At 38.1% G+C, this 43,613-nt stretch carries 37 protein-coding genes, 11 tRNA genes and 3 riboswitches; of the genes, 9 read left to right on the top strand and 39 right to left on the bottom strand.

What is annotated here, in order from left to right:
- The 6 genes from AEA09_RS16510 to AEA09_RS16485 form a co-directional block, all read right to left on the bottom strand.
- A partial coding sequence (locus AEA09_RS16510) for an MFS transporter (RefSeq protein WP_053585054.1) occupies nt 1-1,062 on the bottom strand: 1,062 nt, incomplete at its 3' end.
- 341 nt (nt 1,063-1,403) lie between these two features.
- Nucleotides 1,404-2,159, bottom strand: coding sequence for an SDR family NAD(P)-dependent oxidoreductase (locus tag AEA09_RS16505; RefSeq protein WP_053585053.1), 756 nt, complete (start codon nt 2,157-2,159; stop codon nt 1,404-1,406).
- A gap of 433 nt (nt 2,160-2,592) precedes the next feature.
- Nucleotides 2,593-2,811 carry a transposase gene (locus AEA09_RS16500; RefSeq protein ID WP_281176751.1) on the bottom strand — a complete coding sequence of 73 codons (219 nt, stop codon included), beginning with the start codon at nt 2,809-2,811 and terminating at the stop codon, nt 2,593-2,595.
- A 149-nt stretch (nt 2,812-2,960) separates the two neighbouring features.
- Nucleotides 2,961-4,145, bottom strand: coding sequence for an NAD(P)/FAD-dependent oxidoreductase (locus AEA09_RS16495; protein WP_053585051.1), 1,185 nt, complete (start codon nt 4,143-4,145; stop codon nt 2,961-2,963).
- 45 nt (nt 4,146-4,190) lie between these two features.
- A complete protein-coding gene (locus AEA09_RS16490; RefSeq protein WP_053585050.1) occupies nt 4,191-4,619 on the bottom strand; it encodes a DUF1641 domain-containing protein in 429 nt (142 codons plus the stop codon).
- A gap of 455 nt (nt 4,620-5,074) precedes the next feature.
- Complete coding sequence (locus AEA09_RS16485) at nt 5,075-5,692, bottom strand: TetR/AcrR family transcriptional regulator (RefSeq protein WP_053585049.1); 618 nt, start codon at nt 5,690-5,692, stop codon at nt 5,075-5,077.
- A gap of 126 nt (nt 5,693-5,818) precedes the next feature.
- Here AEA09_RS16485 and AEA09_RS16480 point away from each other — a divergent pair, with 126 nt between their 5' ends.
- The gene (locus AEA09_RS16480) at nt 5,819-8,005 is read left to right on the top strand and encodes an MMPL family transporter (RefSeq protein WP_053585048.1); all 2,187 of its coding nucleotides are present in this window, start codon (nt 5,819-5,821) and stop codon (nt 8,003-8,005) included.
- A gap of 55 nt (nt 8,006-8,060) precedes the next feature.
- Here AEA09_RS16480 and AEA09_RS16475 read toward each other — a convergent pair whose 3' ends face one another.
- Nucleotides 8,061-9,575 carry a DHA2 family efflux MFS transporter permease subunit gene (locus AEA09_RS16475; protein WP_053585047.1) on the bottom strand — a complete coding sequence of 505 codons (1,515 nt, stop codon included), beginning with the start codon at nt 9,573-9,575 and terminating at the stop codon, nt 8,061-8,063.
- Nucleotides 9,576-9,731: 156 nt separating this feature from the next.
- On the opposite strand from AEA09_RS16475, the gene AEA09_RS16470 reads away from it, so the two are divergent.
- The 3 genes from AEA09_RS16470 to AEA09_RS16460 all read left to right on the top strand — a co-directional run bounded on the left by AEA09_RS16470 (nt 9,732) and on the right by AEA09_RS16460 (nt 11,837).
- On the top strand, nt 9,732-10,640 hold the full coding sequence (locus AEA09_RS16470) for a TetR/AcrR family transcriptional regulator (RefSeq protein ID WP_053585046.1): 909 nt from the start codon (nt 9,732-9,734) through the stop codon (nt 10,638-10,640).
- 242 nt (nt 10,641-10,882) lie between these two features.
- Nucleotides 10,883-11,437, top strand: a complete 555-nt coding sequence (locus tag AEA09_RS16465; RefSeq protein WP_053585045.1) for an SLOG family protein — start codon at nt 10,883-10,885, stop codon at nt 11,435-11,437.
- A gap of 85 nt (nt 11,438-11,522) precedes the next feature.
- Nucleotides 11,523-11,837, top strand: coding sequence for a hypothetical protein (locus AEA09_RS16460; RefSeq protein ID WP_082332710.1), 315 nt, complete (start codon nt 11,523-11,525; stop codon nt 11,835-11,837).
- Between the two features lie 120 nt (nt 11,838-11,957).
- Here AEA09_RS16460 and AEA09_RS16455 read toward each other — a convergent pair whose 3' ends face one another.
- From AEA09_RS16455 to AEA09_RS16415, 9 genes are all read right to left on the bottom strand, one after another.
- Nucleotides 11,958-13,301: an LLM class flavin-dependent oxidoreductase gene (locus AEA09_RS16455; RefSeq protein WP_053585043.1), complete on the bottom strand. Its 1,344-nt coding sequence runs from the start codon at nt 13,299-13,301 to the stop codon at nt 11,958-11,960.
- A gap of 12 nt (nt 13,302-13,313) precedes the next feature.
- The gene (locus AEA09_RS16450; protein WP_053585042.1) at nt 13,314-14,123 is read right to left on the bottom strand and encodes an ABC transporter permease; all 810 of its coding nucleotides are present in this window, start codon (nt 14,121-14,123) and stop codon (nt 13,314-13,316) included.
- A gap of 4 nt (nt 14,124-14,127) precedes the next feature.
- On the bottom strand, nt 14,128-14,958 hold the full coding sequence (locus AEA09_RS16445; RefSeq protein ID WP_053585041.1) for an ABC transporter permease: 831 nt from the start codon (nt 14,956-14,958) through the stop codon (nt 14,128-14,130).
- Between the two features lie 18 nt (nt 14,959-14,976).
- Nucleotides 14,977-15,969, bottom strand: coding sequence for an aliphatic sulfonate ABC transporter substrate-binding protein (locus AEA09_RS16440; protein WP_053585040.1), 993 nt, complete (start codon nt 15,967-15,969; stop codon nt 14,977-14,979).
- Nucleotides 15,970-15,985: 16 nt separating this feature from the next.
- A complete protein-coding gene (locus tag AEA09_RS16435) occupies nt 15,986-16,762 on the bottom strand; it encodes an ABC transporter ATP-binding protein (RefSeq protein WP_053585039.1) in 777 nt (258 codons plus the stop codon).
- Between the two features lie 293 nt (nt 16,763-17,055).
- Nucleotides 17,056-18,450: an L-cystine transporter gene (locus AEA09_RS16430; protein WP_053585038.1), complete on the bottom strand. Its 1,395-nt coding sequence runs from the start codon at nt 18,448-18,450 to the stop codon at nt 17,056-17,058.
- Between the two features lie 209 nt (nt 18,451-18,659).
- Nucleotides 18,660-19,592: a GGDEF domain-containing protein gene (locus tag AEA09_RS16425; RefSeq protein ID WP_053585449.1), complete on the bottom strand. Its 933-nt coding sequence runs from the start codon at nt 19,590-19,592 to the stop codon at nt 18,660-18,662.
- The gene (locus AEA09_RS16420; protein WP_053585037.1) at nt 19,570-20,451 is read right to left on the bottom strand and encodes an EAL domain-containing protein; all 882 of its coding nucleotides are present in this window, start codon (nt 20,449-20,451) and stop codon (nt 19,570-19,572) included. Before AEA09_RS16420 ends, AEA09_RS16425 begins: the two co-directional genes overlap by 23 nt.
- Before the next feature lie 189 nt (nt 20,452-20,640).
- Nucleotides 20,641-21,219 (bottom strand): YitT family protein, encoded by a 579-nt coding sequence (locus tag AEA09_RS16415; protein ID WP_053585036.1) that lies wholly within the window; start codon nt 21,217-21,219, stop codon nt 20,641-20,643.
- A 195-nt stretch (nt 21,220-21,414) separates the two neighbouring features.
- Here AEA09_RS16415 and AEA09_RS16410 point away from each other — a divergent pair, with 195 nt between their 5' ends.
- Nucleotides 21,415-22,704, top strand: a complete 1,290-nt coding sequence (locus AEA09_RS16410; protein ID WP_053585035.1) for a DUF2252 domain-containing protein — start codon at nt 21,415-21,417, stop codon at nt 22,702-22,704.
- A 98-nt stretch (nt 22,705-22,802) separates the two neighbouring features.
- Here the strand turns inward: AEA09_RS16410 and AEA09_RS16405 are convergent, their stop codons facing one another.
- The 10 genes from AEA09_RS16405 to AEA09_RS16355 form a co-directional block, all read right to left on the bottom strand.
- Nucleotides 22,803-24,803: an acyltransferase family protein gene (locus AEA09_RS16405; protein WP_053585034.1), complete on the bottom strand. Its 2,001-nt coding sequence runs from the start codon at nt 24,801-24,803 to the stop codon at nt 22,803-22,805.
- A gap of 382 nt (nt 24,804-25,185) precedes the next feature.
- A complete protein-coding gene (locus AEA09_RS16400) occupies nt 25,186-26,478 on the bottom strand; it encodes a nucleobase:cation symporter-2 family protein (protein WP_053585033.1) in 1,293 nt (430 codons plus the stop codon).
- Entirely contained in the window at nt 26,478-27,062 is a 585-nt protein-coding gene (locus AEA09_RS16395; RefSeq protein WP_053585032.1) for a xanthine phosphoribosyltransferase, read from the bottom strand. The genes AEA09_RS16400 and AEA09_RS16395 overlap by 1 nt, the downstream gene beginning before the upstream one ends.
- A 136-nt stretch (nt 27,063-27,198) precedes the next feature.
- Nucleotides 27,199-27,300: riboswitch (purine riboswitch) on the bottom strand.
- Nucleotides 27,301-27,765: 465 nt separating this feature from the next.
- Nucleotides 27,766-27,951 carry a DUF7660 family protein gene (locus AEA09_RS16390; RefSeq protein WP_053585031.1) on the bottom strand — a complete coding sequence of 62 codons (186 nt, stop codon included), beginning with the start codon at nt 27,949-27,951 and terminating at the stop codon, nt 27,766-27,768.
- A 512-nt stretch (nt 27,952-28,463) separates the two neighbouring features.
- On the bottom strand, nt 28,464-28,859 hold the full coding sequence (locus AEA09_RS16380) for a hypothetical protein (protein WP_053585029.1): 396 nt from the start codon (nt 28,857-28,859) through the stop codon (nt 28,464-28,466).
- A gap of 86 nt (nt 28,860-28,945) precedes the next feature.
- A complete protein-coding gene (locus tag AEA09_RS16375) occupies nt 28,946-29,731 on the bottom strand; it encodes a PhzF family phenazine biosynthesis protein (RefSeq protein WP_053585028.1) in 786 nt (261 codons plus the stop codon).
- 189 nt (nt 29,732-29,920) lie between these two features.
- Nucleotides 29,921-30,436: a PepSY domain-containing protein gene (locus tag AEA09_RS16370; protein WP_053585027.1), complete on the bottom strand. Its 516-nt coding sequence runs from the start codon at nt 30,434-30,436 to the stop codon at nt 29,921-29,923.
- A 212-nt stretch (nt 30,437-30,648) separates the two neighbouring features.
- The gene (locus AEA09_RS16365; RefSeq protein ID WP_053585026.1) at nt 30,649-31,320 is read right to left on the bottom strand and encodes a PepSY domain-containing protein; all 672 of its coding nucleotides are present in this window, start codon (nt 31,318-31,320) and stop codon (nt 30,649-30,651) included.
- Entirely contained in the window at nt 31,317-32,618 is a 1,302-nt protein-coding gene (locus AEA09_RS16360) for a sensor histidine kinase (RefSeq protein WP_053585025.1), read from the bottom strand. The genes AEA09_RS16365 and AEA09_RS16360 overlap by 4 nt, the downstream gene beginning before the upstream one ends.
- Nucleotides 32,608-33,303, bottom strand: a complete 696-nt coding sequence (locus AEA09_RS16355) for a response regulator transcription factor (protein WP_053585024.1) — start codon at nt 33,301-33,303, stop codon at nt 32,608-32,610. The genes AEA09_RS16360 and AEA09_RS16355 overlap by 11 nt, the downstream gene beginning before the upstream one ends.
- A gap of 232 nt (nt 33,304-33,535) precedes the next feature.
- A riboswitch (cyclic di-AMP (ydaO/yuaA leader) is annotated at nt 33,536-33,675 on the top strand.
- Between the two features lie 179 nt (nt 33,676-33,854).
- Here AEA09_RS16355 and AEA09_RS16350 point away from each other — a divergent pair.
- The 3 genes from AEA09_RS16350 to AEA09_RS16340 all read left to right on the top strand — a co-directional run bounded on the left by AEA09_RS16350 (nt 33,855) and on the right by AEA09_RS16340 (nt 37,621).
- A complete protein-coding gene (locus tag AEA09_RS16350; RefSeq protein WP_053585023.1) occupies nt 33,855-35,192 on the top strand; it encodes a TrkH family potassium uptake protein in 1,338 nt (445 codons plus the stop codon).
- A 22-nt stretch (nt 35,193-35,214) separates the two neighbouring features.
- On the top strand, nt 35,215-35,868 hold the full coding sequence (locus AEA09_RS16345; RefSeq protein WP_053585022.1) for a potassium channel family protein: 654 nt from the start codon (nt 35,215-35,217) through the stop codon (nt 35,866-35,868).
- Between the two features lie 487 nt (nt 35,869-36,355).
- Nucleotides 36,356-37,621 carry an Nramp family divalent metal transporter gene (locus tag AEA09_RS16340; protein ID WP_053585021.1) on the top strand — a complete coding sequence of 422 codons (1,266 nt, stop codon included), beginning with the start codon at nt 36,356-36,358 and terminating at the stop codon, nt 37,619-37,621.
- A gap of 36 nt (nt 37,622-37,657) precedes the next feature.
- Here AEA09_RS16340 and AEA09_RS16335 read toward each other — a convergent pair whose 3' ends face one another.
- Nucleotides 37,658-39,121 carry an amino acid permease gene (locus AEA09_RS16335; protein WP_053585020.1) on the bottom strand — a complete coding sequence of 488 codons (1,464 nt, stop codon included), beginning with the start codon at nt 39,119-39,121 and terminating at the stop codon, nt 37,658-37,660.
- An 86-nt stretch (nt 39,122-39,207) separates the two neighbouring features.
- Nucleotides 39,208-39,384, bottom strand: a riboswitch (Lysine riboswitch).
- A gap of 177 nt (nt 39,385-39,561) precedes the next feature.
- Here AEA09_RS16335 and AEA09_RS16330 point away from each other — a divergent pair.
- Nucleotides 39,562-40,767 (top strand): CynX/NimT family MFS transporter, encoded by a 1,206-nt coding sequence (locus AEA09_RS16330; protein WP_053585019.1) that lies wholly within the window; start codon nt 39,562-39,564, stop codon nt 40,765-40,767.
- A 50-nt stretch (nt 40,768-40,817) separates the two neighbouring features.
- On the opposite strand, the gene AEA09_RS16325 is transcribed toward AEA09_RS16330, so the two are convergent.
- The 12 genes from AEA09_RS16325 to AEA09_RS16270 form a co-directional block, all read right to left on the bottom strand.
- Complete coding sequence (locus AEA09_RS16325; protein WP_053585018.1) at nt 40,818-41,864, bottom strand: nitric oxide synthase oxygenase; 1,047 nt, start codon at nt 41,862-41,864, stop codon at nt 40,818-40,820.
- 548 nt (nt 41,865-42,412) lie between these two features.
- A tRNA-Glu gene (locus AEA09_RS16320) sits at nt 42,413-42,484 on the bottom strand.
- Nucleotide 42,485: 1 nt separating this feature from the next.
- Nucleotides 42,486-42,562, bottom strand: a tRNA-Asn gene (locus AEA09_RS16315).
- Nucleotides 42,563-42,569: 7 nt separating this feature from the next.
- Nucleotides 42,570-42,643 (bottom strand) — tRNA-Ile (locus tag AEA09_RS16310).
- Nucleotides 42,644-42,648: 5 nt separating this feature from the next.
- Nucleotides 42,649-42,722 (bottom strand) — tRNA-Gly (locus AEA09_RS16305).
- A 5-nt stretch (nt 42,723-42,727) separates the two neighbouring features.
- A tRNA-Phe gene (locus tag AEA09_RS16300) sits at nt 42,728-42,803 on the bottom strand.
- A 37-nt stretch (nt 42,804-42,840) separates the two neighbouring features.
- Nucleotides 42,841-42,916: transfer RNA gene (locus tag AEA09_RS16295), tRNA-Asp, on the bottom strand.
- Nucleotides 42,917-42,920: 4 nt separating this feature from the next.
- Nucleotides 42,921-42,995 (bottom strand) — tRNA-Met (locus AEA09_RS16290).
- 35 nt (nt 42,996-43,030) lie between these two features.
- A tRNA-Met gene (locus tag AEA09_RS16285) sits at nt 43,031-43,105 on the bottom strand.
- A 35-nt stretch (nt 43,106-43,140) separates the two neighbouring features.
- A tRNA-Met gene (locus AEA09_RS16280) sits at nt 43,141-43,215 on the bottom strand.
- Between the two features lie 35 nt (nt 43,216-43,250).
- Nucleotides 43,251-43,325, bottom strand: a tRNA-Thr gene (locus tag AEA09_RS16275).
- Nucleotides 43,326-43,372: 47 nt separating this feature from the next.
- Nucleotides 43,373-43,465, bottom strand: a tRNA-Ser gene (locus AEA09_RS16270).
- Nucleotides 43,466-43,613 lie beyond the last annotated feature (148 nt).

The following is a 43,613-nucleotide window of genomic DNA, read 5'->3' as shown; positions in this document are numbered from 1 at the left end:
GTAATCTTTGCTACCAAATAGCGCTGTTGTTAAAAGTGGACCCAATGTTCCAAGAGATGAAACAACAAAACCAAAAATAACGATAGCCACCGTAAATAGTGTTGGGTTTTCAGGAACAGTTAGTAAGATACCAACAGGAATTAATCCTAATAACATAGCGAAAATCGCTGTGCTTTTTGCACCAATTTTATCGCTTAATACACCAAATGATAAGGCACCAACTAATACGCCGATTTGCATTGCACCTAGTACACTACCAGCAAATTTGATGTCATAGCCAATACCCATTGCGAATGGGGCAATATGTTGACTAAAACTAGCAATTGATGTGATGATGAAGAAGAACGCCAATAATGCGAAAAATGCGCTAGATTTTTTGGCTACTGCAGCTGTAACACCTACTGCTGTAACTTGTTGAGCAGTAGAACCTTCATTTGTTTCTACTTCATCCATACCTAATGGTTGTAAACCTTTTTGTTGAGGAGACATTCGAATCACTAATAATACGATTGGAATGATAATGGCCGTTACAGCTATACCTAAAGCGATATACGTAAATCTCCAGCCTTGGGTAGCAATTAAATTACCTACTGTTGGTTGAATGACTGCACCCAATACACCACCGATTGCAACCATGATTCCGATTGCTAAACCATTATGTTTCTTAAACCAGTTATTGATTAAAACAGGACCTGCTATTTGTGTTATAAAAACTGAACCAATGGCCATTGGGATACTGAATAAGTACCAGCCCCACACTGAACTCATTAATCCGAACATTGCGAATGAACCAGCCATTAATATAATCGCAACTATTAAAATTAATTTAATATCATATTTAGCCATTAATTTACCTGCAATAGGTAAGAAAATCATTGTGACAATGGAGGCAATACTGAAGTATAATGTTAAGCTACCCATTCCAATGCCTAAGTCTTGAGTAACTGGTGCTAAGAATAATCCACCTGCAGTAGAAATACCGTTTTTACCCACACCTACCATGATAGATAAGCCGATTAATAACCACCAAGCATAGTGGATTTTTTTCTTTTGTTGATTCATGATGTAATCCTCATTCTATAATTTATTTAATTACCGTCCCGTTCACACGAAACAGAATTATTACTGTGATTAAAAAGGGAAAAATAATATTGATTAGCGTAATTTAATTGATCCANCCTAAGTCTTGAGTAACTGGTGCTAAGAATAATCCACCTGCAGTAGAAATACCGTTTTTACCCACACCTACCATGATAGATAAGCCGATTAATAACCACCAAGCATAGTGGATTTTTTTCTTTTGTTGATTCATGATGAAGTCCTCATTCTATAATTTATTTGGTTGCTGTTTCGTTCTCACGAAACGGCATTATTTTTGTGATGTAAAAGCAAACTAATATTGATTAGCGTAATTTAATTGATCCGCCATCTACCATAATTGTTTGACCCGTAATATAAGCAGAATCTTCGCTTGCTAAGAATACTGCAACGCGACCGATATCGTCTTCAATTTCACCTAGTCTTCTTAGAGGGATTTTAGAAAGCATTCCTTGGTAATATTCTGGATTTTCTTCTGCCCATTGAAGCATACCTGGTGATTTAGCAATTGGTGCAATAATGTTTACATTGATACCAAATGGACCGAATTCATTTGCTGCTACACGCGTAATTCCACGAATCGCTTCTTTTGCAACTGCATAAGAGGCTTGGTTAACATCTCCGTTAATGCCAGCTCCAGACGCAAAGTTGATGATATTCCCTTTTGTTTCTTTTAAATATGGTAGTGCTGCTTGCATCAAGTAGAATGTTGGATAGAATCCAGTGTTAAATGATAAATCGAAATCTGCTTGAGTTGTATCAGCAATCGAGTTCATTCTTGATGCATGTGCATTGTTTACTAGAATATCTAGCTTGCCGTATCTCTCAACAACTTGCGTCACAATGTTTCCTAGTTTATCGTGCTCTGCAAGGTTTGCTTGAATGAACATAGATTCTGATTGATATTCTTGTAATGTTTTAACAGTTTCATTTCCTACTTCTGCATTTAAGTCCACAATTACAACTGTTGCTCCCTCTTTTACAAAGGCAGTTGCCATTCCCATACCGATACCGCCTGCGCCACCTGTAATGATTGCTACTTTTCCATTAAGTTTTTTCATACCAATTTCTCCTTATTAAAAACATAGTTGTTATGTGCCCAATAACGATATTGAGTTTTATAAATACTTCCTATCAATCTAGTATTCTCTTTTAACCTAAGAGCTTTCTTCGAGGTCAAATTAATTTTTTGGAATTTCTTCATATTAAAATAGTAATCCCAATTCCGACGTCATTACATCGATACAAAAGTAACTTTTCGGATATTAGTTACTTTATGTAACCATAATAACCTTTTAATTATAATGTGTCAATAATGTGAACTCGATTGTCCTAATAACTTTTACTAGAGCGAATCTAACAACAACATTATTAAGTTACATTTAATTCATTACTTACTTTATGTAACTATAATAACTTTTTTATTTGAATGTGTCAATGATGTGAACTCGGCTATATTTATAATAAGATTCAAAAAATAGTAACCCTATTTTTTCAAAACACATGGCACACTCGCTTATATTTACCCCATTCTTTTTGTACTTGTCCACTCACCTCATCCATTCCCCAGTAGATATAGCGGCAGTAATGAAAACCATCTTCTCCAATGACAAGTTCACCTAATACATGACGAACAGCTGATTTAAATTTTGGATCCGTGCCCATGACCACCATCTCAATATCTGCTCCGTACTGGCACAAGTACTCCTTAATTGTTTCTTGTCATGATTTGATAAAATATCAATTGCACCAAAACAAAAAGCAGTGGAAAGTTCGATTGAATCGAACTTTCCACTGCTTAAATTAAATTTTGTACTTTACTATGCCTCTGCAATTACAAGGACATTATTAAATACTGAAAATTAATATGCTAAGCCAAATAGAGCTTTGATGTGTGTAAGATAGCGAATATTTGACGCTTCTTTCATTAATGTAGCAGGAAGACCTTTAAGTTGTGTATTGTTTGCTCCAACAGTAGCAACAGCATCTTTACGACCTAGGCTTGCAAGTGTACCAGAGTTGATAGCTGAGAATTCTTTCATATCTTGGTTTTTGTATTGTGCGAATAAGTTGTAACCAGCACATTCGCCCATTTGCCATGCAACTTGTGCAGTTGGAGCATAAAGTGGACGTCCACCATCTGCTGGTAATGCTACAGAGCTATCGCCAAGAACAAATACATCAGGGTGTGATGTAGATTGTAGGAATTCGTTGATTGTTGCTTTACCGCGATCTGCAGCAAGGCCAGACTCACCAACGATTGGAAGTGGAGCTACCCCACCTGTCCAAATAAGTGTGTTCGCAACAATTGGTTCACGGTCTTTAAGAGAAATTACATTGCCCTCAACACCAGTTACAGGTGTACCTGTAATGAATTCAACGCCACGTTTTGTTAAGCTTTCAGTAGCACGCTCGATAAGCACATCTGGAAGTACTGGTAAGATTTTCGGACCAGCTTCAACAAGTTTAATTTTAAGGTCAGCAAAGTTTACGCCGTGTTTCGCAGCAACTTTCGGGAAGTTGTCCACGATTTCACCAACAAGCTCAGTACCTGTTAAACCGCCGCCGCCGATAACGATCGTTGCATCTGCTTCATCTTTAGATTGTGCGTATGCTTTGATGCGGTCTTCGATGTGTTTGTAGATTTTGTTTGCATCGTCTACTGATTTAAGAACCATTGAATTTTCTTCTAATCCTGGGATACCGAAGAAACCAGTTTGGCTACCTAAAGAAACAACTAAAGTGTCATAAGATAATGTGTAACCATTGTCTAAGTCTACTTTTTTAGTATCTACGTTGAATTTTGTTACTTTTGCAATTTGTAACTCTACATCTAAACCTTTGAAGATTTTTTTAAGTGGTAGAGCTACAGCACCTTCAGCGATAGTACCACCCGCTAAACGGTGAAGTTCAGTGATGATTTGGTGTGTTGGATATTGGTTTACTAAAGTGATTTTAGCTTCATCAGCAGATAAATACTTACGAGCTGTTAATGCAGTTAAAACGCCAGCGTAACCAGCACCTAAGATGACGATTTCTTTTGACATGATTAATTAATCCTCCGTCCTTACGAGTTAAATATATCTTGAATCTTATTTAGAATTACGTTCAGCATTTACTTGTAAAAATGCATTTACAAAGCGGAAAACACCTTGAACTTGTGGGTCTTTCAACATTTTAAGAAGACCAAATAAACCGATTACTTCTTGGCTTTCTGACGCGCGATCTTTTGCTTCGATTGCAGTCGCAGCCAAGTTTTTAGCTGATCCTACTACCGGGCCAGCCATTTCTGATACCGCACTAACAGTATCATTTTTTAATACTTCGTCCGTTGCAACTGATTGAGCGAACTCATATGATTTTGTTAATAACGTCATCATTTCAGTTAACTTTGGTAATTGCTCTACTAAAGTAGTTAAAGATTCTTGAACCTCAGGCTTTAATAGTTGGTCTAGTACATCTAGTTGTTCTTGACTCACAGTTAATTGTTCAGTCTGTGGTTGGTTTTTCGTTTCTGACATTTTAAACTCTCCTTTGCCATCACTGTTGCTATTTTTTATTGCTTACATGTAAAAAAAGACCATTAAGCGATCTTCTTAACAGTCGTTACAGCTTATATCTTACACACTCACCAGTCACAAGGGCCGGATTACAAATATAATTATTTGTAATTACGATGTTAACTCTATTTTGCTTGAAGCACATCACAATTCCATCCTTATCTCGTCCGGGTGACATTACGTCTTTAATTATAAGACTGTTTGTACATTATTTCAATTAATTATTCACGTTTTCGACAAAATTTTCAAAGATTCATTAATTTGTCAACTTTTATTAGTACATAATTTCTTCTTTAATCACATTAAGTTAAAAAAATAAAATTTTAACATAGTTATTTAACCACATTAATGTAAACCAGAATAAAAGTTTTTCATTATATACCAATAATAGCTACTCAAATCCAATAAACTCTATTTCAATTTTCAATAGATCGCCAAAAGAAATCTGTAATTTCCTTCGCCGCTTCCCTTGATGTCTGGAATAAGCTGATTCCCTCTCCATCTTTAAAATAACCGACTGACATCAACACCATAAATGTATGTGCAAAAAATTGTGCATTACCTTGACGAATTGTTCCCCTATCCATTTCGAGTTGCATGGATCGCTCAATTGTTTCATACATGGCAGTCTCTGATGCATGTACCTTTTTTAATTGCGATTCCGAAAGATTCATCGTTGCTTCACGCATAAAATTTTTCATATCAATATCCACCGTGGCAGATAAATGTACCTCGACTAGTTGTTCTAGCCGCTCTTTAAATGGATTGGGTAAATTTAAAATTTGCTCAATATGGAATCGAATTCGTTCCATCATTCCCACTAACGATGAAGTGTACAAGTCACCCTTAGTCGGGTAGTAGTAGTAGATAGTTGCTTTGGTCACATTACAAGCTCTCGCCACATCATCCATCGACACATTTTTATAGCCTTTTTTTATAAAAAGATTTGTAGCAGTCAACAGCACGACCTCTTGAGTTGGCTTTGCCTTTTCATCATGGCGAGGTCTTCCGAGAACACGAGGTGATTTTTCCAACAGGTTCTCCTCCTCATATCTAGTTCTATTTAGTCATATTATAACATAATATCATTTACCAGTTGATTAATTAACCTACCAGTATATATAATTATAAACACTTACATGAATTGGAGGTTATGCTAAATGAAAAAGCATCCGCTTGAACAGTGGGGCTCGATGGTGGCAAGTAAAAAAGGCCGTTTCATAGCCCTAGCTTTTTGGGTTTTACTCGTTGTCGTTCTATCTTTTGCTTGGCCACAAATTAATAGTATTGAAAGTGAGTCAGGAAAAAACTTGCCAGAAACAGAAATGTCTGAGCAAGCTGCTGCAATTATTAAAGATCAATTTCCATACGATTCTGGCACACCTCTCCTACTCGTTTGGCATCGTGAAAATGGTCTAACAACGGATGATTTTTTAGCCATCCAAAAGGTATACGGTGAGTTAAAGGCAAAGCCATTAAACAATCAGTCTCTCATACCACCGTATGACGAAATGCCACCACAAGCATTTCAAGCAGCCTCTTCAGAAAATGGCTCTACCCTTGTAACACCTGTCTTTTTTGAAAAAGATGCCGCAACAGATGCACTACAAGAAAGCTTAGATGATTTAACGAAGATTATGGGTACACATAACGTTCAATTAGATAAAGATTTAACGAGTGATGCGCTTCATGTTCGTTATTCTGGTCCTGTCGGAATTGCAACCGATGCAGTGAGTCTATTCTCACAGGCCGATGTAAAATTATTAATCGCAACAGTGATGCTAGTTCTTGTCTTACTTATCTTAATCTATCGATCACCATTACTTGCTATTATTCCACTAATTGTTGTTGGGCTCGCGTACGGTCTTATTAGCCCAACGTTAGGATTCTTTGCGGATCAAGGATGGATTGAAAAGGACTCTCAGGCTGTGTCTATTATGACGGTCCTACTCTTTGGTGCCGGAACCGACTATTGTTTATTTTTAATTTCAAAATACCGTGAAATTTTATTAGAAGTAGAAGATAAAGCAGCTGCGATGAAGCTTGCAGTGAAAGAATCAGGTGGCGCTATTTTAATGAGTGCACTCACTGTGGTAATCGGACTGGCAACCCTTAGTCTCGCTCATTACGGTGCCTTCCAACGCTTCGCTGTACCTTTTAGCTTCGGTGTACTTATCATGGGGATTGCCGCTCTTGTAGTACTCCCTGCCATCTTGGTCATCATTGGACGCGCTGCATTTTTCCCATTCACACCAAGAACAGAAGAGATGGCTCGTTCTAAGGGTAAAAAACAAAATAAGCCAAGTCATAAAATAAGCAATAAAATCGGGCATTTCGTGACACATAAGCCATGGATTGTCATTGCGCTAACTGTACTTTTACTAGGTGGTTTAGCCGCATTTGTACCACGTATTCAATATACATTCGACTTATTATCTTCTTTCCCTGAAGATATGCCATCTCGTGAAGGTTTTACTTTAATAGAAGAGAATTTTTCACCAGGTGAATTAGCACCTGTACAACTCGTTGTTGATGTGAATGGTGCTGATGTTAATTTACAGGAACAACTTTCCTCCCTTCCGTATATCGACCATGTTGACGATGTACAAATTGGTGAGAAAAACGATTCAATTCAACTATATGAAATGACCTTAAATACGAATCCTTATGCAAAAGAATCTCTAGAACATATTCCTGAACTTAAAGATGAAACAGTGAAGATGCTTGAAGATGCAGGTGTGAAGGATGCAAGTGAACATGTATGGATTGGCGGGGAAACAGCAAATCAGTATGATACAATGCAAGTCACAGCACGTGATGAATCAGTTATCATGCCAACAATGATTGCTTTAATTGCCCTCTTATTATTTGTTTACTTACGCTCAGTAACAGCGACCGTTTATTTATTAGCAACCGTTGTTATTTCTTACTTTGGGGCGCTCGGTGCTGGCTGGATCATTTTGCATTACTTTATGGGTGCAGAGGCAATTCAAGGTGCTATTCCACTGTATGCGTTCGTGTTCCTCGTTGCACTTGGTGAAGATTATAATATTTTCATGATTTCAGAGATTTGGAAGAAGCGTAAAACGAAAGATCATTTATCAGCAGTCGAAGAAGGGGTTGTTCATACAGGTAGTGTTATTACATCTGCAGGACTTATTTTAGCAGGCACTTTTGCCGTTCTTGCTACACTCCCTATTCAAGTGCTCGTGCAATTTGGGGTTGTTACAGCTATAGGTGTCCTACTCGATACATTCATCGTTCGCCCATTACTTGTACCAGCCATTACAACTGTACTTGGTAAGTATGCATTTTGGCCAGGTGCCTTATTTAAAAAAGATGCTTAATTTAAATAAAGCGAGAAGTTACCTTTTAGGTGACTTCTCGCTTTTATATTTGCTATTATTTTGTTGGCTTTTTCAAGTCCATCGAAGCAGCCGCACTTTCTACTTTTACACGTTTTAAGAAGAATGCAAAGACAAGTGCAATAACTGTAATAATTGTGGCAATAAAGAATGAATGGTTAATACCATCTAATAATGCTGTTTGCGTAATTTGATCTTGCATTTGTTGCATTTGCTCAGCACTTGGTATTACACCTGATTGTGTTGCATTCGCCTGTGCATCAGCTACTAGTTCTTCAGCACGTGCTTTTGTACGAGTATTCATAATAGTGATCATGACCGCACTACCGATTGCGCCCGCTACTTGTTGAACTGTATTGTTAATGGCAGTACCATGCGGATTCATGATTTGTGGTAATTGATTTAAGCCATTTGTCATAATTGGCATCATAACCATCGATAAACCGAACATACGAATTGTATACATCGAAATGATATATGTGTAGCTTGAATCTACTTGTAATTTTGTTAAACCAAATGTTGCAAGTGTTGTAATAGTTAACCCTGTGATTGCTAAAATACGAGGGCCGACTTTATCGAACAGTTTACCTGTAATTGGTGACATAATCCCCATGATAAGTGCCCCTGGAAGCATCATTAAACCTGCTTCAAATGGGTCAATACCACGAACTGTTTGAACGTAAGCTGGCGTTAAAATCATCCCTGAGAACATTGCCATAGAAACAATAGTCGAAATAATAGAAGCTAACGCAAACATTGGATATTTATAAATGCGTAATTCTAGTAATGGTTCATCCATACGTAATTGCTTCACTATGAATAGAATTAATGAAATGACACCTACTATAATCGTGCCGTACACAACTGGATCAGACCAACCTTTACTGCCCGCAGTACTAAATCCGTATAAAATACTACCGAATGCTACTGTTGATAAAAGTAATGATGGGAAGTCTAAGCGTACATCGCGTGTTTCCATTACGTTTTCTAATTTCCAAATACCGAACACTAAGCTAATAATTGCGAACGGAATAATTATTTGGAATAGCATACGCCAGTCATGATGTTCAACAATATACCCTGACAACGTAGGGCCAATTGCTGGAGCAGCAATCATTACTAGACCGAAAATCCCCATGGCTGAACCACGTTTTTCTTTCGGGAAGCTCGTAAGCATAACATTCATTAAAAGTGGTGACATACTTGAAGCACCTACTGCTTGCACCATACGTCCAAGTAATAAAATTTCAAAATTCGGTGCAAAACCGGCCATAATTGTACCGATAGTAAAGATGGACATCGCTACAATAAATAAATGTCTATTTTTAAAGCGTGTGACGAAAAAGGCTGATGCAGGTACAAGAATACCACTTACAAGCATATAACCTGTTGCAAGCCATTGTACCGTCGCATAATCAATACCGAAGTCCTTCATAATCGTCGGTAACGCTACGTTTAACAATGTATTGTTTAAGAAAGCGACAAAAGCACCCACGAATAGAATGGCGATCATGCCATAAGGGGGCTTTTTCATTGTTGACTCGTTATTCATTTGTTTCCCTCTATTCTCTCTAGTAATTTATGATAAAACTAATTTTATACTCACAGTCTACTTTTTTCAATAATAAAGTATTAAAAAACTTCAAATGTTGATATATAAGCGTTTACATTATAGAATAGGAGTATAAAACTAAAAAAAGGTGAGGTTATGAACAAAAGAAAACGACAAATAATTACTTCAGCACGTGACCTTTTCATTAAAAAAGGATATGTGGAGGCATCCATTAACGATATTATCAGTGCTGCCCAAATTTCAAAAGGTACATTTTATAATCACTTTGCTTCAAAAAGCGAATGTTTGATTGCCATATTAGACGAAGGACGAGAAGAAGCGAGCAATCGCAGACACGAACTTCTTTATGGCAAAGATCCCAATGATTTAAAAGTATTGGCGCAACAGATTGCTGTTCTCATCCATGTCAATCGTGAGCAGAATTTAATACCTATTTTTGAATCTATTTTCCAATCACATGATAATGAGCTAAAGAAAATTGTCCTTAACCATCATTTGCAGGAGCTAGAATGGCTTGCTAATCGCTTTGTACAAGTATTTGGTGAGGAAGTTAGTCCAATAAGCTATGAGTGCGCAGTACAAACATTTGGCATGATGAATCATTCTTTGCGTGTTGTTATATCTTCCGGCCACAAATATATTGAACCTGAAACCGTTGTAGGTGTAGCATTACGGAATATACAAGCAATTATTCCTGTTATGCTTGAATCAAAGGATATTTTGATTAGTGTTGAAATGATTAACTCGGTACAAAACATCGTGGATTCACGTACCGTTAGTAAAGATGTTGTCCTTGAACAACTTCAAGGATTCACAAAAGGCTTATCTAAAGACGAAACATCTGCAGGCCTAGAGTATGCAACTTTCTTATTAGAAGAATTACAGCAAGCTCAGCCTAAACTATTTATTGTCGAGTCCCTACTAATGCCTTTCCGAAAAGCATTTGCTGACACAGAACACGCAGCAGAGGCACGCGATATTGCCAATTCTTTATGGCACTATTTGAAAATCGAGCAACCTTCTGAACAAAGCACAAAAAGATGATGCATATAAAAAGCAATCCGTGTCTACTAAAGACGTGGATTGCTTTTTTCGTTCGTATTTATTCTATTTAGCATAGTTCCGCTTCTACACTTACTTTTGTACGAGTTTGCGCGTTCTATTTTCCATTCGCGTTTATTCAAAGGAAGGAGTTTTACATCAACATTCATCACTATCATTTTACGTACTATCTAAAAATCTTGTATAATTACAGTAATAAAAACTATTCATTAGAAGGAGCTGTCATGATAAATCGCATTATAATAACAGGCTATAAACCTCACGAGCTCGGTATTTTCGATGATAAGCATCCCGGGATTCCAATTATCAAAAAAGCGTTAGAGGACCGTCTAAGAACATTACTAGATGAGGGCTTAAAATGGGTTATTGTAAGTGGACAACAGGGTGTGGAGACGTGGGCAGCCGAAGTTGTTCTTGCTCTAAAAACAGAATTTCCTGATTTGCAATACGCTGTCATTACCCCTTTTTTGGAGCAGGAGAAAAATTGGCAGGATCCTAAAAAAGAAAAATATCAAATGATTGTGGCAGGTGCAGATTTTGTGGCGAGTGTGACGAAGAAGCCATACGAGGCACCTTGGCAATTTACCGAGAAGGATAAATTCATCATCCAAAATACAGATGGAATTTTACTCGTTTATGACGAAGAAAACGAAGGATCACCAAAATATATGAAACGTCTTGTGGAAAAATATATGGAAACACATGATTATGAGCTTTTATCGATAGATGCCTATGATTTACAAGTAATTGCGGAAGAAATGCAACGCGGAGATTGGTAAATAAATTGATATAATTTTCCAAAAATCATATAATGGTATCAGCAGAAACTGCATGCTACAATTTTTCGAAAGGAGCTGTCGACATTTGAATAATAAAGTCGAAATAGTACTTGAACCTACGCCAATCAACGTTTCACACGATACGTATCGCCGAGAATGCCGATATAATCGAGGTATTCACATTGAAGAACGAGACTTCCATGCAATTTTAGATTCCATGTGCCATGATTCACGCTTGTATTTTGATTTTCATAACCCTCGTAAAGAGATTAAACAAGGGACATATTTAAATGGACACTCCGGTTTAGCACGCAATATCTATAATTATTACAAAAAAACAAGAAACATTGAACTGACTGAGCTATTGAATGGTAAAGATTTTTACGTCAAGATTATTTAAAATAGTCCTAAAAAAATCCCTTACAGATATACCCACACCAAAAAAGTTGCCCTTAAAATCATGTTTTTAAAGGCAACTTTTTTGGTTGTCATTTTTTCAAATTACAAATTTATTTTGTTGTTAAATCGATTGTAACTTTTTAAAATGGTGGTAAGATGGGCGTTCTAATCCTAAATGTTCACGCAATGTAGTTCCTTCATATTCTTTGCGGAAGAGGCCCCTCTCCTGAAGCACAGGGATTGCTAAATCTACAAAATCATCTAATCCTATTGGAAGTACAGGAGGCATAATATTAAATCCATCACATGCATACTCATTAAACCAAAGTTCCAGTAAGTCCGCTAATTGGTCAGGTGTGCCAACAAATTGCAAATGTCCACGTGCCCCAAGCATTTTCCTCCCTAACTCCACGATCGATAAATTTCCCTCCTTAGCTGTATCAATAAATAATTGCACACGACTTTTCATGCCATTCGAAGCAGCAGCTACATCAGGTAAGTTTTCTGGTAGTGGCCCGTGCGGATCATAACTTGATAAATCAACACCAATAAAGCCAGCAACGGCCGCAGCCGCGTCTTCTACCGTAATTAGATTTTGTAATTGCTCATGCTTTGCCCAAGCCTCTTCTTCCGTTGGTGCAACAATTGGTGAAATTCCAGGCATAATTTTTATACTGTTTTTATCTCGGCCTTGTGCTGCTAATTTTTCATGTACACTACTGTAAAATTCTTTTGCTGATTTAAGAGACTGCTGTGCGGTAAACACAACTTCACCGGTTTTCGCAGCAAAATTTTTGCCTGCATCCGATGAACCCGCCACGACTAACACAGGATACCCTTGAGGTGGACGCGGTACATTTAGCGGCCCTTTAGAGCTGTACCAACGTCCTTTATAATTAATTTCTTTTACTTTATCGGCATGAGCGAAAATCCCATTTTCTTTGTCTAAAGCAATGGCATCATCATCCCAACTATCCCACAGTTCTGTGACCAGATCTACAAATTCTTCGGCCATTTCATAACGTAATCCGTGCTCAGGATGCTTCTCTTTTCCAAAATTATAGGCTTCAATATCCAATTGAGATGTAACAATGTTCCATGCTGCCCGACCTTTACTTATATGGTCTAGCGTTGCATAACGACGCGCCACATTAAATGGTTGATTGTACGTTGTTGAAACAGTTGCTGTTAGCCCAAGCTTTGTCGTAGAAGCTGAAATTGCCGATAGTAAGGTTACTGGGTCAAGCATACCAGCAGCAGCCTTTTCAACATTGACTGCATATAATAAGTCGGCTAAAAACATCATATCGAATTTCCCACGTTCTGCTGTCTGTGCTAAATCCTTATATAAATCAACTGAAAATACCTCACTACTACGTGCTTCTGGATGACGCCAACTTGCACTATGATGTCCACTGTAATAAATAAATGCCCCTAATCTTAATTGCCCTTCACGTCTTGTCATAATTTATCCCTCTCATCCTTTAAAAGTATCTCGCCATTTTAAGCTTTTGCGTTCAATCGCATAGACGAGTGAATCTGAACATTTTCCTAACAATGCAAACATCACAAGTCCAACGAATACGATGTCTGTTTGAGCATACGCACGTGCATCTTGTATCATATAACCAATCCCAGCACTCGTACCCATCATTTCACCAACAACCAGTACAAGCCAGGAAGTACCTAGTGCTAAACGGATGCCGAGTAAAATATTTGGGAGCGCTGAAGGGATAATGACCTTCGTTAATTTTCCCCAAAATGAAAATTGCAAAATCTCGGAAACTTCTATTAGCTTTTGATCGACTAAGCGGATGCCTAAAAAGAAGTTCACATACACTGGGAAAAATGCACCGATTGAAATCATAAACACCTTGCCAAATTCACCTACACCAAACCACAAAATAAATAATGGAATTAATGCAAGTAGTGGTACTGTCCGTAGCATTTGTAAACTTGGATCGATCACCTCTTGTGCTAAGCGACTAAAACCTGTCATGACGCCAAGCAAAACCCCTACTCCCACGCCAAGAGCAAATCCAAGAAGTACACGTTGCCCACTCACCGTTAAATGGTAAAAGAGTTCTCCATTACCGAGCAGTGTGCCAAACGTCGTCAGGATTTTTGATGGTGTCGGTAAAATATGCTCTTCTACAAAACCTAGACTCCCTACTAACTGCCATGCAATCACAATGACTATAGGCACGATCCATGGATACGTTACATTTAGCCAGTTTATTTTTTTCTTTTGCGGTTCGGATAATTTTTCACTGATTTCCACTGTCAACGCCTCAACCTCCTCTAAAATTCTGCTGCCAACGTAAGCATTTACGTTCGATGAATAGCACAAGTGAATCAGACAATTTACCAAGTACAGCAAAAATTATTATGCCGACAAACACAGTCGAAATCATTGCCATTGCACGTGCATCATTAATTAAAAAACCAATGCCTGTTGTTGACCCCATCATTTCTGCGACCACCAAACCAAGCCACGCAACTCCAAGTGATAGGCGAATCCCTAAAAAGATATTCGGAAGCGCTGATGGAATAATGAGCTTCGTCACTAAATTCCATTTATTAAATTGCAATACATTTGCTACTTCAAATAATTTACGATCCATTGAACGAATCCCTAAAAAAGTATTCACATAGAGCGGAAAAAACGAACCTTTCGCAATTAATAACAGTTTCGACGTCTCTCCAAAGCCAAACCATAAAATAAACAATGGAGCAATTGCTAAATGTGGTAGCATCCTTAGCATTTGTATGGACGGATCAAGCATCTTTTCCGACTTATACGAAAAACCTACTAGTATACCGGCTAGTAATCCAAGTCCACCTCCTACTAAAAATCCCGTGAGTGCACGCCCAGTCGACACTTGTAAATGCCCAAGTAAACCTCCGTGCTGCAATAAGTAAATGAATTCATGATAAATTTCAGATGGCATAGGCAACAGTAATGGATTTAAATACGATTGCCGTCCAGCGAACTCCCAAATGACTAACAACCCTACTGGTAAAATGGCTCCCAACATTATCTTTCGAAGCTGTACGCGTGAAATAAGTGGTTGTCGCTTATGCGTTGCTACCTGAATATTTTTTTCAATTGTCGATACCATCGAATCCACTCCTCTCAATTACTTCAACGCTTTTTCAATATATTGATTGTCGAATACGTCACTTACATTAATTTCTTTTCGAATCGTTCCAATTTCATATTGGAAATCTGCCGTTTTTTGGTGCTCTTCAATTACTTCTTCACTTACAGGAATACTAATGCTGCGTGCACGCTTGCGTGTCTCTTCCATTAATGCAACTGGCAGTTGACGTTCTGTTGCAAATCGGTTTACAGCTTCTTCCTCGTTTTCTAACTCCCATTTCAGCAATTCATCTAAAGTTTTTAAATAAGCTACTACTACATCTGAATGTTGCTTAGCAAATTCTGTGCGTACAATTTGGTATGATGGCGATAAAATATCAAGTTTTTCACCGTCTGCAATAATTGTGCCCTTCCCCGATAATGTATTGATGGATAAGTAAGGTTCCCAAATTGCCCATGCATCTACACTACTTGCGTCAAACGCCGCCTGCGCCTCGTCTGGATTCAAATTAATAATTTCCAGCTTTTCAGGGTCAATACCCTCCTTCGCTAACCCACGGAATAAAAAGTCGTAAGCATTTGTTCCTTTGCCTACTGCCACTTTTTTACCTACTAAGTCTTGTAAACTCGTAATACCGCTCGATGAATTGACCACAACACCAACGTTTTTCTTACCTTCAAGTACTTGTGAAATGACCGTAAATGGTATATTGGCTGCTTGCGCGGCAATGATTGGCATGTTGCCTAGTCCGGCAAAGTCTAAATTATTTGATGCCATAGCTTCTGTCATTGATGGACCGCTTTGGAATTCTACCCATTCTACCTTTGCTCCATATTCAGCAAATGCTTTTTCAAATAGCTGCTCCTCTTGTGCTTTACCAAATAGACCACCACTTCCTTGCACACCAATTTTGACAACTAGTTCTTCTGATTTTTTAGTATCCGTCGAGGCTGCATCACCTTTTGAACAACCAACAATCAACACGACAAGCGCTGTTAATAACGCAAATAATCTCCAATTTTTTTTCATCTCTATTTCGCCCCTTTTATATACCTGCACCCACTGTGTAGGATTCTTCTTCAACCTTTTCAAATTCATTTAATACCGTTCTACGCATCTCCTGGAAAGCTAAAGATGAACGTTTACGCGGGAAGGATAATTCAATTGGTAATACGGATTTAATATGACCTGGTCTTGGATTCATAATAACTACACGTTGCCCTAAAAAGACCGCTTCATCTAAATCATGTGTCACGAAAATCATCGTCGTTTTATTCGTTTCCCAAATATTTAGCAACACTTCTTGCATGTGTGATCTAGTAAAAGCATCTAGTGCACCAAATGGCTCATCTAACAGTAGAATATCAGGCTTTCGAAGTAAGGCACGCGCAATCGATACACGTTGCGCCATTCCTCCAGATAGCTCTTTCGGATACGCTTTTTCAAACCCTTCAAGCTTTACTAATCGAATTAGCTCATGTACTTTCCCACGAACTTTTGGATCTTTCAGTGATTGGTCACCTGCAATGTTTTTTTCAACTGTTAACCAAGGAAATAGTCGTGGTTCCTGAAAAATAAAGCCTTTTTCTAAACTTGGCCCTTTAATCTGCTGACCATTTAGCTCTACTTTTCCGTCATACTCAACGTCAAGACCCGCTACAATTTTAAGCAATGTGCTTTTCCCACAGCCGCTAGGTCCAATAACAGTAATAAATTCTCCTTGCTTCACCTGAAGATCGATTTCTCGTAATGCGACAACCCGCTCATTAGGCGTTGTGAAAATCTTATTCAATCGTTCAATCACTAGTGCTCGTTCACTCACATTCCTTCCTCCTTTACATTTGAACAAAATAAAACCCTTAAGTAATTGAATACTTAAGGGCCTCTAGTTTTTACTAGTCAGCTTTCCGTAAAAGAAAAGTCTTATTTATATTTAGTCTATGAGTTTACTAAGGATTAATTCTAAAAAAATTCACTACCTTCTTTTTTTCAAAACTTAGTAAACATATATACATAGTATTTATTATTTTCTAAAAAGTCAATCTTTTTTAAAAAGAAGTTTTTAAAAAATAAAAAGCTACACTTCCATGAAACAAGGAAATATAGCTCATTAGATTATAGATCAGAAACATGTGCTCCTGCAGATTGATTGTTGTAAACTTTTGTATCTAATTCTTTTGTAACACGTGCTGTTGCCACACCAGCGGTCATTGAACCACTGACATTAAGCGCTGTACGCCCCATGTCGATTAATGGTTCGACAGAGATTAAAATACCCGCAAGTGCAACTGGTAAATCTAGAGCTGATAAGACAAGAATCGCAGCGAATGTTGCTCCGCCACCTACACCAGCTACTCCAAATGAACTGATTGCTACAACAGCGATTACTGTAATGATGAAAACTGGATCTAGCGGATTAATGCCTACAGTCGGTGCAATCATAATCGCAAGCATTGCAGGATAAACACCCGCACAGCCGTTTTGCCCGATAGATATGCCGAAAGAAGCTGAGAAGTTGGCAATTCCATCTGGTACACCAAGGCGACCAGTTTGCGTTTTAATATTTAGTGGCAATGTTCCCGCACTTGAACGAGAAGTGAAAGCAAATAATAAAGTTTCTGCAGCTTTTTTCACATACGTAATAGGGTTTAAACCACTTAATGTAATAATTAATAAATGAATAGCAAAGACAATTATCAATGCCACATACGAAGCAAGTACAAATTTCCCTAGATTGTAAATCGCGCCGAAATCAGATGTCGCTACTGTACGTGCCATAATCGCTAAAATTCCGTATGGCGTAAGGCGTAATACAATTGTAACAACACCCATAATTAGTGCATAAATCGCATCTAATCCTTTTTTGATTGTTGCTGCTGTTGTCTCATCTTTACGTGCGATACGTAAATATGAAAAACCAAGAAATGCAGCGAAAATCACAACTGCAATTGTTGAAGTAGACCGTGCACCCGTTAAATCAAGGAATGGATTGGCCGGGAATAACTCTATAATTTGTGTTGGTAGGTTTGGAGCTGCTAAACCTGTAGTTTTTTCTTCGATATATTCACCGCGAGCTGCCTCTGCATCACCTTGCATAATTTCTGTTGCATCAAGGTCAAATACTGTAGCAGAGAAAATGCCAACTGCAGCTGAAATAGCTGTTGTACCGATTAAGATGGCTAAAATAAGTGCGGCCATTTTCCCAAAGTTTTTGCCGATTGTCATTTTCGTAAAGGCAATTAAAATCGAAATAAATACAAGTGGCATAGCAATCATTTGTAGGAGTTTAACGTATCCTGTCCCAATGATGTTATACCAAGGCATTGATTCTGCTAACACTTCCGAATCGATTCCGTAAATAAGTTGTAATGCTAGACCCAGTGCAATACCAAAGCCTAAACCTGCAAACACACGATTTGAGAATTTCACGTGCTTTTTGTTCATGGTATATAAGATCCCAACGAACACAAGTAAAACCGCTACGTTGAGAATGACTTGTAAAATTGTCAATACATTGCCCCCTAAGTTGTTTAATATTATGTAAGTCGAATTATATACCCTTAATCCCTATTAATCAAGTATGTTTTATGTAGATTGTTTTTTAATGTAATAGGTATGCACATAAAACTATTCTATCCATAATTCGAACCTTTCAATTTCATTTATTATCAAATCTTTACATAAAAATAAACTTGCATCATCTAGTAAACGATGCAAGTTTATTTATCATTGATAAGATAACAGCTTCCCGAGATTTTTTTACACTCCTTTTTTAGGCGAGCAACAGCATCTGATAGCTGTTCAACTGTTTCAAATTGCTGATATTCATTTGTAATGACAGCAATGGATATGGATGTGCAGGTAAAGGGCTCTAGCTCCCCCACTCGATTAGGAACCAGTAATTCAACTAAGTCTTCTAGCTCATAAAAGTCTGTAATTTTAGCATCAAATTCGTCGATAATTGTTTGGCAAGTTGGCTCTACTTCATAGTATGGAAGAATTGCAATGAAGTCATCTCCTCCTATATGTCCAAGAAATTCCTCCGCACTGGCTACATTTCTTTTCAATATATCTGTTAAGTAGAGCAGAACTTTATCTCCCCTGTTAAAACCATACGTGTCATTGTAGGCTTTAAAATAATCTAAATCGAAATAAACAAGGCTATATTTCGGAAGTTGCAATGCCTCGCCTAGCTTATCATCTATTAATTTGTTGCCAGGTAAATAGCTTAACGGATTTAGGAAACTGGCAATGGCTACCTGTGTCTCCACAAGCTTTAACAGCAGATTGCGAATACTGACAACACCCAGAAAAAATCCATTGTTTGTCACAATCACATCATCATACAAATCTTCCGCTGGTCGCTGCATAGAAGCAGTACTAACCTCCGTAATCGGAACATTACTCTCAACCATGAGTGGATTATTTTTAATAACGAGCTGACTTTGCCGTCCCATAAATAAATTATAGCCATAGCGCGTGCCGATTTTCTGGTAGAAGTGCGTGCGTGTAATCTGTCCAATCGGCTTGCTGTCCTGTACGACCACAATACCTCGAAGTGTTTGATTTTGCGTAAAAAGAAGGTCAACCTCTTTATTTTTTACAGATACATCAATACAAGGAACACTCTCAATGACTTCCCCTATTTTCATCTCCACTCACCTGTATTCCCCCTAATTGTATGTCCATCGCCGGCTTCCCTAAAGCATACCCCTGTGCGTAATGAATACCGATCTGTTGTAAATAGTCTAGTTCTTCTATTCGTTCTATGCCCTCTGCAATCATTTTTGTACCAGCCTGCTCCGCGTATTTCATAAGTAATGTGACAAGCTGCTGCTGTTCACTGTGTTTGTCTATAAACTGAATCAATGAACGATCGAGCTTGATAAATTCCGGCTTTAAATAAATGAGGGTTTTTAAGCTATTATAGCCAGAACCAACATCGTCCACTGCGATTCGGTAACCTTGTGAACGATAATGCGAAAGAACACGCTCGAACTCCACAAAATCTATCACAGCACTTCTCTCCGTCAGCTCAAAAACCACCTGCTGTGGCTTAATATCTAATTCCTTTAACAACTGCAACGTTTCCCCACTATGATAACTTTTATCGAGTAAAACATTCGGGTGAATATTGAGAAACAGCACGAAATCTTTACGGAGCATCCCCCCAGATAGTCGCCCTTTAAAACGTTGTAGCGATAGGTTACGACAAAAGCACTCAAATAAAAACACCTTATCTGTTTGCCCAACAAATTCATAAAAATGATCTACAGTGCCAAACAAATCCGAAATCTCCGGGCGATTTAATGCCTCAAAGCCCAGTGTTTCCATTGTTTGAATATCCACGATTGGTTGAAAATAAGTATGTAAATCCTTGTTCTGTATAATTTTCTCCAACACCTTCAGACGCTTTACATATAAAGTATTTTCCTGATGATGTTGATATAAATGTTTTAAGTATGTAAAAAGACTACTCGTTTTTACGCTTTGTCTCACAATGGACTCCATCCTCACACCTCTTAAATTAGTTATTATTCTTCATTGTACGCTTCAATTGTTAACGTGCTATGAAGTGGGTGTAAAAAGAGGTGAGTGCGTTCTTGAATGAATAAGACCTCAAATAGCTCCACTTCTCTCAAGTGTCAACTATTTGAAGTCTCATTTTTGCTGGGTATCCAATAATTTTTCCCAAAAAGGCTATGACCGAAAAACATTACTAGTAATAACACTAGTTGTAATACCAACTACAAGAATTGTAATAATTGAAAGTAAGAGTGTACTTGATGATAATAAAAGTCCTCCTGTTATAATAACTGTGGAATCAATAACAAAAATAAATATTCCTACATTTATGCCTGTTTTAACAGATAAAAATTGGGCAATTAAATCTGTTCCACCCGTGCTCGTCTTAAATCGTAACATCAATCCAACACCAAAACCTAGAAATATTCCTCCTAAAATCGAGCTATATATAGCTTCAATTTGAATCAGGGAGCGAAGAGGCTTAAAAAAATCAATCATAAAGGAAGAAATAATTAATCCGTGTAAACTATTGTAGAAATATCCCCTGTATTTAAACCAAGCGATAATAAAAACCGGAATGCTTAAAATAATAATCATTAGTCCAATTTTTAATTTGTACAGATAATATAAAATTAACGCTATCCCTACAATGCCCCCATCTAATATTTCATGAGGTGTTAAGAATAGATTGATACCTAAAGATATAAAGATACTACCTACAACGATAACCAAGCCTTTCTTTAGAAAAAACATACACTCCCCCTCAAAGAACTGGACATGTACCTATGTTATGAATTCACAGAACCGAACATGTTATTCGGTGAATTGTAAGGTTAGTTAAAACGATGCATAATTTTATATTTATTAGTTATTAAATAAACGAAACGCCTAGTTAAATTTACAGTATAATACAGTTATAATACTTTTTGCCGGAAAGGAAGTTAGTTTATGGGACGCATATTATTAGAACGTGTCAAACACACACGTATGTTTTTAAGACAAGATCAGCTTGAAAAAACTTTTGAAGAGTTTGACACACAGTGTATGGGTTTAAGCGAGGAGCAACGTTTAGAGAAATATAGCAAGATGCTTGAGAGCCCTTTCCGCTTTTTCCGTGGAAGCGCGTATTTATTTTATTACGATATGACAAAGGCACCTTCTATTTTTCATACCGATGATGAAAAACCAACTTGGATTCAAGGCGATATGCATATGGACAACTTCGGTGCATTCCAAAATGAATCCGGTGAAATCGTTTATGACATTAATGATTTTGACGAAGGCTATGTAGGCTCTTATTTATACGATGTACTTCGCATGAGTATCAGTATTGCACTGTATCTCGAAGAGCAGGGCTTGAATAAATCGGCACAAGAAATGGCTATCCACCATTACCTTCGTGGCTATATCAACCAGTTAAAACGATTCCAACGCAAACAAGATGATCCGCTTACATTGACGTTTACGAAAAACAATACAAAAGGTCCGATTAAAAAAGTGTTAAAGAAGCTTGAAAAACGGCAACATACACATTTTTTACAAGACATTTCCCAGATTAATGAGGAAGGAAATCGTGTTTTCCTATGGGATGAGGAACTACAACCTGTATCCAAAGAAGAATTTGCAGCCATTTCAAATGTTTTAACAAACTACTCGATTAAAGACATTGCCATTAAATACGGTTCTGGTACTGCTTCCATTGGTTTAAAACGCTATTATATTTTAGTAGATGGAGAGACTGATGCCCTTGGAGTAGAAGATTTAGTGCTAGAAATGAAAGAAGTACGCTCAGCAATTCCAGCGTATTTCTTACCGTATAACGAAACATTTTGGAACCATTACGAACACCAGGGCGCACGTGTTGTCGGGACACAAAAGGCAATGCATCATTTAGAAGATCCGCATTTAGCCTATGTCACGATGGATGGACAAGAATTTTATATTCGCGAGCGTTCTCCCTATAAGAAAAGAGTGAAGCCGAAAAACTATGCGGACCTGGACGACTACTTTGTCACAACATCGATTATGGGACAAATCACTGCTAAAAACCATGCACGTGCAGATATCGATTATTCTGATGTCTTTACCTACCATAGTGAAGATGAAATATTAAATGTAATCGGTAAACATCAAGATATCTTTATTGAAAGTACAATTTTACAAGCAATGAGCTATAAAGAGCTTGTTTACTCCGACTATGAGCTTTTTAAAGAATGGATAGACGGTAAATTCAAATAAAAATAGCCATGGATCAGGTCTCTTTTATGTTTTGGACCAATCATATTAATATAATAAAATCCCCGAATGAGTTTTTCCTTACTCATTCGGGGATTTTTTTACTTTTTATCTAAACTCTTTAACGCATCTTCAAGTGGTTCTCTTAAAGCGGGAGCTAATGTTTTTGCGTACTCTGCTGTAATATGGTGCTTGTCGCGATACACAATGATATTACCGATTACACTATAACATCTTGAATCGTCACAGAAATTATCTGACAAGTCGGCAAATGTTACATTTGACGGGATTCCCTCAGTATTTTCCCAAGGGACAATTTCTGATATGCCTTGATCTTTCGGAATCGAACATTCAGAAGGATCACTTTCTCTCTCTAAGCAGGTAGGGACATCTTCAGCCATACGTGGATTGTCTCGTACTGCAAAGATTTGTGTAATACCTTCCAACCTACTCCATTGTCCAATATATCCAATAGGTACAGTATCCATCCTATTCAGTGTTGCCGTTGTAAATACCATATCCGGTGGATCTTTGATTAAGACATCCATCAGCTTTTCATTCCAACTTAAACATTCTGGTGTTACCTGACCACCAGAATCATCATTTGTAAAACGACATCCATCACGAATATAAACATCAACTTGGAAATTTAATTCTTCTGCTAATATCTCTAAAGCTGGGAACCAATGACCGGAGTGAGAGCCGCCAACTAGGGCAATTATATAGTCTGGATCATCCGTAACACCGAATGAGCATTTTGTTATAACCGCACCCCTATTGCTAAAGCATTGTTTATCGTCATAAAATGAGGGCAGATCCGTTTTTACATTTACCATTGAAGGAATTAATTCAACTCCTTCAGTTACTTGGATATTTTGTTGCAATGCTAAGGCACCAGGATAATCTTGTGTACTATATTCCAGAGGTTTTTGTGCTTTTTCTTGTTCAACATAATAGTTAAACGAATAGTTCATCAATAAGACAGGAAACAACATCACGCATAATACAGAAACGAGTTTCGATTTTGATTGTCGGACATCTATTTTTCGGATTGGTGTTTCAATAAACTTTGTTGAAACGTATGATAAAATAAATGTCGCTAATATTATTAATAGACCATGTTCAATGGAAACGGTACTTGTATCCATATATACTTTGTAAAAGATTAATAATGGCCAATGCCATAAATAAAATCCATATGTGTATCTTCCTAAAAATAAAAAGGGTTTTGCCCCCAGTATCTTGTCTACCCCAAAGCGCGTGCTAGATTCCGCCGAAAGGAGTAATAAAAGTGCTCCCCCAATGGGTAGTAACGCTATGTAGCCTGGGAAAAGATCTGAGACCGGAATGATCACACCCGTAAAGCAAACGATTAGTAGACCTACCCATCCAATAAACGTACTTAGCCATTTGTTTAATGAAAGATATGGCAATAGAATAGCAAAAATGCCCCCTAAACTAAATTCCCAAATACGTGCTAATAAATCAAAATATGCCCAAGGTTGATTTAAGTTTGTTATATAAATAGAATAACTAAGCGATAGGATAAACACTATTAACAACACTGCTAAAAGCGTTTTACGAACCGGAGTTTTTAAAACTTTCCGTGCTAAAATATAGGCCGCAAAAATTAAACATGGCCAAAGGATATAAAATTGCCCTTGTACTGACATTGACCAAAAATGTTGAAACGGACTAGCAACATTATCTTGTGCTAAATAGTCAACAGCATCAAGCGATAAACGCCAGTTTTCAAAAAATAATGTAGAGGCAAACATATGAGAAATAGTTTGATCCCATTGTACTCGAGGTAAAAGTAAAATCGATAACCCAGTAATAAATATAATAACAGTTAAAGCTAGTGGGAATAATCGTTTAGCTAAACCTAGCAAATAGTCCCGAAAGTATATTTTACCAGTCTTTTCTATTTTCGAAATTAAGGACATCGTAATTAAGAATCCAGAAAGTACGAAAAAGACGTCGACACCTCCTGAAACTTTCCCTAGCCATATATGATATATAGCGATTAGAAGCGTCGCAATTGTACGAAGGCCTTCTATTTCTGTTCGATACCGCTTTTCAGGTATCTTTAAATCCAACATTCGATATTCAACTCCAATTATTTAATATATATAGTGAAATTATAATAAAAAAGCATTTTACTATTCTATATAATATATCAAAATACCTATATTTAATAATGGGTATTTATCTATTCATCACCATAACTTAGAGTTAAAGGTAATTTTTAATCATTAAAGAAAATTGCCAACACTCTTTATGCGTCTTTTTAGCCGAATAAAAGATATTCATATGTTTGTTGTAAAACAAGTGAAGATGAATTTCCTGTTGCATTCTCCCTTACTTAATACCCTTTTTTACATAAAAAAATGTCACCTCCTCCATCTAAATTAATAGACAAAGAAGGTGACATCATTCTATCTATCATAATACGTAAGGTATTAGGATAAACGTTATTTAATTTTACCCATGCATCGGGTCTTTTTTATGTTTTGGACCAATCATATTAAATAAGATGTTTAGGATAATCGCTGTGACAGAACCACAAACGATACCGTTTGATGTTAGAATCGCAACTTCTGGAGGAAGTGAATCGAAAATACCTGGAACTACTGATACACCTACACCTAGACCGACTGCAATTGCTGCAATCATTGCGTTTTCAGCAGATTCATTCATAACTGGTACTAACATACCCATCCCTTGCGTAATCACCATACCAAACATCGCAAGCATTGCCGCCCCTAAAACTGATGTTGGAATAATTGTCGTGAGTGCTGCCAATTTCGGTAAGAATCCTAGTGCTACAAGTAAGCCACCTGTGATATAGATGATTTTGCGGTCTTTTACACCTGACATACGTGTTAGCCCAACATTCTGTGAGAACGTTGTGTAAGGGAACGCATTGAAAATACCGCCAATAACAGAAGCTAATCCTTCTGAACGATAGCCACGTGCTAAATCTTTTGAATCTAATTTTTTCTCACAAATATCACTAAGTGCAAAGTAAACACCTGTTGATTCAACTAGTGACACCATTGCCACAAGTGTCATCGTGACAATTGCTGTTAGGTCAAACGTTGGCATACCAAAGTAGAATGGTTGAACCATATGTAACAAACCTGCTTCATCAACTGGTGTGAAATCTACTTTACCCATAAACATACCAAGTACAGTACCTGCTACTAAACCGATTAAAATCGAGATCGCACGGACGAAGCCTGTAGAGAAACGGTAAACGACTAAAATAATGACTAATGTAATAAATGCTAAAGCGACGTTTGAGCCAGATGCAAAATCAGGTGCACCTTGTCCACCTGCCATATTATTTAGTGCAACCGGCAGTAAAGAAATCCCGATAATTGACACAACAGAACCTGTAACAACTGGTGGGAAGAATTTTACTAACTTGCCGAAGAAACCTGCAATAATCATAACAATGAAGCCAGATGCAATAATCGAACCATAAATATCTGTAATGCCTTGCTCAGGGTTTGTACCGATTGCAATAATCGGGCTAACCGCTGTGAACGTACAACCAAGAACTACGGGTAAACCAATACCGATAAACTTGCCAGAATAGACTTGTACCAGTGTTGCAATCCCACACATCATAATGTCGATCGCAACTAAGTACGTCATTTGTTTCGAATCAAAGCCAAGTGCACCACCGATAATCAGTGGTACTAAAATGGCACCTGCATACATCGCAAGTAAATGCTGAACAGCTAACGTCGTCGCTTTAACTTTATTCATTATGCGCGGCCCTCCGCAGCAAATGTTACTTTTCCATCTTCTAGAGATTCTACAATCGCTAATGACTCAACATGAATACCTTGCTCGCGTAATAGCTTGCCGCCATCTTGGAAGCCTTTTTCAATAACGATGCCAACACCGACAACGTTTGCACCTGCTTGAGCTGCGATGTCTAGTAATCCTTTCACCGCTTCACCGTTTGCTAAGAAATCATCTATAATTAGAACATTATCGTCTGGACCTATGAAACTATGAGATACAGAGATTTCATTTGTTTCATTTTTCGTGAAGGAATGTACTTTTGAAGAATATAAATTATCTGATAATGTAAGAGATTTACGTTTACGTGCAAACACAACTGGAGCACCAATTTCAAGACCTAACATAACAGATGGTGCGATACCCGAAGACTCGATTGTTAGTACCTTTGTAATAACTTGGTCAGAGAAGCGATTCGCAAACTCGTGGCCAATCTCTTTCATAAGCTGTGGGTCGATTTGGTGATTTAAAAACGAATCTACTTTTAAAACAGTTGAAGATAATACTTTACCTTCTTGCATGATTTTGTCATGTAATAACTTCATTTTCTTAAATCCTTCTTTCGGTTTAATAGTATAGAAAAGCGCTGAATACTTTGATTCCATTCATCTACGAGTGGAGCAAAGTGTTCAGCGCAAAAAACGTTGACGCCATTAGAAAAATAACTCATATGAGTAAGTAATCTAAAACATTGCCGCCCATAGTCGATTCATTTTCGGTAAATCGGTAGATACTCGCGAGCCATATCCTCGCTATTATATGAGTGAAATAGTATTGAGTTATAAGAATGACATTATTATAAACATGGTTTTTTCAGAATTCAATATGAATATTAATAATACAATTATTCCAATTTTTCGGAATTTAATGGTATTTCAGTACTTTTCAGTCATGAACGTTCGTGTTTTATAACCAATGGTCTGATTATAGCAAACTCTTTTCGACCTTGCTAGTCATTATTTTTGGAAATGAAAAGGTATTGTAATAACAACTGAAATTTCTATGAAATAATTCCCTTATTTTGAATTTAAGCTGTTTTCTTAAAGATTTTTGCTAAATAAAACCTTGAGTGATAACAAAAAAAAGAGTTAATCTACAAAAAAAATACGTAGAAATTAACTCTGTATTATTATATTTCGCAATCTGAATCTTTAACTAAAGCCCCCGGTTAGTTGAACATCATTCATACATACCCGAAGCAATTAGAATATCAGCGATATTTTTCCAAGTTGGTTGATCAGGTGGTATTTAGTTATTATTTAAATAATAACCATCCATATCATTAATCCAAGCTTCCATAGCTTCTAAGTAATCCTCGAGTGTTATATTCTCCCACTCAGCACTATTAGATTGTAAATCTTTTCTCAAGTGATTAATGAATTTAATTAAATCTTCTCGACTCTTTATATTTTCTACTCTTTCATATAATTCCATCTTTAAACCACCTTTTTATAATAACCTTCTTCAAAAGACCAGGTATTCCCTTCTTACACTAATCTGCCTCGTTAGCACAATAAGAAAAAAGAGCTGTCTAAGCAGCTTTTTGATCTTCAAGTAAAGCCCCGTTAGTTCAATATCATATAGATTAAAAGGAAAATTATTAGTATCCTTATCACTATTTTCAAATATAAAAAAATGGATTTCTTGTCTTTTCTTAAATCTCGTACTTCATTTACTAGTAAACTTATAAATATTAAAATGAATGCGACTTCTGTTAAATTATCATAAGCAAACCCAAGTATGGCTAGTAGTAATGCGACGCTAGCAATAACAATTTGTATCTTATCTAACTTATTAAAAGTTCTTTTCATCGTTTCTCCTTTTCACCTTCATTTAAAATAAATTTCACCATAAGAAACCGTTACTTCTTGCACTAACCTGCGTCTTTAGTTCAATAAGAAAAAAGGCTTTACCTCTTCTTGAAGTAAAGCACCCGGTAGTAAAAATTATTTGTTTATTAACGTAAAATCTTCGCTATTTCCATTCCATTCAACTTTTATTACTAATTCATCTTTTCCACTTGTAGATGGACTATTTGAAATCGGTAAATCTTTTTGATATATTCCTTCTTTATTTAAAGAAACATTATTCGCACTAAAACCAATTACTCCGCTATTTTTTGTTTCAACATAGTAACTAAAAGCTTCAATATCCTGTATGCTTTGCCCTTTGTAGTTTATCTGCATTTGATATGTTTCGTATCCGTCAATCTGATTGACAGTTACTTTGGAGGACCAATTTTCACCCTCTCCAACAAACATTAAGTCATTTGCTTGGCATGCAAACAACAATAGGATTACCAAAAATATAGTTGCTAAAGTTAATTTTCCGACAGAATTCACACCCCTCAATCAATTAGTTTTATCATAATTTCTCTAATACCTTTATTCACTAAACTGCTTCGTTCGTTCAATAATGACTATGAATATTATATGGTTAGCTTCCCTTCAAAAATTGTTATAGATTTACCAGAAATGAAAATTTCGTCACCCAAAACTTTGACTTTTATAATTCCCCCTCTTTCTGAAGCCTGGTAAGCTGTAAAATCTGTTTTATGTAATTTATTCTTCCAATATGGGCCTAAACAACAATGTGATGAACCATTTACATAATCCTCAATTATTCCTTGAGCTGGAGAAAAGAAACGAGAAACAAAGTCGAATTTATTTTCGTTAGAATGACTGGTAACAATCACCCCTCTGACCGGTAATTGTGCAATTAAATCTATATTAGGTTTCAAATCCCTTACAATTTCTTCTGATTCCACTTCAACTAAGTAATCGAGTCTGCTCTTGCCTACATATACAGGTTCAACACCTAAAGCTTTGATTAATAATTCAGGGGCAACCACGTTCTCCTCAATAATTGCAGGAAACTGTAATTGAACCCAACCATCTATTAAACGCGCTTTAAGAACGCCACTTTTTGTATGAAAGGTAATAGACTTCTCTTTATCAACAAATCCCTTTTCCCACAAAAAGTATGAACTTGCCAGTGTTCCGTGTCCGCAAATTGGTATTTCAGTGGAAGGGGTGAACCAGCGTAGATGATATTCACCATTTAAGAAACCGATAAATGCTGTGGTTGGTAAGTTAATCTCTTTTGCAACTGTCTGCATCCAACTACTTTCTTTTGCGTCACTTAAAAAGCAAACTGCAGCTGGATTTCCTCTAAAGGCTTGTTCTGTAAATGTATTTATAATCGACAATTCCATCTTTAATTCCCACTTTCAATTATTTAACCTAATAATAAATAAAGTTCTCTCACAATTGTCTTAATTCCTTCTTCAACTATCCTGCTGCTGCGTTAGATGAATAGCAATAAACTTTAATGCTATCTTTATAAAAGTAAAACAGCAGACCCTAAAGTAAGCAATAGCACTTTTGGGTCTGCTGTATTCTTTTTAGTCTTCAATATCTTGTTCAAAATCTACAATTTCACCTGTCGTAGCCTTAATCTCAACATCGTATCCAAGCTGTCCGTCTACAATCTCAATTTCATAAACATCATCGTCTAGCTCTACTTTTGTCACTGTCCCATTTACTTTCGACAATGTTCTTTCAATTGCTTGCTCTTTTGTAATTTTCGCAGCTGTCTTGTTTTCTACTTGTATGTTACCATCGTCATCTAATACTTCTTTCTTTTGTTTCAATAACTCACCTGTGTAGGCATCAAATTTTAAATCATGTTCTTCTGTTGCAGTTGTAATTTCTACTTCGTAAACATCGCCTGTACGTTCCTTATCTAACTCAATATCAGTAACCGTACCGTTTACGATGGCTAATGCTTTTTCCTCGATTTCTTGCATTGTTAACACTTTTTTCTCTTGTGCATTACCAGATAGAAGACTTGTAGAACCTATAACCGCGCCGATACCGAGTACCCCGACCAATGCTGGAATTAAAATAATTTTTTTCATATTCATCTCTCCTTTGTTTTATCTGTACTTAGCTTACCAAGTGAAGATGACAAGATGGAAAGAGTAACATTAGAATTCCATGAGAAAAAACACATCAAAGATACATAATCAATTCCACCTCGGTGGAATTGCGTTCACTCCTCATTTATTTCACCCTCTATATAGGTGGGAGTTTTCCGCTAAATGAAGATAAATTGTTCAAACTAATAATCTTATTCCAATGTGACAGAAAGAACTTTTCCCGACACTCCATGTATTTGAAAGATAGCCTCATTGTTGTCCGATTCAATTTCTACTAAATAATAGCCCCCATCTGTTGTTTCCTCATAATCAACCGAATCAACTTCACCTTTTAACTCCTGTAGGGCAATTTGAATTGCTTGTTGCTCTGAAATAACCGCTTCTACATTACTCGGTTTATCCGCTTCTTTTATGGTTTCAGTTTCTGACAAAACTTCGCCAGTATATAAATCGATTTTGAGACTCTTTATAATATTCTCACTCTCAACTTTCACGTCGTAATACGTGTCTTTTAATGTCACACTTTCAATTTCACCAGGCATATAATCCCCTACTACTTTACGAACTTGTGCCTCGGTTAATAACGGCGTTGTTGCTCCCTCTTTTAATGTTAAATCTGTTATTTGGCGTGTATTAGCGTTTATTTCCACATTATACGTAGCGCCATTCCTTGTGAGCTGTATTTTATAAAAGTGATCATTTTTTTCAATATGCTCGACACGTCCGCTGTACACGCTCTCAATATGAGCAATTGCCTCTTTTTCACTTATTGGCTCTGCATTGAAAAAACGATTCTGTAAAAACCAAAGAGCTACAGCACAACTAATGACAATGACAATAATCGGTATGAGCCATTTCTTCATTGCAGCTCCTCCTTACGTGGCACAAACAGTGTAAAACTTGAACCCTTGTCAACTGTACTTTCGACTTCAATCGTAATGCCTAGCTGGTCTGCAAGTTCCTTCGCAATCGCAAGTCCTAAACCTGTACCACCCGTTTTTCGATTGCGGTCCTCACCCACGCGGTAAAAACGCTCAAATAAATGCGGTATATGCGCTTCTGGAATACCAACACCGTAATCCTGAATCGTAATGAGAACGTATTGGTCGTTTTCAGACGCATGCACACGTACCTCACCCTCGCTATATTTCCGAGCATTGTCTAATAAAATGAACAGTAATTGCTTAAGCATTTTTTCATCGCTATAAATCCGAGCTGGTACGCTACCATGCACAGAAAATGGCCGATGATACGCTTGCTGCATTTGTGCCGTTGCCTTTTCTAATAATGGGGCTAATTCAATATGCGCCCACTGAATTTCGAGTTGCTCTTTGTTTTTGGCAAGCTCTAATAGCTGTAATACCATTTCATGCATACGGCCGGATTCATTAGCAATTGCTTGTAGGGACTCCTTCGTTACTTCTTCATTCTCAAACCCTCTACGTAAAAGTAACTTAGCATAACTTTCAATCACCGTAATCGGCGTTTTCAGTTCATGCGAGGCATTTGATACGAATTGTTGTTGCTTTTGGTAATGCTGTTCTAGCTTCTCCATCATGCTATTAAACGTACGACTTATTTCCGTTAACTCATCTTTGCCCTTGTCAGTTAACTCCATTTTCTCGTACTTCCCAGTATCCGTACTTCTTTTCATCGTCTTATTTAACCGTTCGAGTGGTTGTAAGATAAGGCGCCCCAATGCGAGGCTCGCTAAAAAAATGGGAATTGCCGCTAAAACCGTCACGACCATCAAAATAACCTTTAGCAGGCTCATTGTGCTCGTTATTTCCTCCATCGACTGCTCAAGCTCAATTTGCACAACCGTCCCATCTGTCCAAATAGCGGGCATTTTAAATGTAATATACGCCACATCGGGCATATCTAGCTCTGCCTGAACCTTCATCTTCAATGTATCATGCTCATCATATACACGTACTGCACCGTCCGTAGGCAAATAAGCACGAATTACCTGCTGTATATTTGTCTGTGCATCTAGCTGACTAAGTGCCCGACTCAATTCGTCCGCTCTATGCTGCAATTGCTTGTATTCCGTATTGTACGCAAGCTTTTCATACAGAAAATAAATGCCACTATTCGTCGACACTAAAATTACAAGCATGAGCAAAGTCGTCAGCAAGTGAATTTTTGTTTTAAGCTTCATGATTCTGTCCCTTTAACACATAGCCAACCCCACGTACCGTCTGAATAATTGGCGTGTTGTTCGCTGCCTCAAGCTTTTGACGAACATAACGGATATATACATCCACGACATTCGTATCACCATAATAATCGTAGCCCCACACCGCTTCTAAAATTTGTTCACGGGTTAACACCTGTTTCGGATGCTTCAATAAATAAAGTAATAGCTCATATTCACGTGGAGTTAAATACACATGCTCCCCGTAATATAAAACATCCCGCGTTTCCTCATTGATCGATAGTTGACCATATGTTGTCTGTGATTCCTGCTGTGTTGGTCGCTGTGAAAACCGAAGAGCTGTACGGATTCTTGCTAGCAGCTCCTCTATTTCGAATGGCTTCGTTATATAGTCATTTGCCCCCAGGTCGAGTCCCTTCACCTTGTCCTCCACATCACTTTTGGCTGTAAGCAGTATGACAGGTGTCTGTAGTTCTGTCGTACGAATGCGCTTCAAAACATCCAGTCCGCTCATTTCAGGTAGCATCACATCTAGTAAAATTAAATCCCACTGTTGCTCACGGTATTTTAATAGTCCTTCTGTTCCCGTATGTGCCATCTCCGCCTCATAGCCTTCAAATTGCAGTTCTAGCTGTAACACACGGGCAATGCTTTCTTCGTCTTCTATAATTAAAATTCGATTCGTCATGTGGCGTCATTCCTCACCGTTTTCTTTTCATCGTAAACTATGCGGGGTATGAAAGTCTAATTAGAAAACGATGAGAGTTTTTGAGCAATTCCTTCACTTATGTTTTGCACTTTTTGCTCATAAGATGCTTTAGGGAATGGTTGTTGATATTGATTTAAAAAACTATATTTTCCAGAAAATTAACTCTTTACAACATTCCTACCACAGGAGTAGAATGTTCCCCATAAACGAAAAATTAAATCGGCCAAATCTCAATGATTGAGAACGGAGGACCCAATATTCAGGGGTTAATTCTGCATTTGTAGAAAGGATGAGATACTCTTTCGCCATCCTACCCGTCAGCTAACTTCGTCGGCTAAAGCGAAGGAGGTCATAAAAGACCGCCTTGTTTCAGGATGTTTATTATCATTTTGATAACAAATTTTTGAATAACATCGGTCTTTTTGTTATGCCCAAAATTTATCTCAGAATGAAAGACGATGCTTATTCGCTCTCCTGTTACAAGTTATTGAAAAATGCAACCAAACTTTCATTATGATGAGGAGAGACCAATGAAACGAGTAATTGATAACTTGAATCCACCTACAGTGCTTATGTTAGGTTTTGCTGTGCTGATTTTAACAGGCTCTGTATTATTATCATTGCCCGTAGCGACTGAAAGCCGAGAAGGACTTTCTTTTTTAGATGCATTATTTACAGCTACTTCAGCAATATGTGTTACGGGACTTGTCGTGGTGGACACCGGAGATACATTTTCGGTTTTTGGAGAACTGGTGATATTAATGCTTATTCAAATTGGCGGCTTGGGTTTTATGACGTTCAGTACCTTATTTCTAATCATTATGAAGAAAAGAATTTCATTAAAAGAACGTTTGTTAATAAAAGAATCTTTTAATTTCACTGATTTATCAGGGGTTGTGAAAATTGCGAGAAGAGTTTTTATGTTTACTCTAATTGCTGAAACAATTGGAGGTATCATTTTAGCTTTTCGCTTTTCTATGGATATGCCTGTTGGCAAAGCCATTTATTTTGGGTTCTTTCATGCTATCTCTAATTTTAATAATGCAGGGTTTGATTTAATGGGCGGTTTTCAAAGTCTCACAATGTATGTAGATGATCCAATCGTTACGATAACAATTGGACTTTTAATAATACTAGGGGGCATCGGTTTCATCGTCATTCATGAGCTATATGAATATCGACAAACGAAAAGATTATCCTTACACACAAAAATCGTATTAACATCAACAAGTATTCTCGTAGTCGGTGCTACTATTTTAATATTTTTGCTTGAATATCATAATGCCAAAACACTCGGGACATTATCGCCAGTTGGAAAATGGCTAGGGGCATTTTTCCAAAGTGTTACCCCTCGAACAGCTGGAGCCAATACATTACCGATTGCAGATTTAACTTACCCAACATTATTCTTGACGATTTTCCTTATGTTTGTTGGTGCTGGATCTGGTTCGACGGCAAGTGGCATTAAAGTGACAACGTTAACGGTCTTACTGGCTACGCTTTGGGCGCAATTAAACGGAAAAGAACATGTGACGTTATTCAAACGCAAAATCGTAATGGAAACAATCGTAAAAGCATTTACTATCACAATGTGCGGGCTATTATTAGTATTTACTGCGACGTTTATATTGAGCGTGACAGAAAAAGGTTTTGAATTTATCGTGTACTTATTTGAAGCAACTTCGGCGTTTGGTACTGTAGGCCTATCAATGGGATTAACACCTGAGCTCTCTCCATTCGGGCGCGTATGTATTATCGTGATGATGTTTATCGGAAGATTAGGGCCCTTAACAATCGCCTTCGCATTAACAAGAAACCGAAAAGACGATGCATTCCATTACCCAAAAGGTAATATTATGATCGGTTGATTCCTAAGAGGAGTGAATAGACATGGCTAAAAAGCAATTTGCTGTAATTGGTTTAGGTAGATTTGGTGTTAGTGTTGCTAGGAAACTAATGGAGGCTCGTCATGATGTGCTAGGAATAGATATTCGCGATGAAAAAGTTGAAGATGTGGAGCAATATTTCACACACGCTGCTGTAGCTGATGCAACTGAAGAGAAAGCACTCACAGCTTTAGGAGTTCGCAATTTCGAATGTGTCATTGTAGCAATCGGAAATGATATTCAATCTAGTATATTAACGACAATGCTCCTGAAAAATTTAGGTGTTCAAAAAATTATCGCAAAAGCGGTTAGTAAGCGGCACGGGCAAGTATTAGAAAAAATAGGTGTAGACTGGATTATCTATCCTGAAAAAGATATGGGTGAACGTGTCGCCAAGCAACTTTTATCCCCTAATGTGTTGAACTATATTGAACTATCAAAGGAACATAATATAGAAGAAATTAAACTACCCGTAAAAATGGTTGGAAAGAATTTACGTGAACTCAATCTTCGTGCGAAATACAATATTAATGTTATTGCGCTTGTACGAGACGGCGATGTGATTGTATCACTGTCTCCTGAACATTCCTTACAACAAGACGATTTTTTAATTGTCATTGGGAATCGGAAAGATCTAGTGAAATTTTCTGATCTATAGAAAAATATACGGTAGGTTATCAGCAGTGTTCCAAACTCTCAATATTAATCTAAACCTGCCATCAAAGGTCATCATCACCTACCTTTGATGGCAGGTTTTATTTTGTTTTTGATAATATACTCTGTATAAAAACGATACAAATCGAGCTTGTATTATTGGTTCTTCAGATTTGAAAGCGAAATTCCATTGGTAGCGGTTTGTACGACCGATATTCCTCTATGCTGATGTTAATCCAAACTCAAACACTCTCATCACTTGAGCTTGCTTCATAGTTCTATTGGCGTTATTTAATTTGTGATTCTCTTCGAAAAAACTCCACTTGTCGAACTAACAAAATGACCTCATTTTACGGGAAGTTTAAACTTTCATTGTCTGGGCAAATGTCTGTACTTTTTAAAAAAGTAGGAATAAAATAAGAGCATATTAACTTTCCTGGGGGAAACATTTTTGCTAGCGCGATACTTTTAACAGAGAATGGAGGATCATTATGGTTTACCGAAGAATAACTAAAACAACTGCAGAGGCCGTTCTAAATGGTGATGTAAAAGGTTGGCGACGAATTTTGCCGTTTTTAGGCCCTGCTTTCATCGCGGCAGTTGCCTATATTGACCCAGGCAACTTTGCAACGAATATTACTGCTGGTTCACAGTATGGTTATTTGCTGTTGTGGGTCATTGCTTTTTCAAATTTAATGGCAGTGCTCATTCAATCCTTGTCAGCAAAACTAGGCATCGCGACAGGTAAAAATTTGCCGGAAATATCACGTGAAAACTTTTCTAAAAAAACATCTATCTTTTTATGGATACAGGCAGAGCTCGTTATTATTGCAACTGACCTTGCGGAATTTATAGGCGCTGCACTGGGCTTATACTTACTATTTAACATTCCAATGCTACCTGCAGCGCTCATTACCGCAGTCGGTTCATTTGCTATTTTAGAATTACAACGACGTGGTTTCCGTGCCTTTGAAGCTGGTATTTCTGGTATGGTGCTGATAGTAGTACTTGCATTTGCGTTTCAAACCTTTTTAGCACAGCCTGATTGGGGCGGTGTGACAATCGGACTTTTAACACCTCAGTTTGACGGCGTGGATTCGCTATTACTTGCCACAGGAATTTTAGGTGCTACGGTCATGCCACATGCCATTTACTTACACTCTTCATTAACGCAAAATCGTATTGTCGGCCGTAATGAAAGTGAAAAACGCCGTATATTTCGCTTTGAGTTTATCGATATTGTTGTAGCCATGATTATTGCTGGTGCCATCAATATGAGCATGCTTATCATTGCAGCTGCAGTGTTCCATACACAGGGCCTTGTGGTAGAGGATTTGGACGTGGCCTTTAACGGATTGCGTGATGCACTCGGTCCAATGGCGGCAATTTCATTTGGACTTGGGCTCTTGATTGCCGGTTTAGCCAGTTCTTCAGTTGGGACGTTGGCTGGAGATGTTGTCATGCAAGGTTTTATCCGAAGACGGATTCCTCTTTACTTACGCCGCGCGATTACAATGATTCCACCACTGGCCATTATTGCATCTGGTGTGAATGCTACCTATGCGTTAGTTTTGAGCCAAGTGATTTTGTCGTTCGGGATCGCCTTTGCCCTTGTCCCTCTTGTTATGTTTACGAGTAAAAAAGACATTATGGGTAGTTTAGTGAATCATAAAATCACGACAGTTCTCGGCTGGGTTGTTGTAGCAATAGTCGTCAGTTTGAATATTTACCTACTTTTTCAGACGATTTTTGCATAGAAAAAAACGAGGTGCATCAACGGCACCTCGTTTTTATTATTTTTCCACTTCTAAATCGCACTCTTGCAGTGGAATGATTTTCGTTTTATGTTTTATTTTATAGCCAAACCAGAACGCTAAAAACAGCGGAATACCGATATAGGATACAAGCACGCCGTACCAGTCGACTGTTTCATTAGTGAAAGCTGTGTAGTTTTGACCAAGGACAACAATCATACATAGCGTAAAGGCGAATAATGGACCAAACGGAAATAGTTTTGCTCTATATGGAAGCAATTTCGGGTCTAAGCCTTGTACTTCAAATGCTTTACGGAAACGATAGTGACTAATCGCAATCCCAAGCCATGCGATGAAACCTGACATACCTGAAGCATTCAATAGCCACATATAGACAACACCATCACCGAAGAATGAAGCAAGAAAGGCTAAACAACCTACTGCTAATGTTGCCAATAACGCATAAATAGGAATACCACGACGGTTAATCTTCATGAAGATTTTTGGTGCATGACCATCTACTGCAAGACTCCATAGCATACGTGATGCTGCATAGAGCCCTGAGTTACCCGCTGAGAGCATCGCCGTTAAAATAATCGCATTCATTAATGAAGCAGCAAAGGCAATCCCTAAGCGCTCAAACACTAATGTGAACGGTGATACAGCGATATCTTCAGATAATAAGCGTGCGTCTGTAAACGGAATGAGCATCCCAATTGCAGCAATCGCTAAAATATAGAATAAAATAATACGCCAAAATACTGATTTTACAGCTTTCGGTATATTTTTACCTGGGTCATCTGTTTCACCAGCTGTAACCCCTAATAATTCTGTCCCTTGGAAAGAGAAGCCCGCGGCCAAGAAAATACCGAATGTTGCTAAGAATCCACCATGGAAAGGTCCATCACTAATGAAGAAATTCGTAAAACCAACTGGCGCTTGTCCACCAATAATACCGAAAATCATCAGTAAACTAACGATGATGAACACAACTACTGTTGCGACTTTAATCATCGCAAACCAATATTCACTTTCCCCATAGCTTTTTACAGATAGTAAGTTAAATGTTAAAACAATTGCAATGAACATGACTGTCCATAAAGCTGAAGAGCTATCTGGGAACCAGTATTTCATAATAAGCGCTACAGCCGCGATTTCAGCAGCAATTGTAATCGCCCAGTTATACCAGTAGTTCCATCCCAGTGCAAAACCTAATGCTGGATCAACAAATTTTGAGGCATACGTACTAAATGAACCAGATGATGGCATATAGGCAGCCATCTCACCAAGACTCGTCATTAAGAAATACACCATAACCCCGATCAATGCATAAGCTAGTAGCGCACCACCAGGACCCGCCTGCGCAATCGCACCACCACTCGCTAAAAATAGCCCTGTACCAATTGTGCCACCAAGCGAAATCATTGTGATATGGCGACTTTTTAATTCTTTTTTCAGCTTCGGAGCTTTATGCTCTAGCTGGTTTACTTTTATTTCACTCAATTTAAAGCTTCCTTCCTTTACAAAGAGGCAAAAAAATGCCATCACAAGAACGATGCGATGGCTAAGTTGAATCCCTCTGTTCTTTACAAAACGATAGCACAACACGTCGTTAAAACGTGACAGTTCTGTTCCTTTCGGAGACAGCCCCAGCATGAGGTTTTCAAGTCCCCTCACACTTCGGCGATATTTCCTTTCAGCTAATTTCATTAATGCTTGTCATTTCCATTAGCGTACTTTTAAATACCGCGACCTCTACCTCAATACAAACATGAGGCAATAATTTATTAAATTTACGATGTATATTAGTTTATCATATACCTTTTGACATTTCAATGCAGATTAAAATGTTCGATATTTTGTGAATTTTCTACTATTTTTAAAGGTGTGATAAAATGATATAGTAGTTCGAATTATATCTATTTAATAGAGGAGGTCTTATTTTGGCAACTCACGATCATTCTGCTCATCTTAGCAAAAAAATTAGCTGGTCAGGTACGACATTGTTACTGGTCATTGGTATTATTTTCATTGCATCAACTTTACGTATGCCGCTGACTGCCGTTGGACCATCTATTTCTTTCATTCGCGAAGGGCTGGGCATATCCAATATACTCGCTGGTTTTTTAACGACAATCCCATTACTAGCTTTTGCAGTTGTATCACCCTTTGCACCTGTTGTTTCACGTAAATTTGGACTGGAGTTAACATTACTTTTATCAACCATTTTACTTGCACTTGGTATTATACTGCGCTCTCTTGGTACAACGGAACTACTCGTTTTTGGAACTGTACTGATTGGCGTTGCAATTTCTTTTGGAAATGTACTAATTCCAGGACTTCTGAAATTGAAATTCCCTTACCATGTCGGTTTATTAATGGCTTGCTTCACAATGTCTATGAATCTTTCAGCTGGTATAGGTGCTGGTATTAGTTACCCAGTTGCCAATTCATCTTTTGGCTGGCAGGGCGCTCTTGCGCTATCCATTATTCTTGTCATCATAACAGTGTTAATTTGGCTTCCACAGTTGAAATTCAATAAGCCTGAACCAACTATTGCTTCTACGAAAGAAAGTTTACCATTGTGGAAATCACCCGTTACTTGGGCCGTTACGGGTGCGATGGGATTACAATCCCTGCTGTTTTATACGACAGCTGCATGGATTCCTGACATCTATATAGCACAAGGCTTACCAGCAGATCGCGCTGGATGGATGTTCTCTGCAATGCAGTTTTCACAAATCCCAATGGCTATTCTCACACCAATTATCGCTGGTAAAATGAAGTCCCAACGTCCACTCGTTCTTGTTTTTACATCATTTTATTTAATAGGCTTTCTCGGCCTAGCCATGGAATGGACAAGTCTTGCTGTTGTTTGGATGATTTTTTTAGGATTAGCAGGTGGTGCTTCATTCGCACTTGCAATGATGCTTTTCACATTGCGTACACGCACAGCTTACGAGGCTGCTGATTTATCCGGATTTGCGCAGTCTTTCGGTTACTTACTCGCAGCTTCAGGTCCAATTTTATTTGGTTATTTGCACGATTCACTAGGCGGCTGGGACATTGCTAGTTGGCTATTTATTGTTGTTGTTCTACTACTTTTCGTTTGTTCTATGAGAGCTTCTAAGAATGAGTTTGTGAATTAACCAAATATAAAAAGGCAACTCATCTAATTACGATGAGTTGCCTTTCCTTGTTAATAAGGTGGTTTTTGATAAAAATAATTCGGTGTGTTGTACACATTTGTATATGGCTTGTGGAAAATATGCGTTGCCGCTGGTGATAGCGGCGGAATAAGCCACGTCCAGTTACCAGTAAGTTCACGCTCTGCCGTTGCCTCAGCCTCCTCAAACAGCTTAAACTGCTGCGCTGCTGTATGGTGATCAACAATGCTCACGCCGTCCTCTTTAAAGGAATGCAGTACGGCAATGTTGAGCTCCACAAGTGAACGGTCTTTCCAAAGAGATGCTTGCTTTGTCATATCCAGTTCGAAAATATCAGCCATAGCTGGTAGCATATTGTAACGATCATGGTCGGCTAAATTACGGGCACCTATTTCCGTACCCATATACCAGCCATTAAAAGGCGCGGCTTGAAAATCGATACCTGCCATTTGAAAGCGCATGCTTGAAATAATCGGAACTGCATACCACTTCATACCCAGCGATTCGACCTCCGAACGTTCCGGGTGACGAATCGGGACTTCTAATACATACTCATGTGGAATCGCAAATACTTGTGGCTCACGCTCATCCACCTGCACAACAAGAGGCAATACATCAAACGCCGTACCTTCACCTTGCCAGCCTAGCGACTCGCAAACCTTTGTAAATGACACAGAATGTGTGTCACCCACAATCCCCTCTGCTGTTTCATAACCAGCATATCGTATAAGTTGATGATTCCAAATACGTACTCGCCCTGGCTCAAAAATAGTAATCGCAGGTCGAATTTTACCATCATTTGTTGCAAATTGAATATGAGCAAGCAACGCCTCAAAAATATCTTGCTCATCTAATAGCTCGCGTGCATCCATGACATGCAGTGACTGCCAAAATAAGCGTCCAATACACTTATTGCTATTTCGCCACGCCACACGCGCACCAAATGTTAGCTCTTCAGTTGTTGGCGTGTACTCCCCGGTTCCCTCAATTTCCTTCAATCGATTTACCAACCACATATCTGATTGGTTCTGTTCCGATTGAAATAACGCTAAAAAACGTTGTACCTCATGTATATTCATGTTACTTCCCCCATTTATACTCATACTAGAGGAATCGAAACAGATTCACCATGAAAAACGTTACAACAAAACATACATCTTATATATATGAAATACTTTGTTCAAATTTTCAGATGAAGCTTTGAAATTTCAGTAACAATGGGGCAAAATATTGACGGTATTTATCGAATAGTACAATTTATCGTTTGAACCATTTTAACGCTTATTCTTTAGATATTCATGTGCCCAGTTCACCTCTCTATTACTTGTATCTCGACAATTCAAGTATATATAAATCGGTGATTCTGTGCTTTTTTGCATTAAATTGTGGGAATACCCCAACAAATATTATAGAACCAAGAACAAATGCGATAAAGCGCTTGTTCACATCCGACAAGCTACTTGCGAACTCCTAGCAAAAGTAAAACTTTCGCCCGAGGGTTCAGCCCGCGAGGATGTAGCGCATTAGACTAGACGACAACTTTGCCCTAGGCTATCCATAGCAACAAAATCTATAATTTCCTTAACAATATAAAAAAGCATGTAACAATAATATGTTACATGCTAGATGACCCGTACGGGATTCGAACCCGTGTTACCGCCGTGAAAGGGCGGTGTCTTAACCGCTTGACCAACAGGCCGTGGCTCCGAAGGCAGGACTCGAACCTGCGATAACCTGTGTAACATTCAGGTGCTACTTCCAACAGAGCTACATCGGACTATGGGTGGACCTAAATCGAATCGAACCATCGACCTCACGCTTATCAGGCGTGCGCTCTAACCAGCTGAGCTATAGGCCCATCATTGGAGCGGGTGAAGAGAATCGAACTCTCATCATCAGCTTGGAAGGCTGAGGTTTTACCACTAAACTACACCCGCGAATATGGTGGGTCAGGACGGAATCGAACCGCCGACACTTAGAGCTTCAATCTAATGCTCTACCAACTGAGCTACTGACCCATATTCGATTAGAAATAACTAATCTTTTTTAAAAAAATGGCGGTCCCGACCGGGATCGAACCGGCGATCTCCTGCGTGACAGGCAGGCATGTTAACCGCTACACCACGGGACCATTTTGGTTGCGGAGACAGGATTTGAACCTGTGACCTTCGGGTTATGAGCCCGACGAGCTACCACTGCTCCACCCCGCGACAATATTATTCAAGTTTATTAAAGGCATTATATTTGGTTGCGGGGACAGGATTTGAACCTGTGACCTTCGGGTTATGAGCCCGGCGAGCTACCACTGCTCCACCCCGCGACAATATTATTCAAGTTTATTAAAGGCATTATATTTGGTTGCGGAGACAGGATTTGAACCTGTGACCTTCGGGTTATGAGCCCGGCGAGCTACCACTGCTCCACCCCGCGACAATATTATTCAAGTTTATTAAAGGCATTATATTTGGTTGCGGAGACAGGATTTGAACCTGTGACCGTCGGGTTACGAGCTCGACGAGCTACCACTGCTCCACCCCGCGACAATATTATTTGAATTTATAAGACACCATTTATTAAAAATAAAAACTGGAGGAGGTAGAGGGATTCGAACCCCCGCGCGGTGTTACCCGCCTGTCGGTTTTCAAGACCGATCCCTTCAGCCGAACTTGGGTATACCTCCGTAACAATATATAAAGGATTGACCTTTGCAGATTTCCAACCTTTGAGCGGACAATAATATGAACCATCTGCTCTAACCAACTAAGCAAAAGCCCCTTAATGGGTTTTTCTTTAGGAAATGGTCGGGAAGACAGGATTCGAACCTGCGA

This window comes from Lysinibacillus contaminans, from assembly GCF_001278945.1.
In the GTDB taxonomy this organism is placed as follows: Bacteria; Bacillota; Bacilli; order Bacillales_A; family Planococcaceae; genus Lysinibacillus; species Lysinibacillus contaminans.
This window is presented reverse-complemented; position numbering and strand designations above follow the sequence as displayed.

Coding starts and splice junctions, on each gene's coding strand:
- AEA09_RS16440 (WP_053585040.1), bottom strand. CDS start 15,969: ATGAAAAAAAATTGGAGATTATTTGCGTTATTAACAGCGCTTGTCGTG.
- AEA09_RS16495 (WP_053585051.1), bottom strand. CDS start 4,145: ATGTCAAAAGAAATCGTCATCTTAGGTGCTGGTTACGCTGGCGTTTTA.
- AEA09_RS16480 (WP_053585048.1), top strand. CDS start 5,819: ATGAAAAAGCATCCGCTTGAACAGTGGGGCTCGATGGTGGCAAGTAAA.
- AEA09_RS16425 (WP_053585449.1), bottom strand. CDS start 19,592: ATGAAAATAGGGGAAGTCATTGAGAGTGTTCCTTGTATTGATGTATCT.
- AEA09_RS16340 (WP_053585021.1), top strand. CDS start 36,356: ATGGTTTACCGAAGAATAACTAAAACAACTGCAGAGGCCGTTCTAAAT.
- AEA09_RS16505 (WP_053585053.1), bottom strand. CDS start 2,159: ATGAAAAAACTTAATGGAAAAGTAGCAATCATTACAGGTGGCGCAGGC.
- AEA09_RS16345 (WP_053585022.1), top strand. CDS start 35,215: ATGGCTAAAAAGCAATTTGCTGTAATTGGTTTAGGTAGATTTGGTGTT.
- AEA09_RS16355 (WP_053585024.1), bottom strand. CDS start 33,303: ATGACGAATCGAATTTTAATTATAGAAGACGAAGAAAGCATTGCCCGT.
- AEA09_RS16375 (WP_053585028.1), bottom strand. CDS start 29,731: ATGGAATTGTCGATTATAAATACATTTACAGAACAAGCCTTTAGAGGA.
- AEA09_RS16470 (WP_053585046.1), top strand. CDS start 9,732: ATGAACAAAAGAAAACGACAAATAATTACTTCAGCACGTGACCTTTTC.
- AEA09_RS16350 (WP_053585023.1), top strand. CDS start 33,855: ATGAAACGAGTAATTGATAACTTGAATCCACCTACAGTGCTTATGTTA.
- AEA09_RS16360 (WP_053585025.1), bottom strand. CDS start 32,618: ATGAAGCTTAAAACAAAAATTCACTTGCTGACGACTTTGCTCATGCTT.
- AEA09_RS16410 (WP_053585035.1), top strand. CDS start 21,415: ATGGGACGCATATTATTAGAACGTGTCAAACACACACGTATGTTTTTA.
- AEA09_RS16405 (WP_053585034.1), bottom strand. CDS start 24,803: ATGTTGGATTTAAAGATACCTGAAAAGCGGTATCGAACAGAAATAGAA.
- AEA09_RS16475 (WP_053585047.1), bottom strand. CDS start 9,575: ATGAATAACGAGTCAACAATGAAAAAGCCCCCTTATGGCATGATCGCC.
- AEA09_RS16400 (WP_053585033.1), bottom strand. CDS start 26,478: ATGAATAAAGTTAAAGCGACGACGTTAGCTGTTCAGCATTTACTTGCG.
- AEA09_RS16370 (WP_053585027.1), bottom strand. CDS start 30,436: ATGAAAAAAATTATTTTAATTCCAGCATTGGTCGGGGTACTCGGTATC.
- AEA09_RS16390 (WP_053585031.1), bottom strand. CDS start 27,951: ATGGAATTATATGAAAGAGTAGAAAATATAAAGAGTCGAGAAGATTTA.
- AEA09_RS16325 (WP_053585018.1), bottom strand. CDS start 41,864: ATGAATATACATGAGGTACAACGTTTTTTAGCGTTATTTCAATCGGAA.
- AEA09_RS16455 (WP_053585043.1), bottom strand. CDS start 13,301: ATGACAAGACGTGAAGGGCAATTAAGATTAGGGGCATTTATTTATTAC.
- AEA09_RS16420 (WP_053585037.1), bottom strand. CDS start 20,451: ATGGAGTCCATTGTGAGACAAAGCGTAAAAACGAGTAGTCTTTTTACA.
- AEA09_RS16415 (WP_053585036.1), bottom strand. CDS start 21,219: ATGTTTTTTCTAAAGAAAGGCTTGGTTATCGTTGTAGGTAGTATCTTT.
- AEA09_RS16395 (WP_053585032.1), bottom strand. CDS start 27,062: ATGAAGTTATTACATGACAAAATCATGCAAGAAGGTAAAGTATTATCT.
- AEA09_RS16445 (WP_053585041.1), bottom strand. CDS start 14,958: ATGGTATCGACAATTGAAAAAAATATTCAGGTAGCAACGCATAAGCGA.
- AEA09_RS16365 (WP_053585026.1), bottom strand. CDS start 31,320: ATGAAGAAATGGCTCATACCGATTATTGTCATTGTCATTAGTTGTGCT.
- AEA09_RS16465 (WP_053585045.1), top strand. CDS start 10,883: ATGATAAATCGCATTATAATAACAGGCTATAAACCTCACGAGCTCGGT.
- AEA09_RS16490 (WP_053585050.1), bottom strand. CDS start 4,619: ATGTCAGAAACGAAAAACCAACCACAGACTGAACAATTAACTGTGAGT.